Raw genomic sequence first — 57,671 nt, 5'->3', positions numbered from 1 at the left:
ACGTTTGGCTACTCCTAATGAAATATCCTCACTGATTTATTTTTTGGCTTTGCCTGAGTCCGGGTATATCACGGGTCAGATTATTAGTCCAAACGGTGGATGGATTACTTGATGCTTATGTTGGAGAAAAACACCAGCATAAGAACTTAGCGTCTGAGACATATTATAAGTGTTGTTTTTAAATCTCACGTAAGACGGCTTACAGCCTGTATGCAGGTGTTTGACCGTAAATATGAAGGAGGATTTAAGATGACACAAGGCGATAGCGTAATCAAAAATTTTGACACCTGGAAAAAATTTCTAGGAAAACGAGTTGTACAGGCGGAGAAACTTGGGATGAGTGAAGACACAATCTCAAAGCTGGCTTTTGAAATCGGGGAATTCCTCGATGAAAAAGTGGATCCAGCAAACACTCAAAACCGTGCAATCAAAGAGCTATGGGACGTCGGTAACGATGAAGAAAAGCAGACGATTGCTAAACTCATGGTCAAATTGGCGAAAAATCACGCCTAAGCTTGCGGAAAAGCTCCCCTTGTGGGAGCTTTTCTGCAATTATTACAGGACTGACCTTGCCTTTCATTTTTATTTTATATATCATTAACATGACCCGTGTTTCAGATCGCTTTGTCTGAACGGCATTTTTTTGATGGATATCAAAGTGCAGGGAAAAGGAATCTATGAGGTGTACAAGTGGAATATAAACAATGGTATATGGAGTACAAGATTCACAAGAACAGACCCGGTCTGCTTGGTGATATCGCTTCAATGTTAGGGATGCTAGAAGTCAACATTCTGACGATTAATGGCGTTGAAGGAAAGACACGCGGAATGTTGCTGGAGACTAATGACGACGACAAAATAATGCTGATGGGCGAAATGCTCAAGAAAGTTGATAATATTACAGTTTCAGCTCTGCGGTCTCCAAGACTCGTAGACAAGCTGGCTGTGCGCCATGGGCGATATATTGAACGGGATTCAGATGATCGAAAGACGTTTCGTTTTACCCGCGATGAGCTCGGTCTTTTGGTCGATTTTCTCGGGGAGCTGTTTAAAAAAGATGGAAATCAGGTAATAGGACTTCGAGGTATGCCCCGTGTAGGAAAGACTGAATCGATTATTGCCGGCAGTGTCTGCGCGATGAAGCGGTGGACATTTGTCTCTTCGACACTTTTACGTCAGACGGTTCGAAGTCAATTAGCAGAAGATGAGATGAACCCACATAATGTATTTATTATTGATGGTATTGTTAGTACGATCCGCTCTAATGAGAAGCATTATAATTTATTACAAAATGTTATGAGTATGCCTAGTACGAAAGTGATCGAGCATCCAGATATTTTTGTGCGGGAATCTGAGTACACCTTTGATGATTTTGATATTATTATTGAGCTTCGCAATAATCCAAATGAAGAAATATTGTACGAGTCGTTCACGACGAGCTACAGTGATGATCTATAAAACACCAATGATGATTCATTGAAACTTACAGGAGGTGATGGTATGTCGGAACTGGGCCGGCAATTGAAAGAGGCGCGTCTGCAAAAAGGGATGAGTCTTGACGATGTCCAGGAAGTAACGAAAATTCGCAAAAAGTATTTGGAAGCCATCGAGTCTGGAGACTATAAGGTGCTTCCAGGAAGTTTTTATGTTAGGGCGTTTATCAAAACATACGCAGAGGCAGTAGGTATGAGCCCAGACGAGCTGCTAGAGGAGCATGGGAATGTACCTGCCCCTCCTGAAGACACAGCTATGGAAACGGTGATTCAAAAACGCAGCCGTAGACCAGAAACCGAACGGAATGCAAAATGGCTGCCAACAGTGCTAATGTGGACATTTCCAATATTGATTATTGTTGTGATTTACATTTATGCTTCCAGTTTGAACAAGCCGGACCCCGCTCAAATTGATCAGACGAATCTGACGAATGAACAGCAGGATCCTACGACAGCACAGACATCTCCACCGGCTTCAGGAGGAGGTGTTGTAGCGCCAACGGCTTCAGCTGGTACAGAAGCAACAACTGAACCTACGGCAGAGCCTACGCCAACACCTACGCCTTCCCCGCAATCCATTACAGTTACACCGGATGGGAAGTCAGGGAAAACTACCAAGTTCAAGGTTTCAGCTCCGGCTGGAAGTGAAGTGAAGGTTGAAATTTCAGCTACTGGAGTAAGCTGGCTCGAGGTGTATAAAGGTGAGAACTCTAAAGGTGAGAAGCTCTCATTTGGTAACACAGCGGCAGGAGATCATATGAGCTTTGTTCTCGGAAGTGAAGGAATGTATATTAAATCTGGATATTCACCAGCTACCGAGATTACTGTCAATGGACAAGTAATTACAGATGAAAAGACCTCATCTCGTCTGTTAATTAATCTGGATGATGGTACTGGAAGTCAAACGAGCCAGAATGAAGGTACCACTGATACTTCTGACCAGACTAATGAAACAGGCCAATAAGAAATACGATGCATAGACTTTGGCTATGTGGGGAACATAAGATTGTTTCCAGTTCTTAGCCAAAGTGAGGTGACATTCTTATGATCGTTAGCTGGATTGTAGCTGGACTTGGGGTTGTTGTCAGTCTCATCGGATACTATATGACGCCAAGTGCTTGGGGCTATGGAATTCTCGGTTTCGGTATTGCACATATTGTGCTTGGAATTCTGGATATGTTTCGAAGCCCGCTCCGAAGCAGATAGAAAACTTAGAAATGAGCGTCTCCGAGGGGATACTCCCTGTGGAGACGTATTTCTACCATTGAACAGAACTCATTTCGAAGGAAAAGCTCCACTCTGTGGGGCTGTTTTCTGTGTCGGGTGGGGTACATATTATCCAAAATTAGACTTAAGGGTATCATTCTTTTATAATAGTAGCAGACTAAAATGTACAAAGGACGTGGAGTTATGAGTTCAGAAAGTTCATTTGATATCGTATCTAAAATGGATATGCAGGAATTAACTAATGCGATCCACCAAACAGAGAAAGAAATTGATAACCGATTTGACTTTAAGAACAGTAAAAGCAGTCTGAAGCTTGAGAAAGACGCACTTATTATCGCCTCTGAGGACGAATATAAGTTAAATGCTGTTATTGATATTTTACAATCGAAGATGGTGAAGAGAGGTATCACGCTGAAGAACTTGGATTTCGGCAAAGTAGAGCCTGCTTCCCTGGGAAGTGTTCGTCAGCGCTTAGGTCTTAAGCAAGGGATAGATCAGGAGAACGCAAAAAAAATTAACATCCTGATTCGTGATTCGAAATTGAAGGTGAAGAGCCAGATTCAAGGAGATCAGATCCGCGTAACCGGTAAGAGTCGCGATGATTTACAGCAAATTATCCAGATTTTGCGTAAAGCTGATTTGCCGCTGGACCTGCAGTTCAACAACTTAAAATAGAATTTTGTACCCCGCAGTGCTTATCAGCACCATGATGCGGGGTGCTTTGTATTTTTTTTGACACCTATTTATAGCTATAATATACTTGCTTAAGTAGAAATAGATGAGCCTGACTCAGGTCATTTGTATGAACGATTTAGGGGAGGAACTTCAGTGAATTTGCCCAACCGCATCACGCTAGCACGTATTTGCCTGATCCCGATTATGATGTTTTTCTTACTGGTGGATTTTAGCTTTTACCCAGAACCAATACATTGGGGCTCTTTCCAGCTATCTGTTAATCATTTGGTAGCCGCTGTAATCTTTTTGCTTGCAGCCAGCACAGATGGAATAGACGGCTACATAGCTAGGAAATATAATATGGTGACCAACCTCGGTAAGCTCCTTGATCCGTTAGCGGACAAGCTGTTAGTTTCCGCTGTTCTGATTTCACTTGTCGAACTGGGCAGATGTGATTCATGGATTGCAATTGTTATCATAAGTCGTGAGTTTGCAGTAACCGGGCTTCGCCAGATCGCATTGTTAGAGGGGAAAGTGGTTGCCGCCAGCAAATGGGGCAAGATAAAGACGGTTGTACAAATTGTAGCGATCTCACTGCTGTTGTTGAACAATTTTCCATTTCAATTCGTCAGCATTCCTGTAGACGATATTGCCATTTGGGCTGCAGCTTTGATCACTATTTACTCTGGAATTGATTATTTTGTGAAGAATAAAGAGCTGCTACAGCTGCATAATGCTTAAGCATTTTAGGTAGCTACATATAGGAGAGGTAATAGGTAAAGTACCTATTACCTTTTTTAAACCCTAAAGGCAGTGTGTCTACATTATAACTAGGAGGCGAAAGCCAGGGATGAAAGCGGAGATTATTGCAGTAGGCACGGAGCTTTTGCTCGGTCAAATCGTGAATAGTAATGCCCAGTTTCTATCTATAGAGTTAGCTGCTATTGGGATTGATGTATATTTTCAAACCGTAGTTGGCGATAACAGCAGTCGCTTGCAGCAAGCTATTGAAATCGCTCAAAACAGAGCTGATGTTATCATTTTTACAGGTGGTATTGGTCCGACAGAAGATGATCTTACAAAAGATGCATTGGCTGCTTCTTTAGGTCGAACACTCCATATAGATCGTTTGGCAATGGATCATGTACAACGTTTCTTTGATGATCGTAAGATTGTAATGACAGAGAATAATCGTAAACAGGCACTTATAATTGAAGGAACCACACCTTTGCCAAATGAGATTGGTCTTGCTGTGGGTATTGCTTTTGAGCATGAAAAGAAATATTATATTGTGCTTCCTGGTCCGCCTCGCGAGATGAAACCAATGTTCGTAGATAAAGCAGTACCTTGGCTTCAGCAGCATGCTCTGACGTCAGAAATGCCACTTTATTCTAAAATGCTAAAATTTGCAGGTATCGGAGAATCACTGCTTGAGGATAAGCTCATAGATCTGATTCACAGCCAGACAGACCCAACCATAGCTCCATATGCAAAAGAGGGAGAAGTAACCGTTCGTATTTCGACAAAGGCGCCTTCCGAGCATGAAGCTTTCAAGAAGCTGGAGATTCTGGAGAAGCAGATCAAAGAGATTTTGCCAGAGCATTTATATGCGAATATTGATGTACCACTAGAACAGCTAATTGTAGATTGGATGGCGGATGCAGGTCTGACTTTAAGTGCGGCGGAGAGCTGTACCGGAGGCTTGCTGATGGAGAGTATAACCAACATACCAGGTAGCGCTTCGATGTTTGCGGGAGGAATCGTCTGTTACTCGAACGATCTAAAGAAAAAACTTCTGAATGTGCCAAGTGCTTATTTGGAGGGGCCTGATGCTCCAGGGGCGGTAAGTCGTGAAGTTGCCGAGGTGTTGGCCGATCAGGTGAGAATGATTGCGGACAGTGATTTCGGTTTATCTGTAACAGGCGTAGCAGGACCAGGCTATTCTGAACGTAAACCAGTCGGACTTGTATTTATTGGTTTAGCTGAACGCGGGCGTAAGACAGAGGTATATGAGCTTAATCTTAAAGGGACACGTGAGAATATACGACTGCGTACTGTTAAAGCTCTACTGTATCGACTATGGCGTAGACTTGAGGAACGCAAGGTGGAGACACCACTTGAGGGTTCAGACTTGTAATGGGAGATTAGCCCAGTTATAATTGGAACATACGGAAGAACCGTGGCACTGAGATTTCTTTGCTGCGGTTTTTTGTATATTTGCAGAGATTTTGATCAATGTTTTTGGTTATGATCATAAGTCGTTGATGTCCGGTGAAGTAGAGAAATCAGTTAACTTCTATATCCGGAAGGAGGCTTACAATAAAAGGGATAATTAACGCTTGAGACAAAAAAAACGAATGTATGTTCGAAAAAAAGCTTGGCAAGACCTCAAAAACACGTTATTATATTATTATAAACAGTGAAGGAAGTGGTCTGATTGTCAGATCGTCGTGCAGCGCTTGATATGGCGCTTCGTCAAATAGAAAAACAATTTGGTAAAGGTTCGATCATGAAACTGGGAGAATCCACTCATATGCAAGTGGAAGTTGTACCTAGCGGATCTTTGGCACTTGATATTGCGTTAGGTATAGGCGGACTTCCAAAGGGACGTATTATTGAAGTATACGGACCTGAATCCTCCGGTAAAACAACTGTTGCTCTTCATGCTATTGCAGAAGTGCAAAAACAAGGAGGACAAGCTGCATTTATCGATGCTGAGCATGCGCTCGATCCGAAGTATGCACGTAACTTGGGCGTAAACATTGATGAATTGTTACTATCTCAGCCAGATACGGGTGAACAGGCACTTGAGATTGCTGAAGCACTTGTACGAAGTGGCGCAGTAGACATTATTGTCGTTGACTCCGTAGCTGCTTTGGTTCCTAAAGCGGAAATTGAAGGCGATATGGGTGATTCACACGTCGGCCTACAGGCTCGTTTGATGTCTCAAGCGCTTCGGAAGCTTTCTGGTGCCATTAGTAAATCAAATACAATTGCTATCTTTATTAACCAGCTTCGTGAGAAAATTGGTGTTATGTTCGGTAACCCTGAGACAACTCCGGGTGGACGAGCACTGAAATTCTACTCTTCCGTACGGTTGGATGTTCGTCGTGTGGAAAGTATCAAAATGGGTAACGACGTTGTAGGTAACCGCACCAAGATCAAGATTGTGAAGAATAAGGTAGCACCTCCATTTAAACAAGCTGATGTTGATATCATGTATGGTGAAGGGATTTCCAGAGAAGGAAGTCTTGTAGACATCGGTACTGAAATGGACATCGTGAATAAGAGTGGTGCATGGTATTCCTATGAAGGCGAGCGTCTCGGCCAAGGACGTGAGAATGCCAAACAGTTCTTGAAGGAACATCAAGATATTTCGCTCATCATTGAGAACAAGATTCGTGAAGCAAGTAATCTCTCCACTATTGTTGCTGCACCAAATGAAGCGGAAATCATTGCAGAGCAAGAGGAAGAAGAAAAGCTACTTCTCGAAATCGAACAATAGAATTTATTAAGGAATAGGACGCCCTGTGATTCATTGTTGCAGGGTGTCTTTTCTTAACGCATCAGAAATATTTATTTGGGGTCCTCGCAAAGTACCTGAGTACGCATCGAATTTAAGCTACACTTTGTGGGGGATATTTTATTGCTATGAGGTGACAAGCAACTATGGTAATACAGCTGGATATGGATTTTGAATCGGATGAGCAGGACTTACAAGTTCTTGCAGATTTTCCTGATGGAGAACTTTTAGAAATCACTAAGGTAGAACGTCAGAAGAAATCGGATCACCGCTATATCATACATTTCGGAGCTTATAACATGACTGTACACGAAGACGTCATGATTAAATATCGGATGATTACTGGGAATTCTTTTATGAAAGCCGATTTGGAGGAAATTGTTGTTGCTGATGAGCGACAACGAGCTTATGTAGAAGGACTTCGTTATCTAGAACGAAAGCCACGAACCGCTATGGAAATGACTCGCCGTTTACGGCAGAAGGAAATAGGGGAGACTATTATTGCGGAAGTGGTGCAACGGCTACAGCAGGAAAGACTTCTTGATGACCCTTTGTATGCAAAGCAATGGGCAGAGCAACGCATTACGAACCAACGCAAAGGAAAGATGTGGATTCGCCAAGAGCTACGTGAGAAAGGAATCGACAAATCTTTAATCTCGGAAGCCTTGGAGAATATCAGCCCTGAACAAGAACTTGAGAGTGCACTTCAGACCGGACGTAAGAAATGGAATCTCATCCGAGGTGAAGCTGCAGATAAGAGAAGAAAGACTGGCGCCTTCTTAATGCGGCGTGGATTCTCAGGCGATATGGTGCGTCAAGTGATCAATACTTTACTTGAAGAAGACAATTATGAGGGTGAAGATGAGGAATTTTACTAGACTCACTGATTCTCTTGACATTAATGCGTATATCGACTCTCTTGACAATGTCTTTTTATAAATAATAAAATATAACATGAATCGGCATAAAGTAAGAATCCTTTTTCCTTCCCAAAAAGGGGACTTTTTAAAACGGTTCGCGTACAACTCATATGAAATGTAATCGCCGGATAAGGCGGGCAGTGTGCATGTGCAGCATGTGCAGTATGGCAATCGGTTGTTTACCGGTTTTTTGTATGGTGATGAACGGATAGTTTAACAACTGCACAATTCCCAGGGGGATACCTTGGAGAGGAACCAACGAGGAGGTGAACAGATGCAAGCATGGATCTGGGTCATTATCGTTCTCGTTGTAGCTGCATTATTCTTTGGATTCGGTTATTTTATTCGTAAATCCCTTGCAGAAGCTAAAATTCAAAGCGCAGAAAGAGAAGCCGTAGTCATCGTGGAGAACGCGAAGAAGGACGCAGAGGCGCTGAAGAAAGAAACGGTATTGGAAGCTAAGGACGAAGTCCATAGAATCCGTACTGAAGCTGAGAAAGAAACTCGTGAACGTCGGAATGAAATCCAACGGCAAGAGAGACGTTTGCTGCAAAAGGAAGAATCTCTGGATAAAAAAATGGAATCGCTTGAAAGAAAAGAAGAACAAGTAGCTAACAAAGAGAAACGAATTGATGAAACCCAACAGCAAATTGATGTTATTTACAAAAACCAAGTCACTGAATTGGAGCGCATTTCCAATTTAAGCATCGAAGATGCAAGAAGTATTATTCTTAGCAATGTTGAGCAAGAAGTTCGCCATGAAACGGCTCAAATGATCAAAGAAATTGAACAGCAGGCGAAAGAGGAAGCGGATAAGAAATCCCGCGAAATCATCACACTCGCTATCCAACGCTGTGCAGCTGATCACGTAGCCGAGACAACAGTTTCAGTTGTTACCCTGCCGAACGAAGAGATGAAAGGTCGGATTATCGGTCGTGAAGGCCGTAACATTCGTGCACTCGAAACTCTTACAGGTATCGACCTCATTATTGATGATACTCCGGAAGCAGTTATTTTGTCGGGATTTGATCCAATCCGTCGCGAAGTGGCCCGTACGGCACTTGAGAAACTAGTGGCAGATGGACGTATCCACCCCGCTCGTATTGAAGAGATGGTGGAAAAATCCCGCAAAGAAGTGGACGAAAGAATTCGCGAATATGGTGAACAAGCTACTTTCGAAGTGGGTGTTCATGGATTGCATCCAGACTTGATCAAGATTCTGGGTCGTCTGAAATTCCGTACAAGCTATGGTCAAAATGTATTGAAGCACTCTATGGGGGTTGCTTATTTGACTGGACTGATGGCCGGTGAGCTTGGGGAAGACATCGTGCTTGCAAAACGTGCAGGATTGCTTCATGATATCGGCAAAGCGCTGGATCATGAAGTAGAAGGATCGCATGTTGAGATCGGCGTTGAACTAGCGAAGAAATATAAGGAACATCCGGTTGTTATCAACAGTATCGCGTCTCATCATGGAGATTGCGAAGCTACCTCGGTTATTGCTATGTTGGTTGGTGCCGCTGATGCATTGTCAGCAGCAAGACCTGGCGCTCGCCGTGAAACACTGGAAACGTATATTAAACGTCTAGAAAAACTGGAAGAAATCTCAGAGTCGTTCGAAGGCGTTGAGAAATCATTTGCTATTCAGGCGGGCCGTGAGGTACGCGTGATGGTACAGCCAGAGAAGATTGACGATGCAGAGGCATTCCGTCTTGCTCGCGATATTACGAAGATGATTGAAAGTGAACTGGATTATCCAGGACATATCAAAGTTACCGTAATTCGTGAGACACGGGCTGTTGAATACGCTAAATAGGTGGAATATAAGGTTAAGGGATAAGATGTAACTTATACTTTCTTATATTTGTTGAGAATTGGCCCCTAAGCGGGGCCTTTTTTCTTTTGAATATGAGCTCTTATCCATTAGATATAGCGTTTAAGATTAGGAGGAGAGAATCATTAAAGTACTATTTATTGGAGATATCGTTGGAAATGTTGGCAGAAAGGCTCTTCGTGAGATGTTACCCTCTCTAAAAAGTAAATATCAGCCACATATCATTATTGTTAATGGTGAAAATTCTGCTGCCGGTAGAGGGATCACTAAGGCGATCGCTAATGAGTTTTTTAACTGGGGCGTTCACGGAATAACTATGGGGAATCACACATGGGACAACAAAGATATTTTTGAGTTCATCGATGATGAGGCTCGGATTATTCGTCCTGCTAACTTTCCGCCAGGAACACCGGGAAGAGGGTATACCGTTGTTAAAGGTAATGGTAAAGAACTGGCTATAGTAAATTTACAAGGCCGGACGTTTTTACCTGCTATTGATTGTCCTTTCCGTGTTGGGGAAGAAATTGTTGAAGAGCTTCGTAGAGATCATAAATGTATTCTCGTTGATTTCCATGCAGAGGTAACCTCTGAGAAAATCGCTATGGGGTATTTCATGGATGGCCGCGCATCGATTGTTGTTGGGACACATACGCATGTTCAGACTAACGATGATGTGATTTTGCCAGGAGGAACTGCGTATTTAACCGATGCGGGTATGGTTGGTTCAAGCGAAGGTATTCTGGGTATGGAAAGAGATGCAGTACTTTACAAGTTCACAACTCAGCTTCCAGCACGATTTGTTGTCGATGAAGGTAAGTGGCAGCTTCACGGTTTATTTGCAGAATTAGATGAAACTACTGGTGCGGCAACTCGTCTGGAGAAGATACGGTTGCGTGAAGATGAATGGGTTATGAGCTAAACGTAGAACAGAGTATCGTTTAATCCGGGTAATTTCGCTGAGTAAGGGTAAAGTGTGATATTTTTTATATCGTAAAAGAGTATCTTTTATACCGTTTTTGGAAGACGTGGTCCGTAAAAAGAAGGAATTATTTCTTCTCTCGCGAATAACATCTAAAGTAGTGGAAGAACACCATTATTTTCCCAGGGGAGGTACTTACTATGGATGTATTAAAAGTATCAGCTAAATCCAATCCAAATTCCGTCGCCGGCGCATTAGCGGGTGTTCTTCGTGAACGTGGATCGGCAGAATTACAAGCTATTGGAGCTGGAGCACTGAATCAAGCAGTCAAAGCAGTTGCCATTGCCCGGGGATTTGTTGCACCAAGCGGAGTTGATTTGATCTGCATTCCTGCCTTCACTGATATAGTGATTGATGGAGAAGATCGAACCGCGATTAAACTGATTGTTGAACCCAGATAATAGACCTATAGAATGAATGAACCTGTTTACTATTGTAAACAGGTTTTTTGCTTTTGATTTATAGTCAGGAGTTTTTCTGCATAATATCTGAAATAGGCACTTAGAAGTAAAATGTACGGCTGGAACTGTGAGGAGGTGGGGGTGCTAAATGAGAGCTGAAAAGTTTAAGGTAGCAGATTTTCATTGTGATGTGCTAAGCAAAATGCAAGCCTCTCCGGATATTAATTTCGACAATGACCCTCGATTAGATGTTACTGCAGAACGGTTGGCATCTGGCGGAGTGGAGTTGCAATGTTTTGCGATATATCTTTCAGCTACGAGAGGTAAACCTAGCTTTGAACATGTTTTAGGACAAATTGATCTCTTTAGGCAAAAGATAGTGAGCACAGATGGGCTTCAGTGGTTACGCTGGAAGGAGGAAGTGGAGAATCGATTAGTTGGAGCACCTCCTCAAGCAATGCTCTCTCTGGAGGGCGTAGACGGCTTAGAAGGGAACTTGTTTTATGCTCAGCTCTGTTTCGAACTTGGAGTGCGGTTTCTAGGTGTCACTTGGAATTATGCGAATTGGGCAGCAGATGGTGTGCTAGAGAAGCGTAATGGTGGATTTACGGAGAAAGGGAGAAAGCTGGTAGAATGGTGCAACCACAGTGGAATGCTGCTGGATGTGTCGCATTTGTCGCAAGCAGGGTTTTGGGAACTGGCAGATTTAAGCTCTCGTCCGTTTATAGCTTCTCATTCGAATGCCGCAGCCATTTGCGGTCACGTTAGAAATTTGAAAGATGAACAGATAAAAGCTCTAATTGCGATGGACGGGAGAATGGGGCTGACCTTTTATCCGTGGTTTGTATGTGATCATGGAAAGGCTCGTATGGATGATTTGTTAAAGCATATTGAACAGGTATGCAGTCTCGGCGGAGAGAAGCATCTGATGTTTGGCTCAGATTTTGATGGCATTGATACTTGGGTTGAGAAGTTGGAGCATCCGGGAAAATACCCTGATCTTATAGAACAACTGCTTCGTTATTATCCTGAGGATACTGTAAAAGGCTGGATGTATGAGAATGCGACATCTTTTTTAAGCGTAAACTTGCCCTCTCAGGTGTCTAAACCATGACAATCTTGTCCAAAAAACATAAATTGTCGAAAAAAGGGCCTTCGTTATGATGCAGCCCTTTTTATTTTGGTGAAATAAGATGTATAATGGTTAATGGCTTGTACAGATACTAGAGAAAATACAAGGAGTGACTTTACAATGAGTAAGACTGTACCCGTAGGTGTGTCGGCTAGACATATTCACCTTACGCAAGAGCACGTGGAGGCTCTGTTTGGCCCAGGATATCAATTAACTGAGTTCAAACCACTTTCCCAACCAGGACAATTTGCAGCAAATGAACAAGTAGCAGTTATCGGTAGCAAAGGTAAATTTGACAAAGTAAGAATCTTGGGACCTGCTCGTCCGGCTTCCCAATTGGAAATTTCCCGTACTGACTCCTTCGCACTTGGCGTGAAAGCTCCAGTTCGCGAATCTGGAAATATTGAAGGAACACCTGGTATTACGCTAAAAGGACCTGCTGGTGAAGTTGAATTAGAACAAGGCGTTATTATCGCAGCTCGTCACATTCACTTCCACACTTCCGAAGCTGAAGCTTGGGGCATTGCGGATAAGCAATTGCTTAAAGTTCGTCTCGGTGGCGACCGCGGTCTTGTATTGGAGAACGTAATTGCTCGTGTATCCGACAGCTTCAAACTTGATATGCATATTGATACTGACGAAGCTAATGCTGCTGGTGCCAACAATGGCGACACTGCTGAAATCGTAGACTAGTCTTCATAACAATCATAGGAAGCGGGGGAGAAATCCTCCGCTTTTTTTGTTGTGTGCTTAGAACCGTTATGTGGCTGATACGCTAGTTAAACTGGCAGATGTTTAAACTGTTTGAATAGCAAAGTGGATCGTATCCTGAAATGGATTTTTAATGAAAATTGGTGTGATGATAAAGAATATCTATTATTATGTGACTAATTATGTTATGATTATTGTTTATGACGTGAAAAATGGATTTAATGTAAAGAATATATGTATTAGAAATTAAGGAGACTAGAATGACATTTAACGAACTGAATATTATGCCTGCGATTTTAAAGGCTTTAACCAAAGAAAACTATACATCACCTACACCTATACAGGAACAATCGATCCCAGCCGTATTAGCTGGCAGAGATTTACTTGGATGTGCTCAAACGGGAACAGGAAAGACAGCTGCATTTTCTGTACCTATTATTCAATTATTAAGCGAACAAACCAATTCCAACAAAACAAACAATGTGCGACGCATTCGCTCGCTGATCTTAACACCAACAAGAGAACTAGCGATCCAAATTGCTGATAACATAAAAGCGTATAGCCAATATACAGATATCCGCTCTGCTGCCATCGTTGGCGGTGTATCACAGAAAGTGCAAGAGCGTGCCCTGAATCAAGGTGCTGATATTCTAATAGCTACACCTGGTAGACTTATCGACCTGATCAATCAAAAACGTGTGGATTTGCAGCATGTCCAAATTCTTGTCTTGGATGAAGCTGACCGTATGCTAGATATGGGCTTTATCCATGATGTGAAACGAATCATCGCTAAAATGCCTACGAAGAAACAAACATTATTCTTCTCTGCAACGATGCCTACTGAGATCTCAAAATTGATCAAAACCTTGCTTGTGAACCCAGTGAAAGTAGAAATCACCCCCGTATCTTCTACTGCGGATAGAATCGAACAATCGATCTATTTATTAGAAAACGGAAATAAACAGAATCAATTGAATCTTTTGTTACAGGATAAATCGATTGTCTCTGCTCTAGTGTTTACTCGGACCAAACGTGGTGCTGACCGTGTTACACGTGACCTAGCGAAGGTGAACATTTCTGCACAAGCCATTCACGGCAATAAATCACAGAATGATCGTCAGAATGCATTGCGGAATTTTAAAAGTGGTGCAACCCGCGTTCTAGTCGCTACGGATATCGCCGCGCGCGGAATTGATATCGATGAGCTGTCTCATGTAATCAACTTCAACTTGCCGAATATTCCAGAAACTTATGTGCACCGAATCGGACGTACGGGCAGAGCGGGGCTGAGTGGAACTGCAATTTCTTTTTGCGAATCTGAAGAGCTTCCGTTCCTTAAAGATATCGAGAAATTGATCGGGAAATCGATTCCAGAGGTGAAGGATCACCCGTATCCGATGTCTCGTAAAACGCAGATGAAGACAGAACGATCTTCGAAACCGTCAGGTTCAAGACCAGCGAATTCCAGACCGTCATCTGGTAAACCGTCATCAGCTAAACCAGCAGCTTCAAAACCAGCGGCATCTAAACCTGCCAAAGCAAAGCCAAAGTCTAACCCTCCATTAAAGCCAAAGTCCGAGTGGTTCACTAAAGGAAGACAAACGAGCAGCAGATAAGTTGTTTTGAAAGCTGGACGTTTATCATAATAAGATCTCAAAACCGTCAGAGTATATCTGATGGTTTTTTTGTTATTTGATGATAAGGTGAATTCAAGAGAGGGTATAGTTTTTGACACAGATAAAGATGTATTCGTCACCTTTAAAATGGAGAGAGGCAAAAAAACAGCCGCTAAACAGTTCCTCACTGTATAACGGCTGTTATATTCTCTTATGCGGTGGCTTCAATCGCGTTGTCCTGAACATAAGAACCAAGCTCTTGTTGAAGCGCTGTGCTGATGGAAGTCATAGGGAGGCGAAGCGTATCCGAATCGATTAGGCCATTCTGGTTAAGCATCCATTTGATTGGAGCGGGATTCGATTCCTTGAACAAGAGGCGGATGATCGGCAGCAGTTGTTCAAAGTTTTCTTTAGCTAAGTCTAATTGACCGGATTTGAAAGCTTCGTATATACGGATACATTCTGCTGGATAAACGTTCGCAGTAGCAAGCATACCTCCAGTTGCTCCGCAGCTAAGCATTTCGTAAAAGAGTGAATCGTCGCCGCCGAGCACCGGTTTGGTACCCGTACGAACTAGCTCAGTAACCAATTTGGTGCTGCCCGAACAGTCTTTTAATCCGACAACATTATTCATTTCTAGGATTGTACGTGCAGTATCTACGGTCATAGCAGTACCCGTACGACTTGGAATGTCATAAGCCATGATTGGAATGCCTACTTCTGCTGCTTTACGGAAATGGGCAATGATGCCTTCTTGCGAAGGACGACTATAATAAGGGACGACTACTAGCGCGCAATCAGCACCAAGGTTAGCTGCGATCTCTGTACGTGCTACCGTAGAAGCTGTGTCATTGGTTCCTGTACCGACTACTAAGGGGATAGATGTAGATTGTAAAAGCTCACGAGAAGTGTTTACTAGAAGCTGCATTTCATTTACGGTTACAGTTGGCGATTCACCGGTGGTTCCATTAACGACCAGACCTTGTATGCTGTTGTTAATAATGTTCTTTACATAACGCTGATACGAATCCAAATCGACTTCACCAGCAGCATTGAACGGGGTGACCACGGGGACATAAATTCCATAAATCTGTTGTTCTGTAAGCATAAATTATCGGCCTCCATAATATTTTAATTCCTCTACATACACTTTACCATGGAATGTTGCATCGTCGTTAGCTATAATAAATGATGTGTATCATCAAAAATATTGATGTTAGGGTGAGGTTATGGATTTAACCTATTTACGAACATTCCGCGAGGTGGCTAAACGTCAGAGCTTTACACGGGCTGCTGAAGAGCTAGGTTACGCGCAGTCGAGTGTTACGATGCAAATACAGAAGATAGAGAAGGAATACGGAGTGCCTTTAATAGAAAGGCATGGTCGAGTGCTGCGTCTAACCCCGCCTGGTGAAGAGCTTTTGAAGCTATTCGTGGAGATTTTGGATCTGTATGACCGTTCAAAAGAAACCATTGCCCAGCAAATAGGAGGTACGCTAACGATTGGTACGATTGATTCTTTAGCTGCATTCTACTTGCCACCCTACTTACAGCAGTTGAGGACGAAATTCCCGAAACTTGATATCCATCTACAAACGATGCAGGAAGCTAACCTTGTGGCCAAAATAAAAGATGGGGAAGTAGACATCGGTCTGATGCTCGATCGTACCACAACGGATTCTTTGCTGGATCGTACGATCATTAGAGATGAACCGCTCGTCTTGATAGCCCCCGTTAATCATCCTCTTGCCCAGATGGAAACGGTAACGCTACAGGATCTAAATAACTGTGAATTAATTGTTTCTGAAGAGAGCTGTATTTACCGGAGTCTGTTCGAGAACTTGTTAAAAGAGCACGGGATTATATTCCGCATTGGTTTTGAGCTTTCGAATCTAGAAGCGATAAAACGATGTGTTATGAATGGTTTAGGGATTGCATTACTCCCGAAAATTGTTGCAGAGGAAGAAATTGAGCGGGGTAACTTGGCCGAGCTGTCCTTCGCGCATCCAGAAATTCACTTCGATCTGCAGCTTTTGATGCATCCTAAGAAGTGGAAGTCTCAGCCATTGCAATTTCTAACGCAAATGTTACTTGCAAATCATTAGTTTATTCCCATCAGGGTCTTTCACCACAAACCATTGTTGATCTTGAATTTCGGTTACTATCTCTACACCGAGCTCCTTCATATAGTTGAAAGAGGCTTGCAAATCATCGGTTATAAGCATAAGAGCAGGTGTTTGAATTGGAGGAGCCCCTTCAGGCTCTAAACCTCCCCACATGGGCATGGTGTCCAGAATGATCCCAGTGCTTCCTTGCATAGTTAACGGGCATAAATGACCGTTCATAATCGGATGATCTGCTTCCTGGAGTCCTAGGACATGGCAATACCAGCTACGGGCTTTTTCAATATCGTTTACGGGAATAAATACACTGCCAATAAGGTTTTTTACGGGGCTTTTTGCTATGGGATTTACAATGGACTGTGCTTGTTTATTCATTCGAATTCCTCCTAGGTCTGATAATGATAACCCTTTATTTGGAATTTATGCGTCTAGTCTATTTAAAACATAGAATCAGCCTACGCGCAAGTGGGTCATTAATGATCAATAAAATCTTAAATTTGTATGTAAAAGATAGCATTCTTTAAAGAAAGTCACTGTAAATATTGACATTCAAAATCAGTTTATGTTATATAAAAAGAAGAATTAGCACTCATCTAACAAGAGTGCTAATCACGAAATGTTGGACAAGATGTTTATTTTGAAAGGAGATCTATTTATTCATGGCCAAAAAAGAGTTTAAAGCCGAATCGAAAAGATTGCTGGAAATGATGATTAACTCCATTTATACACAACGGGAAATTTTCCTGCGCGAGCTAATTTCCAATGCAAGTGATGCGATTGATAAGATCTATTACAAAGCATTATCTGACGAAAGCCTGGTCTTCAATAAAGAAGATTATTATATTAAAGTGACTGCCGATAAGGCGAACAGAACTCTGACGATCTCCGATACTGGTATCGGTATGACGCAAGAGGAACTGGAGAATAACCTGGGAACGATCGCGAAGAGCGGATCTCTTGCTTTTAAGAAAGAGAATGAAGCTAAAGATGGTCATAATATCATCGGACAGTTCGGTGTTGGCTTCTATGCTGCTTTTATGGTGGCAGATGATGTAACGGTGATCAGTAAGGCTCTAGGCAGCGAGGAAGCCTTTAAATGGGAGTCTAAGGGCGCTGACGGCTATACTATCGAGTCTGTCGAGAAGGATTCTGTGGGTACTGATGTAATTTTGAAAATTAAAGACAATACTGAAGAAGATCAATATGATGAATATTTGGAAGAATACCGCCTGAAATCCATCATTAAAAAATACTCCGACTTCATCCGTTTCCCAATCAAAATGGACGTGAAGGAGTCAAAGCCAAAAGAAGGTACGGAGAACGAGTTCGAAGAAGTTATTCAAGAACAAACCGTGAACAGCATGGTGCCAATCTGGCGTAAGAACAAAAGCGAGCTGACTACGGAAGATTACGATAACTTCTATGCAGAGAAGCGTTACGGCTTCGACAAGCCGCTTAAACATATTCATATCAGTGCCGATGGTGCTGTAGTGTACAATGCGATTTTGTTCATCCCAGAAAATACACCGTTTGACTATTACACAAAGGAATATGAAAAAGGTCTTGAGCTGTATTCCAACGGTGTGTTGATCATGAACAAATGTGCGGATCTCTTGCCTGATTACTTCAGCTTTGTAAAAGGTATGGTGGATTCAGAGGATCTTTCCTTGAACATCTCCAGAGAGATGCTCCAGCATGACCGTCAGCTGACTCTGATTGCTAAGAACATTAAGAACAAAGTGAAGAGCCAACTGCAAAGCTTGCTGAAGGATGAAAGAGAGAAGTACGAGCAGTTCTATAATGCTTTTGGCAGACAGCTTAAGTTTGGTGTGTACAACGATTATGGTATGCACAAAGATACCCTTCAAGATCTGCTGATGTTCTACTCCTCCAAGGAGAAAAAGCTGGTAACGCTGGACGAATATGTGTCTAGAATGCCAGAAGATCAGAAGTATATCTACTATGCTTCCGGAGAGTCAATCGACAGAATCGAGAAACTCCCGCAAACTGAGCTTGTTTCGGATAAAGGATTTGAAATTCTCTACTTCACTGATGATATTGATGAATTTGCAATCAAGATGATCATGTCTTATAAGGAAAAAGAATTTAAGTCTGTATCCAGCGGAGATCTTGGTATTGAAGCTGACGAAGCGGACAAGCCAACGGAAGCGGAAGAGAACGAAAACAAGGAGCTTTTTGAAGCGATGAAGGACATCCTGTCCGGCAAAGTGAAAAATGTTAAAGCTTCCAAACGTTTGAAGACTCATCCGGTATGTCTCTCTGCTGAAGGCGAACTGACCATCGAGATGGAAAAAATCTTGAAATCGATGCCGAATGGCCAAGAGGTTCAAGCGGACAAGGTACTCGAAATCAACATCCATCACGAAGTATTCCAGTCCTTGAAGGCGGCAGCAGAGAACGACAAAGAAAAGCTCGGTTTATACACGAACCTGCTGTACAACCAAGCCCTGTTGATTGAAGGTCTACAGGTTAGTGATCCTGTTCAATTCACCAATGATATTTGCAAAATCATGAAATAATATGAAGTACAGAGACCATCCAATTGTATTATGATTGGGTGGTCTTTTTTATTTCAGTATTTCATTCTGTTGTGCGAAAAAGGTAGTAATCAATTTCAGAGTCATTATTTGTGCAACCGCTGATCGAATAGATAATTTCACCTTGTGTGCTTTTTTTACTCGTCACTTCGGAGCAAGTATCGGTTCTGAAACCTTTGTTGCTCCCACCAAATTCATCATTAGAAGTATCATAGCTATAATTAATTATACTGCCATCAAACTTCAAATCCTTAAATATGGGATCACCCTCATCTGTGTAACTTGTAACGCGTATATTGTCTGCTTTTTTGCTGGAGAGATTAGTTATAAATTGCTCGAATTTATCTAGGTTGTACACTTTTTTAAATGAAACAATATCTCCCCTACTGATGGCTTCTTTGGAAGTATAGGGTTCACTTTTGGGAACAGAATTAACTTTATTATCGGAACAACCCCATACTCCTGCTAGTAAAAGAACAGAGAGTACAAGTAAATTTACTTTTTTCACTGAGGGACCTCCTTGTAACTTATTTATATAAAAGACGGAAATTAACTGGAAAAGTTACAGTGAGCTTGATGTTTCGCAGTGACAATAAACAACAAATTGAGTATTATTTCCTGTAACTTGAATATGTAAAAGCAAAGAAGAGAAAGAGTACCACGGCAATTCTTTTTACAGAGAGCTCCGTTCGCTGAAAAGGAGTAAAGAAAAACCTTGGGAATATGGTCTCAGAGCTGCGCATCGAAACCTTTTGGGTTGTAGGCTGCGCCGGAACCTGCATCCGTTATAGTGCTAGGGTATAAACGTTTATTAACGTCGTACCTGAAGAGGTAAATGTCATGAGGCATTTATAAAATTAGGTGGTAACACGTGAGTAGAACTCTCGTCCTTTGTGGATGGGAGTTTTTTGTTGTCTAAAAAAAGGAGGAGAAGGTTAATGAGTAATGTGTTTATAGGCGGAGCTTGGCCGTATGCGAATGGATCTTTACATCTTGGAAGATTATCAAGTGTGTTGCCTGGGGATGTGCTGGCACGCTATTTTCGCAGCAAGGGGGATAACGTTTTATATGTGTCAGGCAGCGATTGTCATGGCACACCTGTAGCGGTTCAGGCTGCTAATGAAGGGATCACACCCGAAGCTTTTGCAAGTCGATACCACGAAGAGTTTCTGAAGTGTTTTGAAGAGCTGGGATTTAGTTATGATCTATATACTCGAACGGATTAACAGCAGCATCATAAGGTCGTGCAAGAGTTGTTTGCGAAGCTGCTAGAGAATGGTCATTTATATAAAAAAACCATTGCGCAATGTTACTGCGAGGTAGACCAGCGATTTTTGCCAGACAGATATGTGGAAGACACTTGTCCGGTATGTGGACAGCGGGCGCGTGGAGATCAATGCGATTATTGTTCTACGATTCTAGACCCTGCCGATTTATTGGACAGAGTCTGTAAATTATGTGGGAATACACCGACAGAACGGCCGACAGAACATTTTTATCTTAGCTTATCTAAATTTCAATCTGAATTAACTGATTATGTAGACGAAGCAGTACACTGGAGAGAAAATGCAATAAAACTGACCAAACGATATTTAAAGGAGGAGCTTCAGGATCGGGCAGTAACCAGAGACTTATCTTGGGGTGTAGATGTTCCTGTAGCTGGATTTGAAGATAAGAAGATTTATGTCTGGATTGAGGCGGTAAGTGGTTATTTATCAGCCAGCAAGCAGTGGGCCATACAATCTGGGGGGAGCTGGGAGGAATTTTGGTCAGAGAAAAATGAGGATATTACCGCTTATTATGTACATGGTAAAGACAATATTCCTTTTCATACCTTGATATGGCCAGCCGTCTTATTAGGAGCAAAAGAGTTACATTTACCGGACCGGATTATATCTAGCGAATATTTAACCCTTGAAGGGCAGAAGTTCTCCACTAGCCGTAATTGGGCGGTCTGGGTACCTGATATTCTAGAACGGTATCATCCTGACTCTATTCGTTATTTTTTAATTGCCAACGGGCCTGAGAAGCGGGATACGGATTTTTCCTGGAGAGAGTTTATTTATAGTCATAATGGTGAGCTGCTTGGAGCATTTGGTAACTTTGTGAATCGTTCATTGGCTTTTGTGGATAAGTTTTATGAAGGGAAAGTGCCGAAGGGAGAATTAGATAAGGGGTGGAGGGACAATATTGACCTCTTGTATCTGGAGTCAGGGCGCCTAATTGAAGCGGGAGATTTAAAGGATGCGCTGGAGTATATTTTTTCTTATGTACGTAAGGCAAATCAGTATTTTGATCGGCAAAAGCCTTGGATTCAGGTAAAAGAGGATCGGGAAGCCTGTGATTCTACAATATTTACTTGCGTTCAGATTATCGCTAATTTGGCAAGTTTGCTGCATCCGTTTCTACCTTTTTCTTGTGAGAAGATCAGGGGGTTCTTATCGCTTGAACAACCGAATTGGCAGCCCTGCGCAGTTCCCCCTTATCAACAGATAACTGATTTACAATTGTTGTTTGAACGGATTGATATTAGTCGTATTAAAGAAGAAGAGGATAGGCTCATTCAACAACAAGTGAATTAACCATTCTTGAAGCTCTCAATAAACTTTGAAGCCAATGATGATAAGTATTTATCCTTGATCCAGACGGCGGCGACTCGCGTGCGAAGCGACTCACTACTGATTTCTTTATAGATCAAATTACGATTACTCGTTAATTCGAAAGCGGATTTGGGGATGATTCCAATGCCAAGACCAGCGTTTGCCCAGAGCAGTGTTGTTCGCGCATCATCATTCATGCAGAAAATTAGCGGATCAAAGCCGTTCTCAAGACAGGTTTCCCGGATAAGCTGCTCAAAACGGCGGTAGATAATGAGCGGCTTATCTTTTAACTCACCGATCTCAATGAAGTTTTCATCTGTTTTCCAGTCATACTCTGGAGTCATTACGGCAATCATAGGCTCAGCCTGTGTGTAAAGACATTCTAAATTTGTAGCATTAAAGGGTGTCCGAACAATGCCAATCTCGACAATACCCTTGTTCAAAAGGTCGATGATTCTGAAGGTATTCCCTTCATGGATTTCAAATTTAACGCCTTTATACGTTTTGTGGAACTCACAAAGTCGATCTTGGAGCAGGGTCGCTCCTGAGGAAGACACCGTACCAATGGCGAGCGTTCCTTTTAAGCCTTTGACAAAATCATTGAGCTCTCGGGCAGTGGAATCAGCCAGCTCCAGAATTTGTTGAGCCCGATCACGTAAAATGGCTCCTGCTTCGGTAAGCTGCACACTGCGCGGACCTCGATCTACAAGCTTGACGCCTAGTTCTTCCTCAAGCAGCTTAAGCTGCTGACTGAGCGGAGGCTGGGCCATTTGCAGCTTTCTGGCCGCGGAAGTAATCTGCCCTTCCTCAGCGATAGCCATAAAATATTTAAGTTGTCTAATATCCATAAAAGAATCCTCCGAACTTGAGATATGTTTATCGTATGGGAGCGATACGAATCAAATATTATTAATATGTGAGTAGATATGCCATAATCATAACTGTTATTATACATATTTCAAATGCTTAAATACTTCTTATGTTGGGTGTGGATGACGTTGTTCAAAATTGCAGTTTATTTAAAACCGTACAAAAAAGAAGCCATCATCGGTCCAATCTTTAAGCTGATGGAAGCGATTCTGGAGCTGATTCTGCCAACCATTGTCGCATTAATCATCAATAATGGGGTCGGAAATCATGACAGTGCTTATGTATACCGCATGGGTGGCTTGATGGTGCTGATGTCTCTACTTGGCTTCGGCTGCTCTATGGTATGTCAATACTATGCGGCACGAGCATCTCAGGGATTCGGCACGACGCTTCGTAATAAAATGTTCAATCATATTACATCCTTATCGTACGCTGAGCTGGATACGTTCGGTACGCCTACGCTGATTAACCGGATTACTAATGATGTAAACCAGCTGCAGATTGCTGTTGCCATGCTGATTCGCCTGGTTATTCGTGCACCGTTTATCTGCATCGGAGCTATCATAATGTCGATGATCTTGGATTTTAGGTTATCGCTGATCCTAATAGCGGCAACGCCGATTTTTGGGATTATTTTATATTTCATTATCACTCGAAGCGCTCCTTTGTATCGATTGTATCAACAGAAGCTGGATGCACTTGCACTCGTACTTAGTGAGAATTTGTCAGGAATTCGGGTCATTCGTGCTTTTGCTAAGAGACGTACGGAAAAAGAACGTTTTGATGCCTCGTCTGAGGATTTAACCACTACAGCGATCAGAGTCTCGCGGATTTCTGCTTTACTTGGACCGATGACGACACTTGTAGTAAACGCGGCGATCATAGCTATTTTATGGGTAGGTGGAATTCATATTGACGGGGGCCGGTTGTCACAGGGTGAGATCATTGCCTTCATCAATTATGTCACTCAAATCTTGCTGGCACTTATAGTGGTCTCTAACCTGGTTATTATTTTTACAAAAGCCTCATCCTCTGCCAATCGCGTGAATGAAGTGCTGAGTGTCAAAGCATCCGTGTCCGAGGAAGGAAATGTTATGATGGCTGAACCAAATCATACCGCTCCTGCTATTTCATTCGAACGTGTATCGTTTGGTTATAATACAACTGGTGAGTTGGCATTAGAGGGTATATCGGTAGTCATTAACCGCGGAGAGACTGTAGGGTTGATTGGCAGTACGGGATCTGGTAAATCTACTTTTGTGAACCTGATTCCACGTTTTTATGATGTGGTGCAAGGTGAAGTTAAAGTGGATGGAGTGAATGTCAGAGATTATAAGCTGCATCAGCTTCGAGAGAAAATAGGGATTGTGCCGCAAAAAGCAGTGCTGTTCACAGGAACAATCGCTGAGAATATTCGTTGGGGTAAGGAAGACGCAACCGAGGAAGAAATCATGCAAGCTGCCTCTGTTGCTCAAGCAGAAGAGTTTATTCGTAAATTGCCTGAAGGGTTGAATATGCAGGTATCCCGTGGTGGACTTAATTTATCCGGGGGACAGAAGCAGCGCTTGACCATAGCTCGTGCAGTGGTAGGTAAGCCGTCCATTCTAATTCTGGATGACTCCTCCAGTGCGCTGGATTTCGCTACTGATGCGGCTCTACGTAAAGCGCTCAAAGAGAGCAGCCAGCAAATGACCGTACTCGTTGTCTCGCAGAGGGTGAGCACTGTAAGGCAAGCGGATAAAATTATGGTATTTGAGGAAGGGCGGATCGCCGGTGTCGGAACTCATGAGGAGCTGATGCGTGGTTGTGAAGTGTACAAAGAAATCTGCCTGTCCCAGCTATCGAGTGAGGAGTCGGGCCAATGAACAAAAACAACATTTGGAAAAGACTAATTGTATATACAGGACATTATAGAAAAATAGCTATAGGGGCGGTTATATGCGCATTACTCAGTGTGATCGCCAGTCTAATTGGACCACTACTTATTGGTAAAGCCATTGATTTTATGATCGGACCGGGAAAGGTTGATTTTGACGCTGTACTTAGACTGCTTTTGATTCTGGCAGCGGTATATATTGTCGGCAGCTTTTTTGGATGGCTTCTTACTTATTTAACGAACCGAATTGCATACCGGACGGTATACGACTTACGGAGAGAGCTTTTTGATAAATTAAATGTTTTGCCTTTAAAGTTTCATGACAACCACCCGCAGGGAGACAGTATCAGCCGGTTTGTTAACGATATGGATGCCGTCTCTGATGGACTGCTGCAAGGTTTCTCCACACTGCTTACAGGGATCATCACCATTGTAGGGGCAATTGTGCTAATGCTGTACATAAGTCCTGTGATGACCTTAGTAGTTCTTCTGTCAGCACCTGTTACCTTTTTTGTAGCAAGATTTATTACGATGCGGTCTCAGAAGATGTTCAAAGAGCAAGCGAAGATTCTGGGGGGTCTCAATGGGTATGTGGAGGAAATGATAGGCGGACAAAAAGTGGTCACTGCTTATCATTATGAAGAACGTGCAATGACACAGTTTGAAAAACAAAACGAGACATTATATCAGACCGGTGTGAAGTCACAATTCTATGGTTCCTTGTCCAACCCGACAACACGGCTGGTCAATAATGTTACGTTCTCAGTCATTGCAATGATCGGTAGTGTTATGGTCATTCGGGGTCATTTCACGGTAGGGGATCTGTCTAGTTTCTTGATTTTCTCCAACTTGTTCGCTAAACCTTTTAATGAAATTACAGGTGTAATTACGCAGCTACAATCGGCAACTGCCTCTGCACAGCGGATCTTCGCCATTCTTGATTTGACTCCAGAACCGGCTGATTCAAAGGATGCCAAAATCATGAATACAAGTCAAGGAACTATTATCTTCGAGAAGGTATTCTTTGCATATAATCCAGAACGGCCTCTGATAAATGATTTCAGCTTGGAAGTGAAGCCAGGGACTCGAGTTGCGATTGTTGGGCAGACCGGAGCGGGGAAGACGACGCTGGTTAATCTGCTCATGCGTTTCTATGATGTGGACAGTGGATCCATTAAGATTGATGGTGTGGATATTAAGACCATTACTCGCGATAGCTTGCGACGTAATTTTGGGATGGTGCTGCAGGACACTTGGCTTTTTGGTGGCACGATTAGAGAAAATATTGCTTACGGCAAGCCTGATGCTACAGATGAAGAGGTCATAGCTGCTGCTAAAGCTGCTAATGCACATAGCTTCATTAAACGTCTGCCTGATGGATATGACACGAAGATCAGTGGTTCAGGAGATAATCTTTCGCAAGGACAAAAGCAGCTTCTTACCATAGCAAGAGTAATGCTTGTAGATCCACCTATGCTCATCTTAGACGAAGCTACGAGCAGTATTGACACGCTAACAGAGGTGCGGATTCAGAAAGCTTTCCTGACTATGATCGCGGGTCGAACCAGTTTTGTAATTGCCCATCGGTTGTCGACGATTCGTGAATCGGATCTCATTCTATTCATGAAGGATGGCGACATTGTGGAAAGCGGTACACATGATCAACTCCTAGCTAGTGGTGGATATTACGCCAGATTGTATAATAGTCAGTTCGCGACAGCGTAGACTTAGTGAGTAAAAAAGAAGCAATCGATCCCATTTTGGGTGAGGATGCTTCTTTTTTTGTTGTCCGTAGCAAGGCATTTACTGTTCCAAAAATGAAATCTCAGATAGCTCCCCTCGTTTAAACGAATGCTCGCGAGTGCTGGAATTGGAGCGGCCAAGGTAGATCTCATGCTCCATCAAGATGGTGTGAATACAGGTGATACGATCAGTGGTACCGTCCGATTCAGGGGGGCCGTTGTAGATCAGCAGGTTGATGACGTTTATGCATTCGTTAAGACACGTAACTTGAAAGAGTTGAACGATAAGAAGATGGAAGTGGAAGCAACGGAGCACTCTTCGAAGCGGATTTGCAAGCATTTAACCGGACGATTACAAGCTGTATTCGCTGGCAGCTTGACTGCTTGGTAGGACATACGAACGCTGTTTCTGGTTGAAATGTTTAATTAAGTCAAATGAAAGTGCAAATTATATATGAAAATACCTCTAATTTTACGGGTATCGGGCAAAGACAATCTACATTATAATAAGCCAGAGAAAACGTTTACAAGGAGGTTCTTACATGTCATCTACTAACTATCCATTCCAGAATACACAGCTTCCGCTTGATGAACGGGTCAATGATCTCGTATCTCGCTTCACACTAGAGGAAAAGGTTCAACAAATGGTGCAATATCAGGCAGCCGTTGAACGGCTTGGGGTAAAAGCATATAAACATGGCACAGAAGCCGCACATGGTATGGCTTGGCTTGGTGAAGCCACAGGTTATCCGCAGCCAATCGGTCTTGGTTGTACTTGGGACACTGAACTGATGCAGCGAATTGGCGATGCTATTGGCGACGAGGCCAGAGGATTTTATAAACGCAATCCAGAGATTAACGGATTAACGTTATGGGCACCAACCGTTGATATGGAGCGTGATCCACGTTGGGGGCGTACTGAGGAAGCCTATGGCGAAGATCCAGTACTGACGGGCAAACTTTCAGCTGCTCTTGTTAAAGGAATCCAAGGTGATCATCCAAAGTATTTGAAAGCGGTTGCTACACTGAAGCATTTTATTGGCAACAACAATGAGGTAGGCCGCGGTGATCAATCGGTCAGTATCGATCCCCGCAATATGCGAGAGTATTATTTGAAAGCATTTGAAATTCCGTTTAAGGAAGGCGGCGCCCAGTCGATGATGACGGCGTATAACGCCATTAACGGCGTACCGGCTAACCTGAGCCCAGATGTTAATGCCATCGTTAAGCAGGAGTGGGGGATGGATGGTTTTGTTGTCAGCGATGCGTTTGATGTATCCGGCACGGTGCGTGATCATGGCTATTTGGAAACACATAAGGAAGCGGTCGCTCGCTCTGTACGTGAGGGTGGCATCGACAGCCTTACCGACGATAATGAGCTGATGAAGCAGTCACTGCGCGAAGCGTTGGAAGAAGGCGTGCTAACTGAAAGTGACTTGGATGTGGCACTCTGCAATACGTTCCGTGTCCGTTTCCGTCTTGGCGAGTTCGATCCCGATTCCGAAAATCCATATGCTGCGATTGACGAGTCAGCGATTCTGCATCCAGAGCATGCGAAGCTGTCACGTGAAGCGGCGGGTAAAGCGATTGTCCTGCTGAAAAATGAAGACAACATGCTTCCGCTGCAAGCGGATAAGCTGAAGAAGGTTGCTGTTATCGGACCGCTGGGCGGAACGGTATATCGCGACTGGTACAGTGGTTCAATGCCTTATGCGATTACACCTCTTCAGGGGATTCAAGAGAAGCTTGATGCACATGGCGGTAAAACTATGTTTGCCGGCGGCACAGACCGGATTAAACTGAAGTCCAAACGCACAGGCCGCTATGTACAGCTGCTTGAAGGCGAACAAGCTGCGCTGGCTGCAATCGGCGAAGCTGCGGAGGATGCAGCAGTGTTTGAATCAACGGACTGGGGCTGGCACAACAAGACCCTGATCGCCGAAGACAATGGTCGTTACCTGACGACAGATGACCGCGTAGTGAAAGCTTCAGCGGACCAAATCTGGGAATGGTTCACGAAAGAAGTATTCCTAGTTCGCCCATCCGAAGAAGGCGCGGATCAGGTGACTTTCTCGACGTGGAATGATACACCGGTAACAGTGGGAAGAGAAAATGGTGAGCTGCTTGTCGGTACTGGTAGTGCTGAAGAGACGGCCAATGAGATTAATGTGAGTGGGGCTACATCGGTCACTGGTGGGGAAGCAAAAGCGATTGCTGCCGATGTATTTGAAGTAGAGACGGTTACGGAAAAATTCCAGGCTGCGAAGGAAATTGCCAGCGATGCGGATCTGGCAGTTGTCTTCGTCGGTAATCATCCGTTAATTAACGGCAAGGAAACGATGGACCGCCCAGACATCACTTTGCCGGAATCGCAGGAGCAACTAATTAAGGAAGTTATGTCGGTGAATCCGAACACGGTCGTAGTAGTTGTAGGGAGTTATCCTTTTGCCCTGAACTGGACAGATGCACATGTGCCGGCTATCGTGTACACTACGCATGCCGGTCAGGAGCTAGGAAATGCTGTTGCCGATGTATTGTTCGGTGACGTGAATCCAGCAGGACGCCTGAATATGACCTGGTACAAGTCGGTTGATCAATTGCCGGAATTTATGGACTATGACGTGATCCAGAGTGGTAGAACGTATCAGTATTTCACCGGCGAACCGCTCTATCCATTCGGACATGGCCTATCCTATAGCACATTCCGATATGATGGCCTGACCCTCGACCAGCAGCTGGTTTCTGCAGCGAAGGATAATGAGATCAGCTTGACGGTTCGTGTCACCAATACGAGTCATCTTGCAGGAGATGAAGTGGTACAATTGTACGGACACGCGGAAGAGTCACGAGTGAAACGTCCACTGAAGCAACTGCTTGCGTTCCGCCGGGTGCATGTGCAGCCAGGCGAGTCGGTTGACGTAAGCTTCACATTGCCACTCTCCGAGTTGGCAATGTGGGATGTCACCCGTGAGCGCTTCTGTATTGAAAACGGCGTGTTCACCTTTATGGCAGGGGCTTCATCATCCAATCTGCCAGTAAGCGCAGCACTTGAGGTGCAAGGCGAAGTCATTCCACCTCGTGACCTGAAGCAATTGGTGAAGGCAATCAACTATGACGGATATGAAGGCGTATTGATTGGCGAGTGCCGTGAAGGCGGCAGCGCCGTAGAAGTGAAGGAGCAGTCCGGCTGGATCTCCTTCAAGGATGCCGAGTTCGGAGCAGGTGCGCACAGCATCAAACTGCGTGCAGCAGGTCCGGGTGCTGCTACAGCAGAAATCCGACTGCAAAGCCCGGAAGGCCCGCTGGCAGCACAGCTTACGCTGGCAGGCACCGGTGCTCATATATGGCATGATTTCACTGCTGAATTGAGCGGCGTTAGCGGATGTCAGGACGTGTACATTGTACTTAACGGTAAGGCTTCGCTTAGCACGCTTCAGTTTATGTAAGCCAGCTGAGGTAAATAGATGAGGAAGGACCTGATTCCCCGCGGGGGACAGGTCCTTTTTCTCTTGCATCGAATTTTATAATAGATCGCAATGCTCCTGAAACAAAGGTTTGGCATCGAACACTGTTCGTATAAGCCCGGTGGAGGATGCTAAGGATGATGTATAAATAGGCATAGAATTTTGAAAGAATCAGAGAGTCATTCGAAGTGAAGCTGAATTAGATCGGGTCCGAGTTTTTGAAATAGACTAATTTTTATGAAGGAATGAACTAAATGGACAGGATAAACGTACTATAGTAAAACTATCCTAACAATGAATGAATCGGTACGCACGACAAGATGGAAATTACTTATACGAACGGAAGGGAAGTGCCAAGATGTTGACAATAAAGCATTTTACGAAGAGCTACAAAGGCGGTAAGAAGGCAGTAAATGACTTGAATTTAGTGGTAGAGCAGGGCGATATTTACGGCTTTATCGGTCATAACGGTGCGGGAAAAACAACGACGATTCGGGCAGTGGTGGGTGTTCTTGATTTTGAGGAGGGGGACATCGAGATTGGTGGATATTCTATTAAAAAAGATCCCTTAGCCTGCAAAGCAATTACTGCGTATATACCGGATAATCCGGATCTATACGATCATCTGACAGGCATTCAGTACTTGAATTTTATTGGTGATCTTTTTAGCGTATCGAAAGCGGATCGTGAATTACTGATTAAGAAATATGGCGATGAATTTGAGATTACCTCTCATTTGGGGGATTTAATCTCCTCGTATTCTCATGGGATGAAACAGAAACTCGCGATCATCTCAGCACTCATACATAAACCGAAGCTGTTAGTGCTGGATGAACCCTTTGTGGGACTAGATCCAAAAGCGGCACATACGCTTAAAAGAATCATGACGGAGATTTGCAGTCAAGGAAGTGCGATCTTTTTTTCGACGCATGTACTGGATGTAGCCGAGAAACTTTGCAACAAGATTGCCATTATCAAAGCTGGGGAATTGATTACGCATGGGAAAACAGAAGAGGTGAAGGGTGACAGCAGCCTTGAAGATGTGTTTTTGGAGTTGATTAAGCATGATTAATATCTGGAGATTGACAAAGATTCAGCTGATCTCATCCTTTGGGTTAAATAAAGCGTTGCACACACGTGGTGTGAAAGAAAGACGCAAAATGCTTTGGCTTAGCATCGGTATCTTAATAGGCATAGTCATGATGGCAGTCGTTTCATTTGGATATAGCTTTATTATTGCAGAGACCCTTGAACAGATAGGCCGGCCTGAGCTGTTGCTAGCGATTATGATGGCTGTTACTTGCTTAATCGGATTTTTTACAACGATCTATAAGGCAAGTGGTGTATTATTTGGCTCCAAAGACTACGATCTCGTAATGTCCTTACCCATCAAAACGAGTCATATTGTTGCAAGTCGAGTGGCTCAGCTCTATGTGTTAAACCTGTTTTTCTCATTGATGGTGATGGTACCAGCAGGCATAGTTTATGCTATAAAAGTGAATCCCGGAGCATTATATTATTTGTATTTCTTGATCACATTGTTATTTATTCCATTAGTGCCGATCATTGCTGCAACGATTATTGGTGCGCTGATCAGCTGGTTTTCCTCAAGATTTAAAGGAAGCCGTATAATAACCCTCATTCTAACTTTTGTTGTGATTATCGGGATAATTGTTGGTTCCGGTCAAATCAATGGGAACAATCCACAATTACTTGCGGATATGAGCACACAAATCGCTGATCAAATATACAACTTGTATCCTCTGACGCTTATGTATGTAAATGCGGTTTGCTCGTTTCAGATGGATTCCCTAGTATTGTTTGTTGCGATTTCACTGATTTCTTTTGTGCTGTTTACCATGTTGCTCGGCAATAAATATAAAGCGATACACACGGGTCTGACGACCTCTTTTTCCAGTAATAAGTATCAAATGAAGCCGCTTGAAGTATCGTCACCCTTGTATACACTGTATAAAAAAGAGCTTCGCCGCTATTTCAGTTCTACTTTATATGTGCTCAATACTAGTATTGGTATGGTGATGTTACTTGTGATGGCTGTCACCTTGCTATTCGTTAATGCAGAGCAACTAGGACAAATTCTTGAGGTCCCAGAGCTTTCAAATTATTTAAGCCGATTGGCACCGCTGTTTGTTTCTGTATTTGTAACGTTAAGCTGCACAACATCCAGTTCCATTTCGCTCGAAGGTAATAATATTTGGATTTTAAAAAGCGCACCTGTGCCGACATTAACGATATTGCTAAGTAAAATCGCAGTGAATCTTACGATTACCGTGCCGATTGTAGTTGTCAGTAGTGTGCTCCTCATGATATCTCTTGGCACAGGGTGGATCGAAAGCTTGCTATTACTGGTTATTCCCGTCTTATATGCTTGTCTTACAGCAATGACTGGTGTAATCGTTAACTTGAAGCTACCTAAACTGGAGTGGACAAATGAAGTATCGGTAATCAAACAAAGCGCATCCGTCTTAGTGACGATGTTGATAGGCTTAATAAGCTTACTGATCCCATTTGGTTTGAGTCTGCTGCTATCTGATCTGAATGGTAATCTTGTATTGTTAGGTATTGGGTTACTAATATTAGTGGTGTGTGGTGCGATGTATAAATATATTCAGTCCAAAGGTGAGCTTTTATTTCGGGCGCTTTAAATAAGTAAAGTACTATCTTCTGATTCAATCAGAACGTAACTTCATAAATATGAACAAATTGCTTCGCTTAAAGAACGTACAGTCCGGTATGAGCTCGGGGCTCTTGATCCATACGATTACTAGTTATTCCGAGCGAAAAATGGATGAGATTCACAAAGTACTTCTTTTCGCACTCTACCAATATTTTAGCAATGTTTATTGACTCTATCCTTGGTATAATTCGAAGATTATATCCGAGGAGGATCATCTCGTGAACAATAGATTTGGTAGGTTTGTTATTACTATACTTGTAGTATTGCTTGTAGCTGGGGTATTTATTCAACATATATGGGCTGATGATGGAGCCCCTTTTAAAGATATAAGTAACAGTTATGCTAAAAAAGAAATCATAGATTTATATCATCGAAACATATTAACTGGCACATCGGAGACAAGCTTTTCACCTACTAAATCGATTACTAGAGCAGAATTCATAACGGTACTTGATCGTCTGCTAAAGCTAGATCCGGCAGTTAGTCCAGTATCTCCCTATATTGACGTAGCAAAGAGCGCTTGGTATTACGGCTGGATTCAGGCAGCTGTTCAGCTTGAACTGGCTAACGGTACATCGGCAACTACTTTCGCGCCAGCAAAAGCAGTTACTAGGCAGGAAGCGGCTGTATGGATGGCCAAAGCTTTAAAGCAAACAAACCATACTTCCGCTCTAACTTCGTTTAATGATCGAAATGAAATTGCTAGTTGGGCAAGATCAGCTGTTGCTACAGTAAATGATCTAGGTTTAATGAAGGGGGATAATAGCAGGAATTTCCGGCCTTCTGATCCTATAACTAGACAGGAAACAGCTGTCCTCATTGACCGGGTTCTGCAAAATGACAGCTGGGCAGCAGAGCTTGAGGAGAAGCCAGAGGATCAGATCGTTATAGGCTGGCAATATGGTCAGACGACGGCACAATATGAGAATACGGTTCTGAAGTCCAACGTGAATACCTTATCGCCACGATGGTATTATGTAGGAAAATCAGGTGCAGTAACCGATTCTACGGATGCTTCGCTAATCACATGGGCAAAGAAGAATAATAAGAAAATATGGGCAATGGTTGGCAATCGTTCAGATCAAGAAGCAACGCATCAAATGTTGTCGAGTGTTAGCACAAGGACTACGGCAGTAAATCAATTAGCTGCTGTAGTGAGTAAATATGGATTAGATGGACTAAATATTGATTTTGAAAATGTTGGGCCTGATGATCGTGCGTATTTGACCTCATTTATTACTTTATTAGCGGAGAAAATGCATTCACTTAACGCTAAGCTGTCGATAGACGTTTCTCCTGATCTTGGAACAGATTGGACAGATGCTTTTGACTATGCTGCACTAGGTAAGCAAGTGAACTATATAGTGATGATGGGTTATGACGAGCATTATGATGGGAGTAAGATTCCTGGGCCGAATGCCTCAATTCCTTTTGATCAACAGGCTGTGAATACTGTATTAAAAGTAGTACCCAGCCAGAAAGTTATATTGGCATTGCCTTTATATAATCGGGACTGGACGTTGAATCAGAATGGTACGGTTTCATCATCAAAGTACATGTCGCTTTCGGAGCAAAATCAGATTATTAGTAACTATGGGATGAAGCCCGTATGGAATGAGTCTTTGGGACAATATGTTGCCAATTATACGAAGCAGTCCATAAAGCACACCATCTGGATTGAGGATGGACGTTCACTAATAGCCAAATACAATTTAAGCGTTAAGAACAATTTAGCTGGGGTTGCCTATTGGTATATAGGTGGGGAAAGCTCTGATATATGGACTAGCCTAAGTAATGCAGAGAGATTTTATGATTATACGTTTTAAAAAAGAGACTGGATGCTCATAGCCACGAAGCTATGTTTTTATCCAGTCCTTTTTATTTGGTTATTACCGTACAAAGGGTAGTCCCCTCATTATTGAAAGGTTTTCCTGCTACATCAGCAAACAATTCGATCTGGCCAAAGCCTGCATTTCGTATTTCATTAATTAAGGTATGTTCTGTGAAACAATGCTCCCATATGTTATAGCATTGAGTCGAGTGTTCACTAACAACAATGGTTTGATTTAGAACTGTCAGATCTTCGTCATAACGATAAAAAGAGTTCAGGCATAAATGTGGATTCTCATCCCAAAAACCGCCGGAAATATTATTTTCCCATTCTTTCTGTTCATTCTTCCCTTCATGCTGTCTGGGTGTAAATACATCTAAAATAAGTTTTCCATTCGGTTTCAGCGCTTTATAAATCTTGTCTAATAATAGAGATCTGTCTCTAGTGGATAATACACCATAATCGCAATAAATAAGAGTAACTATATCAAAGCTTTCAGAGTAATTCATATCTAAGTAGTTTTGATAAAGATATTGAATATTGGAACGATTAAGAATAGATTGCTCTTGTGCATAGGCTATTGATCTCTGTGAAAAATCTATTCCTGTTACAGAATATCCAGCACTATGAAATTTCTCTGCGTATAACCCAGGGCCACAGCCTATATCAAGTAGATCTGGATAGCGGTTTGAGGGAAGCATTGTTGAAATCCAGTTCACGGATTCATTAATGAATTCTTCTTTACGACTAGCCGCGTCCCAATTTTTATCCAGATGCGCCTCTAGCATTCCTTTTGATATATGTGGATGATTCCAAAATTCGGTAGTGCTTGGCGTGTAGATGACGGGTCTGATCAGATATTGTAATAGAGTATTTAGCACATTAACACCTCATTTAGAGATTCTGAAGTCCTCACGTTTTACTCTACCCAATACATGTTTCCTGCACAATTTAAAGAATAGATATAATTATAAATTATTACTTCGTTGGATTAATTCAGCTTCGAGTGACGTATTTTTTGAAGTTTTTTACTTTTATAACTTTAACACTTTTGGATAAAAGCTTCTTATCGCTGACAATCCAGGTGTGATCTTTGGAGTTTTTTCTACGAATTGCAGCGAAGTTATACTTGTTTCCTGCGTAAATCTTAAAGCCATGTGCAGCACAATCAGAACAGAACTTGACGCATTCCCCTCGGTTCCGATCTGGAAAAGAAATTTGCTGGAATACATTACGTTTAATGAGCAGGGTCGCACCTTGAAGATTGGTTACATATTTATTTTCCATATGAGAGTAGCGTACCAAGAGTAATTTCTTGTCATTTAGATACATGAAGTGAGCCCGTTTTCCAACGATATCCGCCTTACTCTTATGAAGGGTTTGCATACTATCGGTTAAATAGTTGGTAGCGTAGTAGTCGTCATCATCAAATTTAGCGATATAACTATATTTCGCTAATTGCACACCAAAATTCAAACAAAATCCGAGAGAACGATGTTCCGGTATTTTATAAACCCGCACATTCTTATGTTTTTTTGCAGCAGTTATATAGTCATTGATCTTCAAATCATTATTATTTATGATCACGATAAGTTCTTTAGGATTGAAATTCTGTCGTCGATAGTTATCAAATAGTGTATTTATACAGTCAGCTCGTTTTGTACAGGTCAGGATAGATACAGCAGATCCATTAGAATCAGCAGCCCATTTCATAACTTGATCTTTGGACTGCGTCCAACAAAGGCCTTGTAGTTTTTAATATTACGGATGATCTTATGGTTTGCTATTAGAGTGCTGTCGCTGATAATCCATGTGTGCTTAGAAGAGTTTTTTCTTCGTATGGCTACGAAGTTATTCTTACTCGCAGAATACACCTTATAACCTTTCTTTCTACTTCTGCTGCAAAAAAGATCATCCTCACCCACGTTTCTATCAGGAAATTTCACATGATCGAATACTTTACGTTTGAAGACGAGTGTAGCGCCTGGTAGATGAGTAACTGTTCGATGTTCATCATGTGCGAAACGAAGGATCAAAGTCTTAGAACCACTTAAATACATGTAATGAGCTCGTTTTCCAAGAATATCAGCATTTGTTCTATTTAATGTCTGAATACTTTCTGTTAAATAATGAGGGGCATAATAATCGTCGTCGTCGAATTTGGCAATGGTATGATATTTACATTTCGTTACGGCATAGTTTAAGCATGAACCCAGAGTTTGATGTTCTGGTTTACGAAATATCTTTATGTTTTTGTGTTTTTTAGCTAATTGTTGGTAGGGGAATAGTGGAATTGCATTGTTATTGATAATAATGATGAGTTCTTTTTGGGCATATCGTTGTCTGTTGTAATTTTGAAGTAGGTTGTTTAAATAATTTGGACGATTTGTACAGGTAATAATGGAAACACCGTTCATTTAACCAACCCCTTAGATGCTTTTTATTTGGGAAAAGTCTCATAATACGATATGTCCAAGTTAGGATAGAGTAACGGCATATCAACCTCATGTATGCAAAAATGGATTTGTATGAAGAACACAAAACCCACAGTGATGACTGTGGGTTTTGTGATAAAGACAATGCATGTGGGGAGTTCTTGAATTTGCAGAGTACTACTGATGCTAAGAAAATGATGGTTTGCCAAACGAAGCAGTGAAGTCGCGTAGGGTACGTGATCTTATTTGTTCCCCTCTAAAAGTCTCTCCTTCATCACCCCAGGCGTACAGCCATAAGTATTTCGAAAAATCCTTATAAAATAATTCGTTTCCATGCCAAGCTGAAGCGCAATATCTTGAACGAGAATCTCATCATTCTCCGTCATTAACTGTACCGCACGTTCTAGTCGCAGATTCTGAAGATACTTATGCGGAGTTATGCCGTATTCATGTACGAATAGGCGCTGGAAGTGCTGGACGGAATAACCTACAGCAGCTGCTAGATTGGAGATAAGGAGCGGCTCAGTATAATGCTCGTTAATAAGACCAACCGCTTTAGCCAACGCTCCATTACGCACAGACTCAAGTTCTAAACGACTGCCTGAGGTATGAGTGGATTCAGAACGACGCAACATCAGAAGTAATCGATATAGGGTTATAGATAGATCTTCCATCCCATGCGCGTCTTGTCGACTAGCCGTCTGATTGTTCACCGTATGCCAGATCTTTCCGATTTCCTCCCAACATTGTTCAAAACGAGCAGGGTGATAGGGTATAGAAGGGAGAAGCCCAATCCCCTCTAGTAAACCTTGCGACTGAATTCCTTCGATTCCGATGAAACCCACATGCCATGGTTCATGTGAGGTAGGATAATATTCGTGTCCTCGATCCGGTGGGAAGGCGAAAGCCATTCCAGGTTCTAGTATGATTTCAGTACCGTTCTCCAGATCACGAAACAACCCAGTTCCGGTACGAATCAGAAAAATCTGGTGCACAGGGAAGCCGGCAGGCCGCACATGATGAAATTGGATATGACGTCCGACAGAGTAAGGATATAAGGGAAGCGTCTCAGCGTCGCGCGGTAGCTCTATCAGAGAAAATGGAAGCAGGATGATTCACCTCATATTCATTTTGTACTATCACTTCGAGAGTATATTCCTACTGTTCTAGGTGAGTTTTCTTTTATTATAAATAGTATAAATGATGATTCTTGATTTAGATAGCTTCGGCATCTAACGTCTCATCAGAGAATAGTCCCATTCCAAAAATGGGCAGAATTGAGAGGATGATCTTACACAATGAGTAAAAAACATTCCCCGATTAGTAGCAAAGCTCCAGTGATGCTGCACGGTGCTGATTATAATCCTGAACAATGGCTGAAGTATCCAGAAATTTTGCGTGAAGATATTCGTCTGATGAAGCTTGCAAACTGTAATGTGATGTCTGTCGGAATTTTTTCTTGGGTATCCCTAGAGCCTGAAGAAGGTGTATTCACTTTTGATTGGCTAGATAGTGTATTGGATTCTTTTGCTGAGAATGGGATTTACGCATTTCTAGCAACACCAAGTGGAGCACGGCCTGCTTGGATGTCTGAGAAGTACCCTGAAGTTCTAAGAGTGGAACGTAATCGTGTTCACAATTTACATGGCTTCCGTCATAATCATTGCTTCACCTCACCTGTGTATCGGGAGAAAACTGCGATTTTAAATGCGAAGCTTGCGGAACGTTATAGCCAGCATCCGGCTGTTATCGGTTGGCATATTTCGAATGAGTTCGGTGGTGAATGCCACTGTGATCTTTGTCAGAATGCTTTTAGAGATTGGTTAAAGGTCAAATACAATAACAGTCTGGATGAGGTAAATCATGCTTGGTGGGCTACTTTTTGGAGTCATACCTACACTTCATGGACACAGATTGAATCCCCAGCGCCACATGGAGAAACACAAGTACACGGCTTGAACCTCGACTGGCGGCGTTTTGTCAGCGAACGGACGATTGATTTCTGTCAGCATGAGATTAATGTTGTACGCCCTTACAATCCAGCGCTGCCAATTACAACGAATATGCATATGATCGATGGCATTGATTATCGCGAACTAGCCAAAATTCTGGATGTTGTCTCATGGGACGCTTATCCAGAATGGCATTATACTGAAGACGGTGACGATGCTAGACTGGCGGCATGGACGGCGATGCACTACGATTTAATGCGTTCTTTTAAAAAGAAACCGTTCCTGCTCATGGAGAGCACACCATCACTTACGAACTGGCAATCGGTCAGTAAGCTGAAGCGTCCTGGCATGCACAAGCTGTCTTCACTTCAAGCGGTAGCGCATGGTTCGGATTCTGTACAATATTTCCAATGGCGTAAAAGCCGGGGCTCTAGTGAGAAGTTCCACGGTGCGGTTGTTGACCATAGCGGACATTCCGAGACTCGTGTGTTTAAAGACGTTACAGAGGTAGGAAAGACGCTGGCGGGAATGACAGAAGTAGTAGGTACATCAACTCCAGTGAGAACAGCGATTATTTTCGATTGGGACAACCGCTGGGCGATCAAAGATGCACAAGGTATTCGTAATTCAGGATTACGTTATGAGGAGACTGTACTCCAGCATTATCGTGCACTTTGGGAGCTGGGTATTCCGGTTGATATGATCGGATCGGGAGATGATCTGTCCTCCTACAGTCTGGTCATTGCACCTATGTTATATCTGATCAGCGAAGAAAATGGAAAGCGCATCGAGAAGTTTGTGGAGCAGGGCGGAAATTTCCTGGCAACCTATTGGTCTGGTGTCGTTAACGAAACGGATTTATGCCATTTGGGTGGATTCCCTGGACCACTGCGCAGAACGCTCGGTATTTGGGCGGAGGAGACAGAAGGACTGCATAGCCGTGATTTGAATGGTGTTGTCATGCAGGCGAGCAATGCACTTAATCTTAGTGGAGATTATGATGCGCATGAAATTGCTGAGCTGATACACTTGGAAGGTGCGGAAGCATTAGGCACTTATCGCAGTGATTTCTATGCTGGCCGTCCAGCACTTACGGTAAATCGTTTCGGTGAAGGAAATGCATATCACCTAGCTACTCGTGTGAAAGACGCTTCTTTCTACGTTGAATTGTATGCCGCGATCACTGCTAAAGCAGGAATTACGCGTGCACTTGATAGTGAGCTTCCAACTGGTGTGACAGCGCAGCTTCGTACCGATGGAGAAAGCGATTATATCTTTGTGCAAAACTACAGTGGCAGTCCGCAATCAGTCAAATTAGATGGTGTGGATTATACAGATTTGAGCTCAGGTACTACAGCTCCGGCTGTGTTGAATCTAGCGGTAAATGATCTCGTAATGTTGAAGCGTAAATCGCTAGTATAAAAAGAAGGCAGGACCTGGGGGATTCAGGTTCTGCCTTTTTACTATCAATTCATAAGTCGTCCCATCATAATCGTGTTATAGAATTTGCCATCCGAAAGGACCTTGTCGTTCTTTAATGTGCCTTCGATCTCAAAGCCGAGCTTTTGATAAAGTTTAATTGCTTTGTCGTTCGTTTCCAGGACATTTAAAGCGATTTTCTGGATACCGTTAGCGTCGGCCCAAGCAATAGATTCTGCTAAAAGATTCTTTCCAATTCCATAACCCCAATAATCCTGCAACACACATACTCCAAACTCTACTTTATGAGCGAATCTTTTTAAAGTAGGACCTTCACATCGGGAGAACCCAACGATTTGATCCTCAACTACCGCTACAAGAAACAAATTTCTGGGTTCCTTCGAATCAGATTGAATAAGCACCGTGAAGCCTAATTCCGTCAATGAACGCTTCCCCTGGTTCTCTGTCTAAATTCTCGGTCTCACCATCAATTTGTACTCTTAATTTGGACAATGTCATAGCATCCGTAGGGATTGCAGATCGAATGATGTATTGGATTCCTCTCACACTAAATATTTGTTGATCAATAATCATTTGTCCTCCGTTACTTCTGATGATTTTAGAAATATTGCCTCGATGCCCTCAATAATACGAGAATAATAATCCGTATCGTGGGGTACAAAATGGGTCTTGTCTACATCCTGCTCAATGGCAATTCTATGTCCATGCGGATCGATTTGAAAACCGTTGACTTGTAGACTATGTATTTCTTCCTGCCAAAATCTGCAGAAATCAGAGAACTTAGCTTTGACAATGCCGGCGACCTCTTCTTGTTGTAACTGAAAATCTTCTAGTCGATAGGAATTGATATAAATAAAGACATGCGCTCGTTCATTATCGATAAAGTTTTCTTTTTTCATACTGTAAGGAATTGTTCCTAGCGGGATCAGTTCTTCAAAAGAAATCTCCAGTCCCAGTTCTTCTTGAACCTCGCGTATTCCATCTTCTACAGTTTCATTTGCTAGCAAATGTCCGGCGGCCGTGATGTCCAGTAGTCCTGCATAATCTTGTTTCTGTTCACTCCGAAGTTGTAAATAGATATAGGGTATTTCCTGATCTTTGCTTATGAACCAGCAGTGGAAAGTCTCATGCCAATGACCTAACCGATGTACCTCTTCACGTGGAGCCGTACCTGTTCGGTTGCCTGCTTCATCAAAAATGGTAAGTATCTCATTATGCATAGAAAAGCTCCTTTGTGATGATTTCTTCTTTCTAAAGCCTATCATAAAACCGTTCGAATTACCCTAAATGTTAGGGTGGTTCTTATTGACAACATCTAGAATGATATGTATATTTTTGGATGTTAATCAAAGGAGGAGTTAAATGAATTTAGTAACCATGAAGCAGAAGGATTTGGACACTTTAAGTGATGAAAGACTAGGATGGGCCTGTATGGAGCCTACCTTTCAGCAGATTCGCGCAAAATCACCATCGATCAAATCCGAAGTGATCTCCAAGCTCACAGATGGACAGAAAGCTCTTTGTATGTTCAGAGTAATGCATGATCACAGCCGTAATTCCGAAGGGGAATATTATGCTTGGATTTCTTACATGCAAGACCTGCCGGGGTATTGGACAGGGGTGATGGGTGGCATACGATTTTTTGGCGATGATCCGATGATTCTTTTGCTTCAGGAAACAAAGGCATTTCTCGAAGAAAGAAACAATCGTCTTGGAATACAGTGGGTTGATGCTACCATCACGGATCTCGATCGTGACCCTGAGTTGTTGAGAGAGATGAGTGGTTTATTTGAACGATTTAAGAACATAGCCGAAGATAGCCACAGACTGATTGGCGAGTATATTCGGGCACATCCTGGAGAATTTGTGCAGATAGAGGGCTCAGATTAATGAAAAAAACTAATCCGTACATCGTGTTTCTTGTAGTATTCATTATTGGCTTTTGGAGCATTAAGTTATATCACAGTTATAATTCATTTAAAAATATTATTTTAGATCGAATCGATACAGCCGAAATCACGTCCATCGAGATTCTTAAATCGTCAAATGATGAACAAGTAGAAGTTGAGGATCCGAAAGAAATTGAAAAGATAATAAATGAGTTCTCTGATGTGAAACTGAGAAGAAGTAATACTGCTGATAAACCTACGGAAACCTATTGGATAAGTATACGTGTAAATAAAGCTTTGCGTTTTGGAATGACTCTCACAGACACTAATTTTCTGCATATCATTGATCTTGCTAGTAACAATAAGTATCACTCCGGGGGTTTTAAAATTACAAGTAAGTTTGATGGGGAATCTATTACAAGCTTGTTTAAGTAAAAATAACCCGCTGCCACAGGCAGCGGGTTAAATATTTCAGGTTATTTATCTAGCCATCCATCCGCCGTCAACATTAAGAATGTGGCCGTTCAAGTAGTCAGAAGCCGCGGAAGCCAAGAATACAGCAGGACCTTTAAGATCATCAGGCGTTCCCCAACGTGCAGCAGGGATACGATCTAAGATGGCATCCGAACGACTTTGGTCGGCACGGATTGGAGCTGTATTTTCAGTAGCCATGTAGCCTGGTGCAATCGCATTGATGTTCAGTCCGGAGCCTGCCCATTCGTTGGCAAAAGCTTTAGTAAGACCAGCAACCCCGTGCTTACTTGCGGTGTAACCAGGAACATTGATACCGCCTTGATAGGAGAGCATGGAGGCGATGTTAATGATTTTGCCGGATCCTCTTTCAAGGAAGTGGCGACCCGCGATCTGAGACAGAAGGAACACTGTGTTCAGGTTCAAGTTGATTACATCGAACCAGTCTTTTTCACTATGGTCTTTTGCCGGAGTACGGCGGATCATTCCTGCACAGTTCACGAGAATGTCAACATGACCGGTCAGTTCAAGGGCTTGGTCAAATGTGTTTTGCAGGTTGTTATGATCACTTAGGTCAGATTCGATGCTAACCGCTTTTACGCCAAAAGCTTTTGCAGCGTTTACGGTTTCTTCACTTGTATTAAGAGATACGGATGCGATATCTGCACCTGCTTCTGCGAAGGCTAGGGCAATCCCTTGCCCAAGACCTTGCGCTGCACCGGTTACGAGTGCTGTTTTACCTGCCAAGCTGAATAATGATGATGACATATAATTACGCCCCTTTGATTTAAATGGATATGATTCCGTTATTACTCACATTCAATGATAACGCCGGCATTGCGGAACTGTTTTGTCGTCTCGGGGGAGAGTCCATTATCTGTCAAGATAACGTCAACCTCCTGCAGAGAAGCAAATGTACGTAGCGCAGTTTGACCAAATTTATGGTGATCGACAACCGCGAACACCTTACGGGCTGTAGACACAAGGGCTTGCTTAAACTCAATTAAATCTCCTGTATATATGGAAAGTCCATGTTCAATATGAACAGCTGTAGAGGACACAAATGCTTTTTGAATATTAAGCTGTTGCACATAGGAGACGGCTTCAGGGCCGGCCAACATATTACGGACACGGTAACCCCCGGGAACGACCAGGCGAATATGATCTTTGGGAACCAGCTCGCTGATGATGTATACATCATTGGTGACTACCGTCAGAGGCATATTGTCCAGGCGTCGAGCAATTTCAAGCGTTGTGCTCCCACCGTCAAGAGCTATAATATCGTCCTGTTCAATATGAGCAAGTGCACGCAAGGCGATTTCCGTTTTCTCGTCGGAATACTTATCCAGGGGATCCTTGGAGGGTAAAATACCAAACTGGTCACTTTGTGCCAGCACAGCTCCGCCATGGACACGAACGATCAGTCCTTGTTCCTCCAGCTTGCTTAAATCCTCACGAATTGTTTTTCCGGTAACCTGCAGCTTATCGCTCAGTTCATTCACCGTTACATCTTTTTGGTTCAGCATAACTTCCATAATCATCTCGTGTCGTCGTATCGGGTTCATCCGCTTGCCTCAGCTTTCCGTAATTAATTTATCTCTATTGTAGTTCTTTCATGGATACGGGGTCCATATCATCATATCTTTTATTATCACCAGCCATACTCCAGATAAAAGTATAGTTATGAGTGCCGACACCACTATGGATGGACCAGCTTGGAGAAATAACGGCTTGTTCGTTTTGCATTACGATATGGCGAGTTTCATTAGGCTCTCCCATCAAGTGGAACACAACGGAATCGTCTGGTAGATCGAAATAGAAATAAGCTTCCATCCGGCGTGGATGTGTATGTGCTGGCATCGTATTCCACATGCTACCTGGCTTCAGTTGAGTCATACCCATAACTAGCTGAGCACTTTGTACGCCATTTGTATGAATGAATCGGTGAATGGTACGTTCGTTGGAGTTCTCCAAACCGCCCATCGCACCGGATTCGGATTCGGCCAGTGTGGTTTTGGTAGTTGGATAGGACTGGTGAGCAGGTGCAGAATTCAAATAGAATTTGGCGGGCTTGGAAGCGTCTGCACTTTTGAAGATAACATCTTTAGAACCTTGACCGACATACAGACATTCTTTGAAATCCACTTCATATTCTGTACCATCGACAACAACCGTCCCTTTACCGCCAACGTTGATGATCCCCAGCTCACGGCGTTCGAGGAAGTAAGTAACCCCAAGTTCTTTAAGGTCTGTAGTAAGAACTACTTCTTCTTTAACAGGATTAGCACCACCAACGATCATACGATCTTCATGTGTAAGCACAAGCTTTAGCTCATCAGGTGCAAAAATGACAGGAATGTGGAATTCCTTACGGAGGCGCTCAGTGTCAAACTGCTTAACTTCATTAGGATGGGATGCGAAACGTCTTTCCATGGAATATTCAATCTCCTTAACAAGCATATTTTTCGTTCGTATAGGTACAATTTACTCCATTTAAGTTCATTTTACAAGTGTAATTTTTATTATTTATGTTCATTTTAGTTTATTATTAGGTTTTTGTAATTGCAAAATGAACAAAAAGTGTGCACAATAGAGCTAAAATGCTTTGTTCTCATTCGTAGGGTTATTGTCATACTATTGAGAATTGAGATATGGGAGGTCGAACTTGAATGCTGGAGTCAAATGGTATTCAGAGTAGTTATAAGGAGCGTCAGCAAGAAATTATTTTTAAAATCGCATTGGAAGCGGAGCGGCGACCTCTCCTGGAGAGTGGACTCTGGTTCCACGATGATGTGCGAAATAACTTTTATTATGGCTCGTATCTTTTTGCAGCTGCAGTAGATGATTCTCTGGTGATACCTTTCGATCGTGAACTAGCGAAGCAGAAGGCACAGGATGTGCTGCTGGAGACTTTATTGCTTCAGAATCGACAAGCCGGTACGGAGCTCTACGGACACTGGCCACTTGGTTTGAATCCTATTCCACGTGAAGCATCGCCGCACGAGTTACCTGTGGAAATTATGGGGAGTCTGATGGCTTACTTTTGCAAAAAATATGGCGGATCACTAAATGCGCAACTCCGTATTGTCCTGAATACAGCATTTGGGCACATTTATCGGAGTGATTTCTTCCGTAAGCCGGTAGTAACCTTTGGACACCATGAAGCGAAATATACAGCAGCAAAGCTGATTTTTGGTACGATGTTCGCAGACGAAATATTGCTTGAAGATGGTCGGCAAAGTCTGAAGAGTACGCTAGCGTATATTCGCTCCAAAGGTATGCCTGAATACGGCAGTCTTCCGTGGTTCTGGCATTGGGTGCAAGCGTTTACCTGTGCTTTGGAGCTTGTCTCAGCAGAGGATACGGATTTAATAATTACTCTTAAAGAAATGCTTGATCATCTTTGGAATGTCAGAGCAGCATTTTATTTGCGTGGAGCTTGGGTAGGGGCACATTCAAGAGGTTGGCCTCATGACGTACCCGGTGACGCTAATGTGCTGCATGACTATGTTCAGTTCGGGGACTTCAAGCTTCCTGAGGCAATGCCACGCACGGAATATGCTGGACTCCTTTTCTATAAAGCACCTGAAGAGGCCTTAACAGCTGCAATGAATCACCAGACGCCAGTGGAAGCTATCAAGCTTACACGGAAAGTAGTTCCTGCAGATCCGAACGTTCAACCGCTGCTTCATTCCTATGCCTATATTACAGAGGAATTTGCCGCAGGTGGGATGTGGGAGCGAGTAGAGGAATTCGATAATGAGCAGCTCCGATGGGCGTTCTCCCTGCCTGTGAATGGAGAAGGAGGGTCCAACCAGTTATATTTCTTCCACCCAGGTCAAGGCTACAATGAGGGAGATCCTCGCCATCAGAGTCGTTATATGGAGGTCCTCTATCACAAGAATGTTATTATTTCTTTATTCCCCATTCCTCAGGGTGATAAGAATACGATCATCGGTGTTCTTCCTCATGGGGAGTGGATGCAAGACCCGAACGCCTTGTTTGGTCAGGTTGGGGATGTCTTTTTCGCAATTTATTTATCACATTCATACCAACTGCAGGAACGGCCGGGATATATTGAGGTAACCGTTCAAGGAAAGCCGGGTGGGGTGATCGTTGAAGCGATAGGTGTTAAGGAGTCCGCGGAGCTTGGAATCATCGGACTAGATGCTTTCGTTATAGCTATGGCCCACAATGAACCGCAGTTCGAGATGGAAGACGGGTTGGCGGCTCATTATACGACCAGTAATGGCGATAGATTACAATTGAGTATCGAGAGTGAGTTAAAGCGACCGCGAGCTTTATTGAATGATGTGAAGATTTCCTTGGAGAACTATACGGTTTAATAATAACTCAACATAGTTGTGAGTAAAGTTTGGATGGGGTCGACCTTAAGGTCGGCTCTTTTTAATTTGTAAATATGTGATGAGATTTGATGGCATGAAGTGCAATAGAATTTAATTAATGTACATACTATGCTATAGCTTCATTTGGAAATTTACTCCTAATAAAAACCACCTTTCCTTTAAGGGCAAGGCTTTCGTAAACTTATTTGAAATTAATTACATTAATCTCTAATTTTATGAGAGACATTTGTCACAATAAAGGTTAATATCTAAGTGAGACATATGAATGAATGCGCTTTCTTAAATCCGATCAAACCTAACTCAAAGAATGCGAGGGATTTACTGTGACAGGAACTGAATTTCGTGTAGAGAATGATTTTCTAGGCAGCAAACAAGTAGATAAGAACGCATACTATGGGATTCAGACATTACGCGCAGTAGAGAATTTTCCAATTACGGGTTATAGAGTGCACAATGAATTAATCAAAGCGATGGGGATCGTAAAGAAAGCCGCTGCGCTTGCAAATATGGAAATCGGCAGGCTCTATCGTGGGCTTGGAGAAGTGGTTGTGAAAGCAGCAGATGAGATCATCGAAGGTCAATGGCACGAACAATTTATTGTAGACCCTATACAGGGTGGTGCAGGTACCTCATTAAATATGAATGCGAATGAAGTCATTGCTAACCGAGCCTTAGAGCTGCTTGGTCATGAAAAAGGAGACTATCGTCATTTAAGTCCCAACTCTCATGTGAACATGGCGCAGTCTACAAATGATGCATTCCCGACGGCTATTCATATTGCGACGCTTTCTCTTTTGGAACAACTACTTGTAACTATGCGCAGAATGCATGAGGTGTTTGCAGACAAAGCCAAGGAATTCGATCCGGTTATAAAAATGGGACGCACGCATCTACAAGATGCAGTGCCGATTCGTCTGGGCCAAGAGTTCGAGGCTTATCGCAGAGTACTTGAGAGAGATATCAAACGTATTGAACATACACGTCATCATTTGTATGAAGTGAATATGGGGGCAACGGCTGTAGGAACTGGATTAAATGCTGACCCTCGATATATCGAAGTGGTTGTTGAGCATTTGGCTGAAATAAGTGGATTGCCGCTAGTTACTGCAGATCATCTTGTGGATGCTACGCAAAATACAGATGCATACACCGAAGTATCTGCTGCCCTAAAGGTCTGCATGATGAACATGTCTAAGATTGCTAATGATCTTCGACTCATGGCCTCCGGCCCGCGGACTGGGTTTAATGAAATTTCACTACCTGCTCGCCAGCCTGGTTCCTCCATTATGCCAGGTAAAGTCAATCCGGTTATGGCAGAGGTCATCAATCAGGTAGCTTTTCAAGTGATAGGGAATGATCATACGATCTGTCTGGCTTCCCAAGCGGGTCAACTGGAACTGAATGTTATGGAGCCAGTTCTAGTATTTAATCTCATTCAGTCCATCAGCATCATGAACAACTCCTTCCAAGTGTTCACAGACTTCTGTCTGGCTGGTATTGAAGCCAATAAAGAGAAGCTAGAGCGGGATGTGGAACGGAGTGTCGGAATCATTACTGCGGTTAACCCACATTTGGGCTACGAAGTGGTTTCTCGTATTGCTCGTGAGGCGATTTTGACAGGAGAATCTGTTCGTGAATTGTGCCTTAAGTATAATGTGTTATCCGAGGAAGAGCTAAATCTGATTCTGGACCCATACGAAATGACACATCCGGGAATCGCAGGCTCAGCTTTATTGCAGAAACAGTAGGGGATTGCCTAACCATTAGTCACTGCCTTTGTCATCCGTATTCTACGTTATTTAATAAGAACCTACTTCAACGATAGTTAGAAGTAGGTTCTTTTGCGTTGCGTTTCAGGCTTATAGGAAAAAGAATGAGCGTAATAGCCCGCGCTTTCTTGGTGGAGAGGGTAATCTTGAAGTGATAACGGGATAGGATGCTTCATTAGGTGTGAAGGTTTTTCCTTTTGTAACTTGCATGGGTTCAAGGGATGCCGCTAATTGTTTAATCATTATCCGCAGATCCTCAAGCTCTTCACGCTGCTGAAGCAGCTGTATCATGACTACTTCGTCGGCTTTTTGATCGAGTGTACGTTCGATATAATGAATCCGGGACAATATATCTTGCATAGGCTCAGCGTCAGTGGGATGAAGTGGGTCTTGCGGTGACGACGACAATTGATGCTCATTCGCGACAGTTAATTGAATACCCTCTAGTGCTTCTCCGTGATTAATGCAATCTTTAATATGATTGAGCAAGCTAATTTGCTGCTCTGAGAATGTATAGTGGCCAAATCGGTCCTTTGGAAAAAAGTCAGGGAACATAGCAGCCCAACGTTTGATCGTTGTTTGGCTAACAGACAACAGCTCTGCGGCATCCTTTGTTTTCAGAATTTCCATTTCGATTCCTCCAGTTCAGGTAGACTTGTTATGAGTAATTCGTTGTTCAATTGCTGCTCCCTGCACGGTTGACAAAGGAAGTGCGGATTCGATAAACAAAGTGTTATTACGAGCAATCTCACCACTTTTGTATTTCACTATCTTGCTTTTACATTCTAGAATGAGTACAGATAACCCTGAAGCAGGGTATACTTGGTTTAGAGGTAAAGCGTATGGATAGGAGTGGAGATGTGGAAAAGATGAACGAGGAGCAATGGCAGGCGATTTTGCAAAATGATGCAGCTTATAACGATAAATTCTTTTATGCTGTGAAGACTACGGGAATCTTTTGCCGACCTTCCTGTAAGTCCAAAGCACCTAATCGAGAGAATACACGTATCTTTCAAAATGCAGAACAAGCGATAGAATCTGGATTTCGTCCCTGTAAAAGATGCAAACCGACGGGTGAGCGGCTGCCGGATAAGGAATGGGTGGCTGTAATGACTGAATATATCGACAAGCATTATCAGGAACCTCTTACTCTTGAAATGTTGGCAGAAGTCTGTCATGGAAGCCCTTATCATCTGCATCGAACCTTCAAGAAAATAACGGGAATCACTCCTGTGGATTATATACAGCAAAAGAGAATCGATCAGGCATCTGAATATTTGGTTACCACGGATCGGGCTGTAGCTGATATTGGAACACATGTGGGTCTGCCAAATCCGTCGTATTTTATTACCTTATTTAAGAAAAAGACGGGGCACACCCCAACGCAGTATCGACAGCTTAACAAAGTAGAATTAACGAATCATTCTGAATTATTCTTGGAGGTACAGAAAAATGGAGAGTAGACCAAATGCAATCATATACTGGACATTGCTAGCTTATAAGGAATGGAGCTTCTATATCGCAGCATCGGAGAAAGGATTAAGTTATGTGGGGTCGCAGCAGAAGCCATTCGAAGAAATGAGTGACTGGATCAGCCGAAGATTTCCTGGAAGTGAACTGGTGCAGGACGATGAGAAAATGGTTCCATTTGTACAGGAACTGATCGAATATTTGCAAGGGGAACGGCAGGCATTCAGCATTCCTTTTGACTATCGTGGGACTCCATTTCAACTTGCGGTGTGGAAAGCGTTATGTGAAATTCCATATGGACAAACGTGGTCTTATTCGGACATTGCCACATATATTCAAAAACCGGCTGCAGTACGAGCGGTAGGGACGGCGATTGGTGCGAATCCGATATTAATTACGGTGCCCTGTCACCGAGTCATTGGCAAGAATGGGACATTAACCGGATACCGCGGGGGATTAGAGATGAAGACGAGGCTGCTTCATTTGGAGAGCGGGAAGCTTGCTCAAGAACTATGAAGAATGAGATCCAGTACAAAACCCCAAAGACCTTACTTAATAAAGGGACGGGTTATCTGAATGGATACAGTCATTCTTTGAATCCATATACCGGATGTACTTATGGCTGTTCATATTGTTATGTGCGTCAAATGCCCGTTTCACTGTTCCGTAAAGAGGAATGGGGGATGTGGGTAGATGTCAAACAAGAAGTTGCAGCTATCCTACGCAAAGAACTCCAAAAAGCAAAGTCCAAAGGACCGGTCTCCATCTTTATGTCTTCTAGTACAGATCCTTACCAACCGATAGAGTACAAGGAACAAGTAACAAGAGCTTTATTGGAGGTTATGGTAGAGAATCTGCCTGATTTTTTATTCGTGCAGACGCGTAGTCCGCTCGTAAGCAGAGATATGGATTTGCTAATACGCTTAGGAGATAAGGTTCGTGTGAGTATGACTGTAGAGACGGATCGTGAAGATATTCGCAAAAAATTCACACCAAGTGCTCCGCCCATTTCTGCGAGATTAAAGACACTGAAATTACTGCGTAATGCGGGCATTCCTGTTCAAGCAACCATCGCTCCGGTATTGCCAAGCAGCACTTCTTTTCCTGAGATTCTTAGGGAACTCGTGGATAGAGTCTGTATTGACGATTATTTTATGGGAGATGGCAGTGGGGGAAAACGTACACGAAGATTAGGTATATATTCCCTTTATGAAGAGCTGCAACTGGAAGATTGGTATGATCCAGCGGCATATCGTAGGGTGTACGATGGACTCCGGAGTGTTTTTTCTGAAGATGAGCTGTTCTTGAGCCAGAAGGGGTTCGAGCCTTAAACTGAAACATGATATAATAAACGAGAGCATTCATACTTAGTATTTTAAAATACTTAATACCCGTAATCGCTTATTGGAGGAGTAGAGTGGCAAAAGCAAAAGTGGCCAAACGGCCCACGAGAGATGAGTTTGTACTTGAGGAGCTAGGCAATCAGTTAGTTGAAGCCAAGCAAGAAGGTTCTGAGATCTTATTAACCGTATGGGGAAAAGAAGAACAGGTGCGCGGAACGATTGTAGAAATGGATTCGCGGACTGGAAAAGTACACGTCAGTAAAAACGAAGGTATCGAAAAAGTTCCGTTTATGGATATTATGCAAATTAATTATCCCAGAGATTAATGGGAACGCAGCAATAAGAGGTCCTGTGAGCCATGTTGGCTTTGGGGCCTCTTTGACCATATAGTATCGAATAGATTAAAGAGAGGTAGATCAAATATGGCAGTAACCAAAACCAACGCGATGCGAATGCTAGATGCGAAGAAAATTGGATATGAAGTGTTTGAGTATGACAATGAGGATGGACTAATCCATGGTACGGCAGTAGCGGAGAAGATTGGAAAGGCGGTAGAGACGGTTTTTAAAACTTTGGTCGCTCATAGCGGAGCCAATCTTTATGTATTTGTTATACCAGTTGCTGAGGAGCTGGATCTCAAAAAGGCGGCCAAGGCCGCCGGAGAGAAAAAGATTGAGATGCTGCCAGTGAAGGACTTGCAGAAGTGGACAGGTTATATCCGTGGTGGATGTTCACCAGTCGGTATGAAAAAGCTATATCCAACGTTCATTGATAGCAGCGCAGAAAGTCAGGAAACGATAGCCGTTAGCGCCGGAAAAATTGGTCAACAAATGGATGTATCACCGCAGCTTCTTGCAGGGGTAACCAATGCAAAATTCACAGATCTAATGAAATAGATGAGCAACAAGAAGACCTAAATACTCCTTCAAGGCTGTGCCTGTAGTGGAGATGGCTCCTGGCGAAGGAGTGAACTTTGAGGGTTGCAACGAAAATTCAGCGCTGGCGATATAATCTGTAGGAAAAGCTTGCGCTGTTAGCCCTGCATTCTTGAAGTGCTGTATTGAGCGGGGCATATGAAACCCTGATGTGACTAGTACAGGACGCTTAAGTCCATTCTCTTGTAGGATTCCGGCGGTATTTTCAGCATTCTGCTCCGTGTTAAGAGATTGATTGTCGGTCAGGATATCCTCTTCGGGGACACCGAGTCCGAGGAGTTGTCTTTTGGCGATATCCGCTTCATTGCCGCTGTCGGAGAAGACTTGTCCACCAGAGAATAGGATGGGTAAACCACTCGCATTATGTAGTCGTACAGCTGTAATTAGCCGATTCGCTGCTGATCCATATAAGTTGCCCTCGCCATCAATATCCGGTGTCCAAGAGCTTGCACCTCCACCAAGCACAACGATGACATCTCCTTGCAATGTATCCGGTTGAGGATATTTTCGTTCTAACCCTCCGATTAACGCATCGCTGACTAAGGAAGTCATGGAGAAATACATAAGCAGTGTAACGCCAAGCAGGACAAGCGCAGGACGACGGTTCTTTTTCCATAACCAAATGACAAGACCGAGCAGAAGTAGGATGAAAAGTCCTGGAGGAAGCACAAAGCTGTATACAAATTGATGATGTAAATCAACAGTATCAACCGCCTTCGTAAAGTATGAGTTCAGGTTGTATTGTAACATGAGTTGGGGTGTTCGAAGTTGCACAAAAGACCGAAATGGTCTTTTTTTATTTGATGAGAAGCCTAATCAACGCCTTCGAAAGAAGGCGTTTTTTGTTAGTCGATACCTTTCAATAAAATAGTTAAATAGTAAAATACGCTCTTTTAGTCGGTATGGTATCTGCGGAATTAAATGATATATCAAGCGAAATTTTAAATAAAAGGAGTGATTTAATGAGTTTTCATCTCTCTTACCCTATGATTTACTGAAATTATTTATTAAGTTAAAAGAGACAACTAATGAGTCTTTGAAGAAGGAACTGTTGCTTAAATTTCATAATGATATAGAGAAGGAAATCTATGCAGGACGAAAGTGTATGAGAGAACGTGCTGTATAAATGGTCTCCGCAATCTGCTTAATAACAACCATACAACTGATGAGAATTATGTTATGGTTCATTCACTGAGAGCTTGGAACAGAAGTACCGCGGTGAAGATAAATCGGGGTGAACCGTACCCTAAATAAGGGCAAGTTTTTTGCTGACTTTTTCGTGCAGAAATTGCAAGGTATTCATTTTTTATTTCAGATAAAATTACGTTGAAGGGAGGGAATACGATGGATTGGTTGGATAGGATGAATAGCGCCATGGAATATATCGAAACAAATCTAGCGGACAATATTTCATTTGATGAAATAGCATAGAGAGCCTGTTGCTCTACCTATCATTTTCAAAGAATGTTTCCATTTATTACTGGCGTATCGTTATCGGAGTACATTCGACATCGACGGTTGACATTGGCGGCATTCGAACTACAGACAACAGACTCAAAGGTTATTGATGTAGCTATGAAATACGGATATGATTCGCTGGAGGCATTTGCACGGGCCTTTAAGAATCTTCATGGTATTATGCCCACATCTGCACGCTATACAGGCGTTTCTCTAAAAGCCTATCCTCGAATGTCCTTTCATATTTCAATAAAAGGGGATGTCGAATTGAATTAACGTATTGAGCAAAGAGGTTCTTTTGAGATGTTTGGAGTATATGGATTAATAAATGCAGACCAAAAAACAGCGTTCTCTGAAGTTCCTCAATTCCGTATAAAATGTGATGATGATGGTAGCGTTGATCTTATGAACAACTTATTGGGACGTTTTGGTGACACCATGTTACACGCCGCCCTTTACGATCACACTAAAGAATCTTTCAAATACATGATCTGTTATCATTTACCTAAGGGTCTTGAAATTCCGGAGAGATTTACAAAACTTTCTGTCCCAACATTAACGTGGGCGATTTTTCCGGAGCCGCAATGTGATATTCAAAATCTATGGCAACGAATCTATTCTGAGTGGTTTCCGACATCTGAATACGAACAGGTTGAGGGCCCTAGTTTCGAAATGTATTATGGAATGGCACGGCATGGGAATATTTCAGGAGAAATTTGGATACCGGTGAAGAAAAAATTACGCTCTTATGCGAGCAAAATGTAGGCGTTAACGAAGATAACAACTGAACAAATCTAGATTAATAAAGGGTCATTCCCACAAAGGATGGCCCTTTAACTTGCCCCTTCACCTAGCGCGATGAACCGAATCATAAGTAGGGCGAAAAGGGGGTGAGCTACCCACGACTGGCGGAAAAGCCGAATTAAACGGGCTGCTGCGTGTTTCTTGGAGGTACAGATAAAGGGAAAGACCGGTTCAGTCCCTTGTCGTTTTCGAATATACAGCATGGACAGTGCCCAGAGAAGAGATCAAGTTAACGAGGCTTTACTAGAGGCTAGGGTCGCTTTTTGTTCTTTCCGCAAGCTTCGTAATCGATTCTATGTCTTGATCGGTTAATTGATCCAGAAAATACTTGCGTATTGCCATTGAGACGATGGGCAGGGCCTCATCCAAAGCTGCTTTTCCTGCAGAAGTAATGATGACCTGTACACCACGATCTGCGTCTAATGGCCCCCTTTTAACAAGGCCCCGTTTTTCCATCCGCGTCAAATGATGGGATAATCTGCTCTTATCCCAGTTCATCGAGTCGGCTAGTTCCTGTTGGCGAAGCTTGCCATCTCCGAATTGGATTAACCGATCTAGTATTCCAAAGTCTCCTTCTGATAGTCCTGTACGTTCAGAAAGCTCCTTAACAACGCGACCGAAGATTCGTTTAAAGGAGCCTTTCCACATATTCCATATTCGCATTTCATCTTCGTTTACTTTTTTGATATCCATGCAAGTATAATATCATGGTTGACACATCAACCACAAGGTGTTAGCCTGTATCTGAGTTGATGTGTCAACCTCGGAGAAAACTGTCGACTACCAAGTTGATGTATTAACCTGTATCGAACAGTAAATCCCCACTAAAGGAGTTGTTTCTTATGCAGGATAAACCCGTGGCCTTGGTCACCGGAGCCAATAAAGGAATTGGTCTTCAAATCGCCAAAGATCTCACGGCTCACGGCTTCACTGTGCTTGTCGGCTCCCGCAATCTCGAGAAAGGGGAGACGGCCGCGAAGAGTATCGGAGCGGATGCCCATAGTCTCCAACTCGACGTTACAAATCATGATTCTATCTCCGCCGCGGCAGAGCGCATCCGGAGTGAGCTCGGTCGTCTCGATGTGCTCGTGAACAATGCGGGCATATCGCACCAAGGTCAGCCGGGCAGGCCTCTTGAGGAGGTCGGGAAGTCGGGGCGCCCAAGTGTAGCCTCTCTAGAAGAGGTGCGAGCAGTGTTCGAGACGAACGTGTTCGGCGTCATCGCCGTCACGCAAGCGATGCTGCCGCTCCTTCGTGAAGCGCCGACAGCGCGTATCGTCAACGTATCAAGCGGTTCGGGCTCGCTGACGTTGAACGCGAATCCGACTAATTCACATCGCAAGATGTTCGGCGCCGTTTACAGCCCTTCGAAGACGGCTCTCAATGCGATTACGCTCGCCTTTGCCATTGAACTCGAGTCGACAGGCATTAAGGTCAATGCGGTATGCCCGGGCTTCACCGCGACGGATCTCAACAACTTTGAGGGCACGGGCACCGTCGAGCAAGCCGCGCGACATCCCGTGCGCCTTGCACTCCTCAACGAGGACGGTCCGACGGGCACATTCTCAAACGAAAGACGCCAACTTCCGTGGTGACGTAGTCTCGAGTGGCACTGGCTCACGGAGATATGTGTAGACAACCTGAAGGCTTGAATGCCTTCCCAATATCCTTAAGGAGTGTGCAATCAAATGGAATATGTAAAACTTGGACGCAGCGGGTTAGAGGTCTCAAGGTTAAGTCTTGGAACCATGAGCTTCGGAGTACCTGAACGCGGCAATACTCCATGGTCTCTGGATGAGGAGCAAAGCAGACCGATCATTAAGAAGGCACTCGAATCGGGCATCAACTTTTTCAGCACCGCCAACATGTATTCCGACGGAACAAGCGAAGAAATTCTCGGGCGTGCTCTAAAGGACTTTGCTCAACGTGACGAAGTCGTCATAGCAACAAAGGTATTTGTTCCGATGCGCAAAGGTCCGAATGCTGTGGGACTTTCCCGTAAAGCTATCATGACCGAAATTGATAACAGCCTAAGACGACTCGGAACAGACTATGTCGATTTGTACCAGATCCATCGGTGGGATCCTAATACGCCAATTGAGGAGACCATGGAGGCTCTTCACGATTTAGTTAAGGCGGGCAAGGTCAGATATATCGGAGCATCCTCCATGCTGGCATGGCAGTTTGCGAAAGCTCAGCATGTCGCAGAGCGCAACGGCTGGACACGGTTCGTTTCCATGGAGAATAGATTAAACCTGCTCTATCGGGAAGAAGAACGAGAAATGCTCCCCCTTTGCAAAGACGAGGGAGTTGGCGTCACTCCTTACCTGCCTTTGGCTGCAGGCCGGTTAACTCGGGATTGGAATGAGCAGACCGCGCGATCAGAGAATGACCAGGTAGCAAAGGCTTTGTTTAATAAAACGGAAGAGGCTGATCGCAAAGTCGCGGAAAGAGTTATGGAAATTGCCGCTAACCGGGGAATTTCGCGCGCACAAATTGCACTTGCATGGTTGCTGCAAAAGGAAGAGGTCACAGCGCCGATTATGGGTTCGACCAAAATCAGCCATCTGGAAGATGCGGTTTTGGCGTTGTCGATTAAATTGACTTCTGAAGAAATTACTCGTTTAGAAGAACTGTATATTCCACATCCATTTGTATAAATTTGACGCAAGTAAGGTGTGCATCTGCTAATCATGCAAAGCCTAACTCTTATATGTTCCATTCTATGGGAAGAACTCTTCATGCTATTTCTCATGAAGAGTTCTTTTGCTTTTGTGGTGATATAGTGAACCTTATCATAAGTAAGGCGTAATTCTGGCCTGAAAGTCTTGGAGATACTGAAAGTTGCTTGTAATTGGGGCAGTGGGGTACGAGAGCACTAAGGGTTAATAGATACGATGGATTTTTTTTGCATTTTTACGTCATTGAAAGGATGGGCGACATCGGGCTTATAAAGCGGGGGTCGGTGGAAGATAGGGATGCAGCGGATAAACAACTCGTCCGTGCCACATGCATGGAATCAAAATAAAAACTCACTCTCTAAAGGGTGAGTTTTTATTTTCTGT

Annotated in this window: 52 protein-coding genes, 3 pseudogenes and 1 other annotated feature (1 of these 56 only partly in view); of the genes and pseudogenes, 39 read left to right on the top strand and 16 right to left on the bottom strand. The window is 43.1% G+C overall.

All coding sequences use genetic code 11. The features are described from left to right. The 16 genes from ymfI to ACN6MV_RS18735 all read left to right on the top strand — a co-directional run. Positions 1 to 112, top strand: the 3' end of a protein-coding gene (gene ymfI / locus ACN6MV_RS18810; protein ID WP_042132274.1) for an elongation factor P 5-aminopentanone reductase. 617 nt of this gene lie to the left of the window's left edge; the window shows 112 of its 729 coding nt (coding positions 618–729); the start codon falls outside the window, past its left edge; the stop codon is at positions 110 to 112. A gap of 137 nt (positions 113 to 249) precedes the next feature. Beyond that, positions 250 to 513, top strand: a complete 264-nt coding sequence (locus ACN6MV_RS18805; protein ID WP_042128820.1) for a DUF3243 domain-containing protein — start codon at positions 250 to 252, stop codon at positions 511 to 513. A 177-nt stretch (positions 514 to 690) separates the two neighbouring features. Then, positions 691 to 1,458 (top strand): DUF3388 domain-containing protein, encoded by a 768-nt coding sequence (locus ACN6MV_RS18800; protein WP_042128818.1) that lies wholly within the window; start codon positions 691 to 693, stop codon positions 1,456 to 1,458. 42 nt (positions 1,459 to 1,500) lie between these two features. Next, positions 1,501 to 2,457: a helix-turn-helix domain-containing protein gene (locus ACN6MV_RS18795; protein ID WP_419884619.1), complete on the top strand. Its 957-nt coding sequence runs from the start codon at positions 1,501 to 1,503 to the stop codon at positions 2,455 to 2,457. Positions 2,458 to 2,537: 80 nt separating this feature from the next. Beyond that, positions 2,538 to 2,699 carry a hypothetical protein gene (locus ACN6MV_RS18790; protein ID WP_170880301.1) on the top strand — a complete coding sequence of 54 codons (162 nt, stop codon included), beginning with the start codon at positions 2,538 to 2,540 and terminating at the stop codon, positions 2,697 to 2,699. A 204-nt stretch (positions 2,700 to 2,903) separates the two neighbouring features. Next, entirely contained in the window at positions 2,904 to 3,395 is a 492-nt protein-coding gene (locus ACN6MV_RS18785; protein ID WP_042128814.1) for a YajQ family cyclic di-GMP-binding protein, read from the top strand. A 153-nt stretch (positions 3,396 to 3,548) separates the two neighbouring features. After that, a complete protein-coding gene (pgsA, locus tag ACN6MV_RS18780; protein WP_042128813.1) occupies positions 3,549 to 4,136 on the top strand; it encodes a CDP-diacylglycerol--glycerol-3-phosphate 3-phosphatidyltransferase in 588 nt (195 codons plus the stop codon). A gap of 109 nt (positions 4,137 to 4,245) precedes the next feature. Continuing rightward, entirely contained in the window at positions 4,246 to 5,532 is a 1,287-nt protein-coding gene (locus tag ACN6MV_RS18775; protein WP_042128811.1) for a competence/damage-inducible protein A, read from the top strand. Positions 5,533 to 5,832: 300 nt separating this feature from the next. Beyond that, entirely contained in the window at positions 5,833 to 6,900 is a 1,068-nt protein-coding gene (gene recA / locus ACN6MV_RS18770) for a recombinase RecA (RefSeq protein ID WP_375103280.1), read from the top strand. Positions 6,901 to 7,064: 164 nt separating this feature from the next. Beyond that, the gene (locus tag ACN6MV_RS18765) at positions 7,065 to 7,796 is read left to right on the top strand and encodes a regulatory protein RecX (protein WP_156114826.1); all 732 of its coding nucleotides are present in this window, start codon (positions 7,065 to 7,067) and stop codon (positions 7,794 to 7,796) included. Between the two features lie 316 nt (positions 7,797 to 8,112). Next, on the top strand, positions 8,113 to 9,654 hold the full coding sequence (gene rny, locus ACN6MV_RS18760; RefSeq protein ID WP_419884618.1) for a ribonuclease Y: 1,542 nt from the start codon (positions 8,113 to 8,115) through the stop codon (positions 9,652 to 9,654). 142 nt (positions 9,655 to 9,796) lie between these two features. After that, the gene (locus tag ACN6MV_RS18755) at positions 9,797 to 10,591 is read left to right on the top strand and encodes a TIGR00282 family metallophosphoesterase (RefSeq protein ID WP_042128805.1); all 795 of its coding nucleotides are present in this window, start codon (positions 9,797 to 9,799) and stop codon (positions 10,589 to 10,591) included. A gap of 200 nt (positions 10,592 to 10,791) precedes the next feature. Continuing rightward, positions 10,792 to 11,052 (top strand): stage V sporulation protein S, encoded by a 261-nt coding sequence (locus ACN6MV_RS18750; RefSeq protein WP_019910496.1) that lies wholly within the window; start codon positions 10,792 to 10,794, stop codon positions 11,050 to 11,052. 148 nt (positions 11,053 to 11,200) lie between these two features. Next, positions 11,201 to 12,166 carry a dipeptidase gene (locus ACN6MV_RS18745; RefSeq protein ID WP_375103279.1) on the top strand — a complete coding sequence of 322 codons (966 nt, stop codon included), beginning with the start codon at positions 11,201 to 11,203 and terminating at the stop codon, positions 12,164 to 12,166. 138 nt (positions 12,167 to 12,304) lie between these two features. Next, complete coding sequence (pduL, locus tag ACN6MV_RS18740) at positions 12,305 to 12,877, top strand: phosphate propanoyltransferase (protein ID WP_042128797.1); 573 nt, start codon at positions 12,305 to 12,307, stop codon at positions 12,875 to 12,877. Positions 12,878 to 13,155: 278 nt separating this feature from the next. Continuing rightward, complete coding sequence (locus ACN6MV_RS18735; protein ID WP_042128795.1) at positions 13,156 to 14,511, top strand: DEAD/DEAH box helicase; 1,356 nt, start codon at positions 13,156 to 13,158, stop codon at positions 14,509 to 14,511. Between the two features lie 211 nt (positions 14,512 to 14,722). On the opposite strand, the gene dapA is transcribed toward ACN6MV_RS18735, so the two are convergent. After that, positions 14,723 to 15,619 carry a 4-hydroxy-tetrahydrodipicolinate synthase gene (gene dapA / locus ACN6MV_RS18730; RefSeq protein WP_042128793.1) on the bottom strand — a complete coding sequence of 299 codons (897 nt, stop codon included), beginning with the start codon at positions 15,617 to 15,619 and terminating at the stop codon, positions 14,723 to 14,725. Between the two features lie 121 nt (positions 15,620 to 15,740). Here dapA and ACN6MV_RS18725 point away from each other — a divergent pair, with 121 nt between their 5' ends. Next, positions 15,741 to 16,616, top strand: a complete 876-nt coding sequence (locus ACN6MV_RS18725) for a LysR family transcriptional regulator (protein WP_076119582.1) — start codon at positions 15,741 to 15,743, stop codon at positions 16,614 to 16,616. Here ACN6MV_RS18725 and ACN6MV_RS18720 read toward each other — a convergent pair. Then, positions 16,599 to 17,009 carry a VOC family protein gene (locus tag ACN6MV_RS18720; RefSeq protein WP_076119583.1) on the bottom strand — a complete coding sequence of 137 codons (411 nt, stop codon included), beginning with the start codon at positions 17,007 to 17,009 and terminating at the stop codon, positions 16,599 to 16,601. The two genes, ACN6MV_RS18725 and ACN6MV_RS18720, sit on opposite strands and share 18 nt — an antisense overlap. Positions 17,010 to 17,293: 284 nt before the next feature. On the opposite strand from ACN6MV_RS18720, the gene htpG reads away from it, so the two are divergent. Continuing rightward, the gene (gene htpG, locus ACN6MV_RS18715) at positions 17,294 to 19,174 is read left to right on the top strand and encodes a molecular chaperone HtpG (protein ID WP_042128788.1); all 1,881 of its coding nucleotides are present in this window, start codon (positions 17,294 to 17,296) and stop codon (positions 19,172 to 19,174) included. 61 nt (positions 19,175 to 19,235) lie between these two features. Here the strand turns inward: htpG and ACN6MV_RS18710 are convergent, their stop codons facing one another. After that, positions 19,236 to 19,700, bottom strand: coding sequence for a DUF4362 domain-containing protein (locus ACN6MV_RS18710; RefSeq protein WP_419884617.1), 465 nt, complete (start codon positions 19,698 to 19,700; stop codon positions 19,236 to 19,238). A 125-nt stretch (positions 19,701 to 19,825) separates the two neighbouring features. After that, positions 19,826 to 20,087 (top strand) — a binding site (T-box leader). Positions 20,088 to 20,130: 43 nt separating this feature from the next. Between ACN6MV_RS18710 and metG the strand changes: the two are divergent. Then, positions 20,131 to 21,774 (top strand): annotated as a pseudogene (metG, locus tag ACN6MV_RS18705) (methionine--tRNA ligase). Here metG and ACN6MV_RS18700 read toward each other — a convergent pair. Continuing rightward, on the bottom strand, positions 21,771 to 22,640 hold the full coding sequence (locus ACN6MV_RS18700; RefSeq protein WP_419884616.1) for a LysR family transcriptional regulator: 870 nt from the start codon (positions 22,638 to 22,640) through the stop codon (positions 21,771 to 21,773). The pseudogene metG and the gene ACN6MV_RS18700 sit on opposite strands and share 4 nt — an antisense overlap. Positions 22,641 to 22,790: 150 nt before the next feature. Here ACN6MV_RS18700 and ACN6MV_RS18695 point away from each other — a divergent pair, with 150 nt between their 5' ends. The 7 genes from ACN6MV_RS18695 to ACN6MV_RS18665 all read left to right on the top strand — a co-directional run bounded on the left by ACN6MV_RS18695 (position 22,791) and on the right by ACN6MV_RS18665 (position 34,268). Continuing rightward, positions 22,791 to 24,527 (top strand): ABC transporter ATP-binding protein, encoded by a 1,737-nt coding sequence (locus ACN6MV_RS18695; RefSeq protein WP_419884615.1) that lies wholly within the window; start codon positions 22,791 to 22,793, stop codon positions 24,525 to 24,527. After that, the gene (locus tag ACN6MV_RS18690; RefSeq protein WP_419884614.1) at positions 24,524 to 26,263 is read left to right on the top strand and encodes an ABC transporter ATP-binding protein; all 1,740 of its coding nucleotides are present in this window, start codon (positions 24,524 to 24,526) and stop codon (positions 26,261 to 26,263) included. The genes ACN6MV_RS18695 and ACN6MV_RS18690 overlap by 4 nt, the downstream gene beginning before the upstream one ends. A gap of 126 nt (positions 26,264 to 26,389) precedes the next feature. Next, positions 26,390 to 26,671, top strand: coding sequence for a sporulation protein (locus tag ACN6MV_RS18685; protein WP_419884613.1), 282 nt, complete (start codon positions 26,390 to 26,392; stop codon positions 26,669 to 26,671). Between the two features lie 151 nt (positions 26,672 to 26,822). Continuing rightward, positions 26,823 to 29,726, top strand: a complete 2,904-nt coding sequence (locus ACN6MV_RS18680; RefSeq protein WP_419884612.1) for a glycoside hydrolase family 3 C-terminal domain-containing protein — start codon at positions 26,823 to 26,825, stop codon at positions 29,724 to 29,726. A 376-nt stretch (positions 29,727 to 30,102) separates the two neighbouring features. Then, positions 30,103 to 30,816, top strand: a complete 714-nt coding sequence (locus ACN6MV_RS18675) for an ABC transporter ATP-binding protein (RefSeq protein WP_419884611.1) — start codon at positions 30,103 to 30,105, stop codon at positions 30,814 to 30,816. Continuing rightward, the gene (locus ACN6MV_RS18670) at positions 30,809 to 32,410 is read left to right on the top strand and encodes a putative ABC transporter permease subunit (protein ID WP_419884610.1); all 1,602 of its coding nucleotides are present in this window, start codon (positions 30,809 to 30,811) and stop codon (positions 32,408 to 32,410) included. The genes ACN6MV_RS18675 and ACN6MV_RS18670 overlap by 8 nt, the downstream gene beginning before the upstream one ends. Before the next feature lie 250 nt (positions 32,411 to 32,660). Beyond that, positions 32,661 to 34,268, top strand: a complete 1,608-nt coding sequence (locus ACN6MV_RS18665) for an S-layer homology domain-containing protein (RefSeq protein WP_419884609.1) — start codon at positions 32,661 to 32,663, stop codon at positions 34,266 to 34,268. Positions 34,269 to 34,320: 52 nt separating this feature from the next. Here ACN6MV_RS18665 and ACN6MV_RS18660 read toward each other — a convergent pair whose 3' ends face one another. From ACN6MV_RS18660 to ACN6MV_RS18645, 4 genes are all read right to left on the bottom strand, one after another. Next, a complete protein-coding gene (locus ACN6MV_RS18660) occupies positions 34,321 to 35,154 on the bottom strand; it encodes a class I SAM-dependent methyltransferase (protein WP_339287075.1) in 834 nt (277 codons plus the stop codon). A 115-nt stretch (positions 35,155 to 35,269) separates the two neighbouring features. Beyond that, a complete protein-coding gene (locus tag ACN6MV_RS18655) occupies positions 35,270 to 35,986 on the bottom strand; it encodes a glycosyltransferase family 2 protein (RefSeq protein WP_042128771.1) in 717 nt (238 codons plus the stop codon). Continuing rightward, the gene (locus tag ACN6MV_RS18650; protein ID WP_042128769.1) at positions 35,983 to 36,690 is read right to left on the bottom strand and encodes a glycosyltransferase; all 708 of its coding nucleotides are present in this window, start codon (positions 36,688 to 36,690) and stop codon (positions 35,983 to 35,985) included. Before ACN6MV_RS18650 ends, ACN6MV_RS18655 begins: the two co-directional genes overlap by 4 nt. A gap of 260 nt (positions 36,691 to 36,950) precedes the next feature. Beyond that, positions 36,951 to 37,799 (bottom strand): AraC family transcriptional regulator, encoded by an 849-nt coding sequence (locus tag ACN6MV_RS18645; protein WP_269321992.1) that lies wholly within the window; start codon positions 37,797 to 37,799, stop codon positions 36,951 to 36,953. A gap of 207 nt (positions 37,800 to 38,006) precedes the next feature. Between ACN6MV_RS18645 and ACN6MV_RS18640 the strand changes: the two genes are divergently transcribed. Beyond that, positions 38,007 to 40,082 carry a beta-galactosidase gene (locus tag ACN6MV_RS18640; RefSeq protein ID WP_375103268.1) on the top strand — a complete coding sequence of 692 codons (2,076 nt, stop codon included), beginning with the start codon at positions 38,007 to 38,009 and terminating at the stop codon, positions 40,080 to 40,082. Positions 40,083 to 40,126: 44 nt separating this feature from the next. Here ACN6MV_RS18640 and ACN6MV_RS18635 read toward each other — a convergent pair. Both ACN6MV_RS18635 and ACN6MV_RS18630 read right to left on the bottom strand, forming a co-directional pair. Continuing rightward, positions 40,127 to 40,673 (bottom strand): annotated as a pseudogene (locus ACN6MV_RS18635) (N-acetyltransferase family protein). Next, positions 40,670 to 41,320: an NUDIX hydrolase gene (locus tag ACN6MV_RS18630; RefSeq protein WP_419884608.1), complete on the bottom strand. Its 651-nt coding sequence runs from the start codon at positions 41,318 to 41,320 to the stop codon at positions 40,670 to 40,672. The pseudogene ACN6MV_RS18635 and the gene ACN6MV_RS18630 overlap by 4 nt, the downstream one beginning before the upstream one ends. Before the next feature lie 142 nt (positions 41,321 to 41,462). On the opposite strand from ACN6MV_RS18630, the gene ACN6MV_RS18625 reads away from it, so the two are divergent. Then, positions 41,463 to 41,990: a hypothetical protein gene (locus ACN6MV_RS18625; protein ID WP_076119599.1), complete on the top strand. Its 528-nt coding sequence runs from the start codon at positions 41,463 to 41,465 to the stop codon at positions 41,988 to 41,990. Further along, entirely contained in the window at positions 41,990 to 42,424 is a 435-nt protein-coding gene (locus tag ACN6MV_RS18620) for a DUF5301 domain-containing protein (RefSeq protein WP_419884607.1), read from the top strand. Before ACN6MV_RS18625 ends, ACN6MV_RS18620 begins: the two co-directional genes overlap by 1 nt. 45 nt (positions 42,425 to 42,469) lie before the next feature. Here the strand turns inward: ACN6MV_RS18620 and kduD are convergent, their stop codons facing one another. Genes kduD through kduI form a run of 3 tightly spaced genes read right to left on the bottom strand, consistent with a single transcriptional unit; the run spans position 42,470 to position 44,893 of the window. Next, positions 42,470 to 43,228, bottom strand: a complete 759-nt coding sequence (gene kduD / locus ACN6MV_RS18615; RefSeq protein ID WP_375103265.1) for a 2-dehydro-3-deoxy-D-gluconate 5-dehydrogenase KduD — start codon at positions 43,226 to 43,228, stop codon at positions 42,470 to 42,472. Between the two features lie 41 nt (positions 43,229 to 43,269). Next, a complete protein-coding gene (locus ACN6MV_RS18610) occupies positions 43,270 to 44,025 on the bottom strand; it encodes a DeoR/GlpR family DNA-binding transcription regulator (RefSeq protein WP_042128753.1) in 756 nt (251 codons plus the stop codon). 34 nt (positions 44,026 to 44,059) lie between these two features. Further along, complete coding sequence (gene kduI / locus ACN6MV_RS18605; RefSeq protein ID WP_341113607.1) at positions 44,060 to 44,893, bottom strand: 5-dehydro-4-deoxy-D-glucuronate isomerase; 834 nt, start codon at positions 44,891 to 44,893, stop codon at positions 44,060 to 44,062. A 236-nt stretch (positions 44,894 to 45,129) separates the two neighbouring features. Between kduI and ACN6MV_RS18600 the strand changes: the two genes are divergently transcribed. Both ACN6MV_RS18600 and aspA read left to right on the top strand, forming a co-directional pair. Continuing rightward, positions 45,130 to 46,806, top strand: a complete 1,677-nt coding sequence (locus tag ACN6MV_RS18600) for a hypothetical protein (protein ID WP_419884606.1) — start codon at positions 45,130 to 45,132, stop codon at positions 46,804 to 46,806. A gap of 344 nt (positions 46,807 to 47,150) precedes the next feature. Next, the gene (aspA, locus tag ACN6MV_RS18595; protein ID WP_042128747.1) at positions 47,151 to 48,575 is read left to right on the top strand and encodes an aspartate ammonia-lyase; all 1,425 of its coding nucleotides are present in this window, start codon (positions 47,151 to 47,153) and stop codon (positions 48,573 to 48,575) included. A gap of 111 nt (positions 48,576 to 48,686) precedes the next feature. Here the strand turns inward: aspA and ACN6MV_RS18590 are convergent, their stop codons facing one another. Then, entirely contained in the window at positions 48,687 to 49,226 is a 540-nt protein-coding gene (locus tag ACN6MV_RS18590) for a MerR family transcriptional regulator (RefSeq protein ID WP_042128745.1), read from the bottom strand. Between the two features lie 212 nt (positions 49,227 to 49,438). Here ACN6MV_RS18590 and ACN6MV_RS18585 point away from each other — a divergent pair, with 212 nt between their 5' ends. The 5 genes from ACN6MV_RS18585 (at position 49,439) to ybaK (ending at position 52,305) form a co-directional block, all read left to right on the top strand. Further along, a complete protein-coding gene (locus tag ACN6MV_RS18585; protein WP_419884605.1) occupies positions 49,439 to 50,059 on the top strand; it encodes a bifunctional transcriptional activator/DNA repair enzyme AdaA in 621 nt (206 codons plus the stop codon). Beyond that, positions 50,049 to 50,582, top strand: coding sequence for a methylated-DNA--[protein]-cysteine S-methyltransferase (locus ACN6MV_RS18580; RefSeq protein ID WP_042128742.1), 534 nt, complete (start codon positions 50,049 to 50,051; stop codon positions 50,580 to 50,582). Before ACN6MV_RS18585 ends, ACN6MV_RS18580 begins: the two co-directional genes overlap by 11 nt. Continuing rightward, a complete protein-coding gene (locus tag ACN6MV_RS18575; protein WP_042128740.1) occupies positions 50,579 to 51,397 on the top strand; it encodes an SPL family radical SAM protein in 819 nt (272 codons plus the stop codon). The genes ACN6MV_RS18580 and ACN6MV_RS18575 overlap by 4 nt, the downstream gene beginning before the upstream one ends. 86 nt (positions 51,398 to 51,483) lie before the next feature. After that, entirely contained in the window at positions 51,484 to 51,735 is a 252-nt protein-coding gene (locus tag ACN6MV_RS18570) for a YolD-like family protein (RefSeq protein ID WP_042128738.1), read from the top strand. Positions 51,736 to 51,831: 96 nt separating this feature from the next. Then, positions 51,832 to 52,305, top strand: coding sequence for a Cys-tRNA(Pro) deacylase (gene ybaK, locus ACN6MV_RS18565; RefSeq protein ID WP_042128735.1), 474 nt, complete (start codon positions 51,832 to 51,834; stop codon positions 52,303 to 52,305). Here the strand turns inward: ybaK and ACN6MV_RS18560 are convergent. Then, a complete protein-coding gene (locus ACN6MV_RS18560) occupies positions 52,294 to 53,094 on the bottom strand; it encodes a YdcF family protein (protein WP_419884604.1) in 801 nt (266 codons plus the stop codon). The two genes, ybaK and ACN6MV_RS18560, sit on opposite strands and share 12 nt — an antisense overlap. 594 nt (positions 53,095 to 53,688) lie before the next feature. Here ACN6MV_RS18560 and ACN6MV_RS18555 point away from each other — a divergent pair. Then, positions 53,689 to 54,567: pseudogene (locus ACN6MV_RS18555) on the top strand (AraC family transcriptional regulator). A gap of 282 nt (positions 54,568 to 54,849) precedes the next feature. Here ACN6MV_RS18555 and ACN6MV_RS18550 read toward each other — a convergent pair. Further along, positions 54,850 to 55,299: a MarR family winged helix-turn-helix transcriptional regulator gene (locus ACN6MV_RS18550; RefSeq protein WP_042128731.1), complete on the bottom strand. Its 450-nt coding sequence runs from the start codon at positions 55,297 to 55,299 to the stop codon at positions 54,850 to 54,852. 149 nt (positions 55,300 to 55,448) lie between these two features. On the opposite strand from ACN6MV_RS18550, the gene ACN6MV_RS18545 reads away from it, so the two are divergent. Further along, complete coding sequence (locus tag ACN6MV_RS18545; RefSeq protein WP_419884603.1) at positions 55,449 to 56,201, top strand: SDR family oxidoreductase; 753 nt, start codon at positions 55,449 to 55,451, stop codon at positions 56,199 to 56,201. 93 nt (positions 56,202 to 56,294) lie between these two features. Continuing rightward, positions 56,295 to 57,266, top strand: a complete 972-nt coding sequence (locus ACN6MV_RS18540; RefSeq protein ID WP_419884602.1) for an aldo/keto reductase — start codon at positions 56,295 to 56,297, stop codon at positions 57,264 to 57,266. Positions 57,267 to 57,671: the final 405 nt, after the last annotated feature.

The sequence above is a fragment of the Paenibacillus sp. B-A-8 genome (assembly GCF_048572915.1).
Lineage (GTDB): Bacteria > Bacillota > Bacilli > Paenibacillales > Paenibacillaceae > Paenibacillus_AQ.
The sequence above is the reverse complement of the archived record's forward strand: the minus strand, read 5'-3'. Positions and strand labels throughout refer to the sequence as shown.

Excerpts from the sequence above, each read along its gene's own strand:
- ACN6MV_RS18805 (WP_042128820.1), top strand. The coding sequence starts at position 250 with ATGACACAAGGCGATAGCGTAATCAAAAATTTTGACACCTGGAAAAAA.
- ACN6MV_RS18795 (WP_419884619.1), top strand. The coding sequence starts at position 1,501 with ATGTCGGAACTGGGCCGGCAATTGAAAGAGGCGCGTCTGCAAAAAGGG.
- ACN6MV_RS18790 (WP_170880301.1), top strand. The coding sequence starts at position 2,538 with ATGATCGTTAGCTGGATTGTAGCTGGACTTGGGGTTGTTGTCAGTCTC.
- ACN6MV_RS18785 (WP_042128814.1), top strand. The coding sequence starts at position 2,904 with ATGAGTTCAGAAAGTTCATTTGATATCGTATCTAAAATGGATATGCAG.
- ACN6MV_RS18775 (WP_042128811.1), top strand. The coding sequence starts at position 4,246 with ATGAAAGCGGAGATTATTGCAGTAGGCACGGAGCTTTTGCTCGGTCAA.
- ACN6MV_RS18765 (WP_156114826.1), top strand. The coding sequence starts at position 7,065 with ATGGTAATACAGCTGGATATGGATTTTGAATCGGATGAGCAGGACTTA.
- rny (WP_419884618.1), top strand. The coding sequence starts at position 8,113 with ATGCAAGCATGGATCTGGGTCATTATCGTTCTCGTTGTAGCTGCATTA.
- ACN6MV_RS18750 (WP_019910496.1), top strand. The coding sequence starts at position 10,792 with ATGGATGTATTAAAAGTATCAGCTAAATCCAATCCAAATTCCGTCGCC.
- ACN6MV_RS18745 (WP_375103279.1), top strand. The coding sequence starts at position 11,201 with ATGAGAGCTGAAAAGTTTAAGGTAGCAGATTTTCATTGTGATGTGCTA.
- pduL (WP_042128797.1), top strand. The coding sequence starts at position 12,305 with ATGAGTAAGACTGTACCCGTAGGTGTGTCGGCTAGACATATTCACCTT.
- ACN6MV_RS18735 (WP_042128795.1), top strand. The coding sequence starts at position 13,156 with ATGACATTTAACGAACTGAATATTATGCCTGCGATTTTAAAGGCTTTA.
- dapA (WP_042128793.1), bottom strand. The coding sequence starts at position 15,619 with ATGCTTACAGAACAACAGATTTATGGAATTTATGTCCCCGTGGTCACC.
- ACN6MV_RS18725 (WP_076119582.1), top strand. The coding sequence starts at position 15,741 with ATGGATTTAACCTATTTACGAACATTCCGCGAGGTGGCTAAACGTCAG.
- ACN6MV_RS18720 (WP_076119583.1), bottom strand. The coding sequence starts at position 17,009 with ATGAATAAACAAGCACAGTCCATTGTAAATCCCATAGCAAAAAGCCCC.
- htpG (WP_042128788.1), top strand. The coding sequence starts at position 17,294 with ATGGCCAAAAAAGAGTTTAAAGCCGAATCGAAAAGATTGCTGGAAATG.
- ACN6MV_RS18700 (WP_419884616.1), bottom strand. The coding sequence starts at position 22,640 with ATGGATATTAGACAACTTAAATATTTTATGGCTATCGCTGAGGAAGGG.
- ACN6MV_RS18690 (WP_419884614.1), top strand. The coding sequence starts at position 24,524 with ATGAACAAAAACAACATTTGGAAAAGACTAATTGTATATACAGGACAT.
- ACN6MV_RS18685 (WP_419884613.1), top strand. The coding sequence starts at position 26,390 with ATGCTCGCGAGTGCTGGAATTGGAGCGGCCAAGGTAGATCTCATGCTC.
- ACN6MV_RS18680 (WP_419884612.1), top strand. The coding sequence starts at position 26,823 with ATGTCATCTACTAACTATCCATTCCAGAATACACAGCTTCCGCTTGAT.
- ACN6MV_RS18675 (WP_419884611.1), top strand. The coding sequence starts at position 30,103 with ATGTTGACAATAAAGCATTTTACGAAGAGCTACAAAGGCGGTAAGAAG.
- ACN6MV_RS18670 (WP_419884610.1), top strand. The coding sequence starts at position 30,809 with ATGATTAATATCTGGAGATTGACAAAGATTCAGCTGATCTCATCCTTT.
- ACN6MV_RS18655 (WP_042128771.1), bottom strand. The coding sequence starts at position 35,986 with ATGAAATGGGCTGCTGATTCTAATGGATCTGCTGTATCTATCCTGACC.
- ACN6MV_RS18650 (WP_042128769.1), bottom strand. The coding sequence starts at position 36,690 with ATGAACGGTGTTTCCATTATTACCTGTACAAATCGTCCAAATTATTTA.
- ACN6MV_RS18640 (WP_375103268.1), top strand. The coding sequence starts at position 38,007 with ATGAGTAAAAAACATTCCCCGATTAGTAGCAAAGCTCCAGTGATGCTG.
- ACN6MV_RS18630 (WP_419884608.1), bottom strand. The coding sequence starts at position 41,320 with ATGCATAATGAGATACTTACCATTTTTGATGAAGCAGGCAACCGAACA.
- ACN6MV_RS18625 (WP_076119599.1), top strand. The coding sequence starts at position 41,463 with ATGAATTTAGTAACCATGAAGCAGAAGGATTTGGACACTTTAAGTGAT.
- ACN6MV_RS18620 (WP_419884607.1), top strand. The coding sequence starts at position 41,990 with ATGAAAAAAACTAATCCGTACATCGTGTTTCTTGTAGTATTCATTATT.
- kduD (WP_375103265.1), bottom strand. The coding sequence starts at position 43,228 with ATGTCATCATCATTATTCAGCTTGGCAGGTAAAACAGCACTCGTAACC.
- ACN6MV_RS18610 (WP_042128753.1), bottom strand. The coding sequence starts at position 44,025 with ATGAACCCGATACGACGACACGAGATGATTATGGAAGTTATGCTGAAC.
- kduI (WP_341113607.1), bottom strand. The coding sequence starts at position 44,893 with ATGGAAAGACGTTTCGCATCCCATCCTAATGAAGTTAAGCAGTTTGAC.
- ACN6MV_RS18600 (WP_419884606.1), top strand. The coding sequence starts at position 45,130 with ATGCTGGAGTCAAATGGTATTCAGAGTAGTTATAAGGAGCGTCAGCAA.
- ACN6MV_RS18590 (WP_042128745.1), bottom strand. The coding sequence starts at position 49,226 with ATGGAAATTCTGAAAACAAAGGATGCCGCAGAGCTGTTGTCTGTTAGC.
- ACN6MV_RS18585 (WP_419884605.1), top strand. The coding sequence starts at position 49,439 with ATGGATAGGAGTGGAGATGTGGAAAAGATGAACGAGGAGCAATGGCAG.
- ACN6MV_RS18580 (WP_042128742.1), top strand. The coding sequence starts at position 50,049 with ATGGAGAGTAGACCAAATGCAATCATATACTGGACATTGCTAGCTTAT.
- ACN6MV_RS18575 (WP_042128740.1), top strand. The coding sequence starts at position 50,579 with ATGAAGAATGAGATCCAGTACAAAACCCCAAAGACCTTACTTAATAAA.
- ybaK (WP_042128735.1), top strand. The coding sequence starts at position 51,832 with ATGGCAGTAACCAAAACCAACGCGATGCGAATGCTAGATGCGAAGAAA.
- ACN6MV_RS18560 (WP_419884604.1), bottom strand. The coding sequence starts at position 53,094 with ATGTTACAATACAACCTGAACTCATACTTTACGAAGGCGGTTGATACT.
- ACN6MV_RS18550 (WP_042128731.1), bottom strand. The coding sequence starts at position 55,299 with ATGGATATCAAAAAAGTAAACGAAGATGAAATGCGAATATGGAATATG.
- ACN6MV_RS18545 (WP_419884603.1), top strand. The coding sequence starts at position 55,449 with ATGCAGGATAAACCCGTGGCCTTGGTCACCGGAGCCAATAAAGGAATT.
- ACN6MV_RS18540 (WP_419884602.1), top strand. The coding sequence starts at position 56,295 with ATGGAATATGTAAAACTTGGACGCAGCGGGTTAGAGGTCTCAAGGTTA.